The organism is Streptomyces sp. NPDC053367 (genome assembly GCF_044545925.1).
GTDB lineage: Bacteria > Actinomycetota > Actinomycetes > Streptomycetales > Streptomycetaceae > Streptomyces.
This window is the reverse complement of sequence record NZ_JBITYN010000005.1, coordinates 267,811-323,783: the sequence shown is the minus strand read 5'-3', so window position 1 is coordinate 323,783 and position 55,973 is coordinate 267,811. Positions and strand designations below refer to the sequence as shown.

At 71.8% G+C, this 55,973-nt stretch carries 55 protein-coding genes (1 of these 55 running past the window's edge); 36 read left to right on the top strand and 19 right to left on the bottom strand.

The features are described from left to right. The 6 genes from typA to ACIGXJ_RS16835 form a co-directional block, all read left to right on the top strand. On the top strand, positions 1-537 hold the 3' end of the coding sequence (typA, locus tag ACIGXJ_RS16860) for a translational GTPase TypA (protein WP_399645443.1). It extends 1,371 nt beyond the left edge of the window; 537 of the gene's 1,908 nt are visible here — the last part of the coding sequence; its start codon lies beyond the left edge, outside the window; its stop codon occupies positions 535-537. Positions 538-922: 385 nt separating this feature from the next. Further along, positions 923-1,969, top strand: a complete 1,047-nt coding sequence (locus ACIGXJ_RS16855) for an ABC transporter permease (RefSeq protein ID WP_399645441.1) — start codon at positions 923-925, stop codon at positions 1,967-1,969. Positions 1,970-2,071: 102 nt separating this feature from the next. Then, on the top strand, positions 2,072-3,862 hold the full coding sequence (locus ACIGXJ_RS16850; RefSeq protein ID WP_399645438.1) for an ABC transporter substrate-binding protein: 1,791 nt from the start codon (positions 2,072-2,074) through the stop codon (positions 3,860-3,862). 99 nt (positions 3,863-3,961) lie between these two features. Continuing rightward, positions 3,962-4,939 (top strand): ABC transporter permease, encoded by a 978-nt coding sequence (locus ACIGXJ_RS16845; RefSeq protein WP_399645436.1) that lies wholly within the window; start codon positions 3,962-3,964, stop codon positions 4,937-4,939. A gap of 15 nt (positions 4,940-4,954) precedes the next feature. Continuing rightward, positions 4,955-6,016 carry an ABC transporter ATP-binding protein gene (locus tag ACIGXJ_RS16840; RefSeq protein ID WP_399645433.1) on the top strand — a complete coding sequence of 354 codons (1,062 nt, stop codon included), beginning with the start codon at positions 4,955-4,957 and terminating at the stop codon, positions 6,014-6,016. Positions 6,017-6,030: 14 nt separating this feature from the next. Next, positions 6,031-7,137, top strand: coding sequence for an ABC transporter ATP-binding protein (locus ACIGXJ_RS16835; protein WP_399645430.1), 1,107 nt, complete (start codon positions 6,031-6,033; stop codon positions 7,135-7,137). Positions 7,138-7,144: 7 nt separating this feature from the next. On the opposite strand, the gene ACIGXJ_RS16830 is transcribed toward ACIGXJ_RS16835, so the two are convergent. Beyond that, positions 7,145-7,885 (bottom strand): class I SAM-dependent methyltransferase, encoded by a 741-nt coding sequence (locus tag ACIGXJ_RS16830; RefSeq protein ID WP_399645427.1) that lies wholly within the window; start codon positions 7,883-7,885, stop codon positions 7,145-7,147. A gap of 225 nt (positions 7,886-8,110) precedes the next feature. Here ACIGXJ_RS16830 and ACIGXJ_RS16825 point away from each other — a divergent pair, with 225 nt between their 5' ends. From ACIGXJ_RS16825 to ACIGXJ_RS16805, 5 genes are read left to right on the top strand one after another with little or no spacing between them, the layout of a single operon-like run. Then, positions 8,111-9,748 carry an ABC transporter substrate-binding protein gene (locus ACIGXJ_RS16825; protein ID WP_399645425.1) on the top strand — a complete coding sequence of 546 codons (1,638 nt, stop codon included), beginning with the start codon at positions 8,111-8,113 and terminating at the stop codon, positions 9,746-9,748. 7 nt (positions 9,749-9,755) lie between these two features. After that, positions 9,756-10,679: an ABC transporter permease gene (locus ACIGXJ_RS16820; protein ID WP_399645422.1), complete on the top strand. Its 924-nt coding sequence runs from the start codon at positions 9,756-9,758 to the stop codon at positions 10,677-10,679. Beyond that, positions 10,672-11,649, top strand: a complete 978-nt coding sequence (locus tag ACIGXJ_RS16815) for an ABC transporter permease (protein ID WP_399645419.1) — start codon at positions 10,672-10,674, stop codon at positions 11,647-11,649. The genes ACIGXJ_RS16820 and ACIGXJ_RS16815 overlap by 8 nt, the downstream gene beginning before the upstream one ends. A gap of 6 nt (positions 11,650-11,655) precedes the next feature. Next, on the top strand, positions 11,656-12,630 hold the full coding sequence (locus ACIGXJ_RS16810; protein WP_399645416.1) for an ABC transporter ATP-binding protein: 975 nt from the start codon (positions 11,656-11,658) through the stop codon (positions 12,628-12,630). Further along, complete coding sequence (locus ACIGXJ_RS16805; protein ID WP_399645414.1) at positions 12,623-13,750, top strand: ABC transporter ATP-binding protein; 1,128 nt, start codon at positions 12,623-12,625, stop codon at positions 13,748-13,750. The genes ACIGXJ_RS16810 and ACIGXJ_RS16805 overlap by 8 nt, the downstream gene beginning before the upstream one ends. Positions 13,751-13,924: 174 nt before the next feature. On the opposite strand, the gene ACIGXJ_RS16800 is transcribed toward ACIGXJ_RS16805, so the two are convergent. After that, entirely contained in the window at positions 13,925-16,057 is a 2,133-nt protein-coding gene (locus tag ACIGXJ_RS16800; RefSeq protein ID WP_399645411.1) for a prolyl oligopeptidase family serine peptidase, read from the bottom strand. Positions 16,058-16,243: 186 nt separating this feature from the next. Between ACIGXJ_RS16800 and ACIGXJ_RS16795 the strand changes: the two genes are divergently transcribed. The 4 genes from ACIGXJ_RS16795 to ACIGXJ_RS16780 all read left to right on the top strand — a co-directional run bounded on the left by ACIGXJ_RS16795 (position 16,244) and on the right by ACIGXJ_RS16780 (position 20,240). After that, entirely contained in the window at positions 16,244-16,438 is a 195-nt protein-coding gene (locus ACIGXJ_RS16795; protein WP_399645409.1) for a hypothetical protein, read from the top strand. Between the two features lie 58 nt (positions 16,439-16,496). Beyond that, entirely contained in the window at positions 16,497-17,357 is an 861-nt protein-coding gene (gene mshB, locus ACIGXJ_RS16790; RefSeq protein ID WP_399645406.1) for an N-acetyl-1-D-myo-inositol-2-amino-2-deoxy-alpha-D-glucopyranoside deacetylase, read from the top strand. A 17-nt stretch (positions 17,358-17,374) separates the two neighbouring features. Next, positions 17,375-17,767, top strand: coding sequence for a DUF6113 family protein (locus tag ACIGXJ_RS16785; RefSeq protein WP_399645985.1), 393 nt, complete (start codon positions 17,375-17,377; stop codon positions 17,765-17,767). A gap of 199 nt (positions 17,768-17,966) precedes the next feature. Next, positions 17,967-20,240, top strand: a complete 2,274-nt coding sequence (locus ACIGXJ_RS16780) for a hypothetical protein (protein WP_399645404.1) — start codon at positions 17,967-17,969, stop codon at positions 20,238-20,240. Positions 20,241-20,403: 163 nt separating this feature from the next. Here the strand turns inward: ACIGXJ_RS16780 and ACIGXJ_RS16775 are convergent, their stop codons facing one another. Together ACIGXJ_RS16775 and ACIGXJ_RS16770 are read right to left on the bottom strand one after the other, a co-directional pair. Further along, positions 20,404-21,234, bottom strand: coding sequence for a tetratricopeptide repeat protein (locus tag ACIGXJ_RS16775; protein ID WP_399645402.1), 831 nt, complete (start codon positions 21,232-21,234; stop codon positions 20,404-20,406). Between the two features lie 29 nt (positions 21,235-21,263). Next, the gene (locus tag ACIGXJ_RS16770; RefSeq protein ID WP_399645983.1) at positions 21,264-22,292 is read right to left on the bottom strand and encodes a GNAT family N-acetyltransferase; all 1,029 of its coding nucleotides are present in this window, start codon (positions 22,290-22,292) and stop codon (positions 21,264-21,266) included. A gap of 140 nt (positions 22,293-22,432) precedes the next feature. On the opposite strand from ACIGXJ_RS16770, the gene fdxA reads away from it, so the two are divergent. Then, the gene (fdxA, locus tag ACIGXJ_RS16765) at positions 22,433-22,753 is read left to right on the top strand and encodes a ferredoxin (protein ID WP_399645398.1); all 321 of its coding nucleotides are present in this window, start codon (positions 22,433-22,435) and stop codon (positions 22,751-22,753) included. A gap of 150 nt (positions 22,754-22,903) precedes the next feature. Next, positions 22,904-24,001, top strand: coding sequence for a bifunctional succinyldiaminopimelate transaminase/glutamate-prephenate aminotransferase (locus ACIGXJ_RS16760; protein ID WP_399645395.1), 1,098 nt, complete (start codon positions 22,904-22,906; stop codon positions 23,999-24,001). Positions 24,002-24,072: 71 nt separating this feature from the next. On the opposite strand, the gene ACIGXJ_RS16755 is transcribed toward ACIGXJ_RS16760, so the two are convergent. Together ACIGXJ_RS16755 and ACIGXJ_RS16750 are read right to left on the bottom strand one after the other, a co-directional pair. Next, a complete protein-coding gene (locus tag ACIGXJ_RS16755; RefSeq protein ID WP_399645392.1) occupies positions 24,073-24,549 on the bottom strand; it encodes an ATP-binding protein in 477 nt (158 codons plus the stop codon). A gap of 306 nt (positions 24,550-24,855) precedes the next feature. Further along, a complete protein-coding gene (locus tag ACIGXJ_RS16750; protein ID WP_399645389.1) occupies positions 24,856-25,770 on the bottom strand; it encodes a heavy metal transporter in 915 nt (304 codons plus the stop codon). A 144-nt stretch (positions 25,771-25,914) separates the two neighbouring features. Between ACIGXJ_RS16750 and dapE the strand changes: the two genes are divergently transcribed. Both dapE and ACIGXJ_RS16740 read left to right on the top strand, forming a co-directional pair. Then, positions 25,915-26,994, top strand: a complete 1,080-nt coding sequence (dapE, locus tag ACIGXJ_RS16745; protein WP_399645387.1) for a succinyl-diaminopimelate desuccinylase — start codon at positions 25,915-25,917, stop codon at positions 26,992-26,994. A gap of 80 nt (positions 26,995-27,074) precedes the next feature. Beyond that, positions 27,075-27,833: a TIGR00730 family Rossman fold protein gene (locus ACIGXJ_RS16740; protein ID WP_399645384.1), complete on the top strand. Its 759-nt coding sequence runs from the start codon at positions 27,075-27,077 to the stop codon at positions 27,831-27,833. Positions 27,834-27,844: 11 nt separating this feature from the next. Here the strand turns inward: ACIGXJ_RS16740 and folP are convergent, their stop codons facing one another. After that, positions 27,845-28,705 (bottom strand): dihydropteroate synthase, encoded by an 861-nt coding sequence (folP, locus tag ACIGXJ_RS16735; RefSeq protein WP_399645382.1) that lies wholly within the window; start codon positions 28,703-28,705, stop codon positions 27,845-27,847. A gap of 123 nt (positions 28,706-28,828) precedes the next feature. Here folP and ACIGXJ_RS16730 point away from each other — a divergent pair, with 123 nt between their 5' ends. Continuing rightward, a complete protein-coding gene (locus ACIGXJ_RS16730) occupies positions 28,829-29,179 on the top strand; it encodes a DivIVA domain-containing protein (RefSeq protein WP_399645981.1) in 351 nt (116 codons plus the stop codon). After that, positions 29,176-29,754, top strand: a complete 579-nt coding sequence (locus ACIGXJ_RS16725) for a DNA-3-methyladenine glycosylase I (RefSeq protein WP_399645379.1) — start codon at positions 29,176-29,178, stop codon at positions 29,752-29,754. The genes ACIGXJ_RS16730 and ACIGXJ_RS16725 overlap by 4 nt, the downstream gene beginning before the upstream one ends. A gap of 42 nt (positions 29,755-29,796) precedes the next feature. Here ACIGXJ_RS16725 and ACIGXJ_RS16720 read toward each other — a convergent pair whose 3' ends face one another. Further along, positions 29,797-30,600 (bottom strand): enoyl-CoA hydratase/isomerase family protein, encoded by an 804-nt coding sequence (locus ACIGXJ_RS16720; protein ID WP_399645376.1) that lies wholly within the window; start codon positions 30,598-30,600, stop codon positions 29,797-29,799. A 391-nt stretch (positions 30,601-30,991) separates the two neighbouring features. Between ACIGXJ_RS16720 and ACIGXJ_RS16715 the strand changes: the two genes are divergently transcribed. Then, positions 30,992-31,159, top strand: a complete 168-nt coding sequence (locus tag ACIGXJ_RS16715; RefSeq protein WP_003966491.1) for a DUF3117 domain-containing protein — start codon at positions 30,992-30,994, stop codon at positions 31,157-31,159. Between the two features lie 186 nt (positions 31,160-31,345). Here the strand turns inward: ACIGXJ_RS16715 and ACIGXJ_RS16710 are convergent, their stop codons facing one another. Beyond that, the gene (locus ACIGXJ_RS16710) at positions 31,346-32,140 is read right to left on the bottom strand and encodes an O-methyltransferase (protein WP_399645373.1); all 795 of its coding nucleotides are present in this window, start codon (positions 32,138-32,140) and stop codon (positions 31,346-31,348) included. 66 nt (positions 32,141-32,206) lie between these two features. Between ACIGXJ_RS16710 and sigE the strand changes: the two genes are divergently transcribed. The 5 genes from sigE (at position 32,207) to ACIGXJ_RS16685 (ending at position 37,223) form a co-directional block, all read left to right on the top strand. Continuing rightward, on the top strand, positions 32,207-32,980 hold the full coding sequence (gene sigE, locus ACIGXJ_RS16705; protein ID WP_399645370.1) for an RNA polymerase sigma factor SigE: 774 nt from the start codon (positions 32,207-32,209) through the stop codon (positions 32,978-32,980). Then, positions 32,977-33,951, top strand: coding sequence for an anti-sigma factor family protein (locus tag ACIGXJ_RS16700; RefSeq protein ID WP_399645367.1), 975 nt, complete (start codon positions 32,977-32,979; stop codon positions 33,949-33,951). The genes sigE and ACIGXJ_RS16700 overlap by 4 nt, the downstream gene beginning before the upstream one ends. Positions 33,952-34,094: 143 nt before the next feature. Further along, complete coding sequence (locus tag ACIGXJ_RS16695; protein WP_399645364.1) at positions 34,095-35,819, top strand: trypsin-like peptidase domain-containing protein; 1,725 nt, start codon at positions 34,095-34,097, stop codon at positions 35,817-35,819. 133 nt (positions 35,820-35,952) lie between these two features. Next, positions 35,953-36,384 (top strand): sec-independent translocase, encoded by a 432-nt coding sequence (locus ACIGXJ_RS16690; RefSeq protein WP_399645362.1) that lies wholly within the window; start codon positions 35,953-35,955, stop codon positions 36,382-36,384. Between the two features lie 185 nt (positions 36,385-36,569). After that, on the top strand, positions 36,570-37,223 hold the full coding sequence (locus ACIGXJ_RS16685; protein WP_399645359.1) for a hypothetical protein: 654 nt from the start codon (positions 36,570-36,572) through the stop codon (positions 37,221-37,223). A 134-nt stretch (positions 37,224-37,357) separates the two neighbouring features. Here ACIGXJ_RS16685 and ACIGXJ_RS16680 read toward each other — a convergent pair whose 3' ends face one another. Beyond that, on the bottom strand, positions 37,358-38,491 hold the full coding sequence (locus ACIGXJ_RS16680) for an Mrp/NBP35 family ATP-binding protein (protein WP_399645357.1): 1,134 nt from the start codon (positions 38,489-38,491) through the stop codon (positions 37,358-37,360). A 181-nt stretch (positions 38,492-38,672) separates the two neighbouring features. On the opposite strand from ACIGXJ_RS16680, the gene ACIGXJ_RS16675 reads away from it, so the two are divergent. Further along, complete coding sequence (locus ACIGXJ_RS16675) at positions 38,673-39,437, top strand: hypothetical protein (protein WP_399645355.1); 765 nt, start codon at positions 38,673-38,675, stop codon at positions 39,435-39,437. Between the two features lie 20 nt (positions 39,438-39,457). Here the strand turns inward: ACIGXJ_RS16675 and ACIGXJ_RS16670 are convergent, their stop codons facing one another. Both ACIGXJ_RS16670 and ACIGXJ_RS16665 read right to left on the bottom strand, forming a co-directional pair. Continuing rightward, a complete protein-coding gene (locus ACIGXJ_RS16670; protein ID WP_399645353.1) occupies positions 39,458-39,976 on the bottom strand; it encodes a hypothetical protein in 519 nt (172 codons plus the stop codon). A 23-nt stretch (positions 39,977-39,999) separates the two neighbouring features. Beyond that, a complete protein-coding gene (locus tag ACIGXJ_RS16665) occupies positions 40,000-41,115 on the bottom strand; it encodes a magnesium and cobalt transport protein CorA (protein WP_399645351.1) in 1,116 nt (371 codons plus the stop codon). Positions 41,116-41,585: 470 nt separating this feature from the next. Here ACIGXJ_RS16665 and ACIGXJ_RS16660 point away from each other — a divergent pair, with 470 nt between their 5' ends. From ACIGXJ_RS16660 to ACIGXJ_RS16645, 4 genes are all read left to right on the top strand, one after another. After that, entirely contained in the window at positions 41,586-42,170 is a 585-nt protein-coding gene (locus ACIGXJ_RS16660; protein ID WP_399645349.1) for a suppressor of fused domain protein, read from the top strand. Between the two features lie 149 nt (positions 42,171-42,319). After that, entirely contained in the window at positions 42,320-42,961 is a 642-nt protein-coding gene (locus ACIGXJ_RS16655; RefSeq protein ID WP_399645347.1) for a DUF6758 family protein, read from the top strand. 184 nt (positions 42,962-43,145) lie between these two features. Continuing rightward, a complete protein-coding gene (locus ACIGXJ_RS16650; RefSeq protein ID WP_399645345.1) occupies positions 43,146-44,003 on the top strand; it encodes a PHP domain-containing protein in 858 nt (285 codons plus the stop codon). 68 nt (positions 44,004-44,071) lie between these two features. Further along, positions 44,072-44,677, top strand: coding sequence for a MarC family protein (locus ACIGXJ_RS16645; RefSeq protein WP_399645343.1), 606 nt, complete (start codon positions 44,072-44,074; stop codon positions 44,675-44,677). 78 nt (positions 44,678-44,755) lie between these two features. On the opposite strand, the gene ACIGXJ_RS16640 is transcribed toward ACIGXJ_RS16645, so the two are convergent. Beyond that, positions 44,756-44,908, bottom strand: a complete 153-nt coding sequence (locus ACIGXJ_RS16640) for a hypothetical protein (protein WP_106983652.1) — start codon at positions 44,906-44,908, stop codon at positions 44,756-44,758. A 209-nt stretch (positions 44,909-45,117) separates the two neighbouring features. Between ACIGXJ_RS16640 and ACIGXJ_RS16635 the strand changes: the two genes are divergently transcribed. After that, positions 45,118-46,020 carry an NYN domain-containing protein gene (locus ACIGXJ_RS16635; RefSeq protein ID WP_399645340.1) on the top strand — a complete coding sequence of 301 codons (903 nt, stop codon included), beginning with the start codon at positions 45,118-45,120 and terminating at the stop codon, positions 46,018-46,020. Here the strand turns inward: ACIGXJ_RS16635 and ACIGXJ_RS16630 are convergent. After that, the gene (locus tag ACIGXJ_RS16630; protein ID WP_399645338.1) at positions 46,017-46,898 is read right to left on the bottom strand and encodes an alpha/beta fold hydrolase; all 882 of its coding nucleotides are present in this window, start codon (positions 46,896-46,898) and stop codon (positions 46,017-46,019) included. The two genes, ACIGXJ_RS16635 and ACIGXJ_RS16630, sit on opposite strands and share 4 nt — an antisense overlap. A gap of 86 nt (positions 46,899-46,984) precedes the next feature. Next, complete coding sequence (locus tag ACIGXJ_RS16625; protein ID WP_399645336.1) at positions 46,985-49,501, bottom strand: DEAD/DEAH box helicase; 2,517 nt, start codon at positions 49,499-49,501, stop codon at positions 46,985-46,987. A 546-nt stretch (positions 49,502-50,047) separates the two neighbouring features. Between ACIGXJ_RS16625 and ACIGXJ_RS16620 the strand changes: the two genes are divergently transcribed. Further along, a complete protein-coding gene (locus tag ACIGXJ_RS16620; RefSeq protein ID WP_399645334.1) occupies positions 50,048-50,803 on the top strand; it encodes a ferritin-like fold-containing protein in 756 nt (251 codons plus the stop codon). Positions 50,804-50,929: 126 nt separating this feature from the next. On the opposite strand, the gene ACIGXJ_RS16615 is transcribed toward ACIGXJ_RS16620, so the two are convergent. The 4 genes from ACIGXJ_RS16615 to ACIGXJ_RS16600 form a co-directional block, all read right to left on the bottom strand. Further along, complete coding sequence (locus ACIGXJ_RS16615) at positions 50,930-51,199, bottom strand: hypothetical protein (RefSeq protein ID WP_399645332.1); 270 nt, start codon at positions 51,197-51,199, stop codon at positions 50,930-50,932. A gap of 168 nt (positions 51,200-51,367) precedes the next feature. Continuing rightward, positions 51,368-51,595, bottom strand: a complete 228-nt coding sequence (locus ACIGXJ_RS16610) for a DUF3107 domain-containing protein (protein ID WP_399645330.1) — start codon at positions 51,593-51,595, stop codon at positions 51,368-51,370. Between the two features lie 186 nt (positions 51,596-51,781). Further along, a complete protein-coding gene (locus ACIGXJ_RS16605) occupies positions 51,782-52,423 on the bottom strand; it encodes a TetR/AcrR family transcriptional regulator (RefSeq protein WP_399645328.1) in 642 nt (213 codons plus the stop codon). 171 nt (positions 52,424-52,594) lie between these two features. Beyond that, positions 52,595-52,819 (bottom strand): hypothetical protein, encoded by a 225-nt coding sequence (locus ACIGXJ_RS16600; RefSeq protein WP_399645325.1) that lies wholly within the window; start codon positions 52,817-52,819, stop codon positions 52,595-52,597. A gap of 219 nt (positions 52,820-53,038) precedes the next feature. Here ACIGXJ_RS16600 and ACIGXJ_RS16595 point away from each other — a divergent pair, with 219 nt between their 5' ends. Further along, positions 53,039-54,037 (top strand): alpha/beta fold hydrolase, encoded by a 999-nt coding sequence (locus ACIGXJ_RS16595; protein ID WP_399645323.1) that lies wholly within the window; start codon positions 53,039-53,041, stop codon positions 54,035-54,037. Positions 54,038-54,044: 7 nt separating this feature from the next. Further along, positions 54,045-55,730, top strand: a complete 1,686-nt coding sequence (locus tag ACIGXJ_RS16590; protein ID WP_399645322.1) for a DUF3152 domain-containing protein — start codon at positions 54,045-54,047, stop codon at positions 55,728-55,730. The last annotated feature ends 243 nt before the right edge of the window (positions 55,731-55,973 follow it).

Sequence of the window (55,973 nt, the reverse complement as noted above, 5' to 3'; positions counted from 1 at the left end):
ATGTCGAACCACGGCTCCGGCTGGGTCCGCATGGAGTTCGTCGTGCCCTCGCGCGGTCTGATCGGATTCCGGACGGAGTTCCTGACGCAGACCCGCGGCACGGGTATCGCCCACTCGATCCACGAGGGCCACGAGCCGTGGTTCGGCACCCTGCAGACCCGTAACAACGGCTCGCTGGTCGCCGACCGCGCCGGTGCCGTCACCGCCTTCGCGATGACGAACCTTCAGGAGCGCGGCGTGCTCTTCGTGGAGCCGGGCACCGAGGTGTACGAGGGCATGATCGTCGGCGAGAACTCCCGCTCCGACGACATGGACGTGAACATCACCAAGGAGAAGAAGCTCACCAACATGCGGTCGTCCACGGCCGATGTGGCCGAGTCGATCGTGCCGCCGCGCAAGCTGTCGCTGGAGCAGTCCCTGGAGTTCTGCCGCGACGACGAGTGTGTCGAGGTCACCCCGGAGGCCGTTCGCATCCGCAAGGTGAACCTGGACGCCCGCGAGCGTGCCCGGGCCGCCAGCCGCGCCAAGCACAGCTGACGCCGGCTCGACGCCAGTCCCGCAGGACCCGGTTCTCCGCGAGCGGAGGGCCGGGTCCTCGGCGTGCCCGGCTTGATCTGTTCAAGGCCCGGTCGAACGCCGGTGGAGCGCTGTTCGGATATCGGTGATCCCGCGATCAAGTTTCGGACATGTAAACAAAAATCCCTACCTGAATGTCCGGAATGTCGATTCGCCGTCTCACCTGTCAAGCGCGTCCAGGTGTCAATCTTCGCAATTTTTGCTCAAAAATTTACGGTTAGGGAGATCCCTATGTCTTCCGCCCTTGACGCGCGTTGATGCACTTGGCGAAAGTTCCCCCAAACCACAGAACCTGCCGGTATCTGTGCTGCGCTCAACTCTCCAACCCCCCGGGGGAAGAACACACATGACCAGTCCGACGAAGGCCGAGGGCTCCGGGTCCGCGGTCGCCTTGGACCCTGAGCTCGAGGCGACCTCCGAAGTCGCCGAGGGTGAGAAGAAGCTTGAGGGTCGTTCCCCTGGGCAGTTGATGTGGCAGCGCTTCAAGCGTGACCGTACAGGCATGGTCTGCGCCGGCGTAGTCATTTTCTTCTTCGTCGCCGCCCTCTGTGCCCCGCTGCTGACCGCGCTCAGCGGGACCGACCCCTACACGCTGTACGGCCAGGACCCGACGTACGCGGACAAGCCGATCCTGGACGACTTCGGCCTGCCGCTCGGCTACTTCGGCGGTGTCTCCGCCGACCACTGGTTCGGCGTCGAGCCGCAGTACGGCCGCGACCTGTTCGCGATGCTCATGTTCGGCATGCGCACCTCGCTGTTCATGGCGCTGGGAGTGACCGTGCTGGTGATGGCCACCGGCGTCCTCATCGGCCTGATCGGCGGCTACTTCGGCGGTCGTGTCGACTACTGGCTGGGCCGGATCACGGACTTCTTCCTGTCCTTCCCGTCGCAGCTGTTCTTCATCGCCTTCATGCCCGTCGTGACCGCGTTCTTCGTGGACCCGCGGGAGGAGACGCCCACGTACTTCCGGGCGCTGGCGATCCTGATCGTCCTGTGGGTCCTGGGCTGGATGGGCATGGCCCGTCTCGTCCGGTCCACCGTGCTCTCCCTGCGCGAGCGGGAGTTCGTGGAGGCCGCCAAGGTCGCGGGCGCCTCGCCCTGGCGGATCGTCCGCAAGGAGATCCTGCCGAACATCGTCTCGCCGATCCTGGTGCAGTTCACGTACCAGCTGCCCAGCACGATCCTCACGATCGCGTTCCTGTCCTTCGCAGGCGTCGGTTTCGTGGAACCGACCCCGGACTGGGGACGACTGTTCGCCGCGGGCGCCCGATACACCGAGCAGGACCCGGCGTTCATGTTCTTCCCGGGCACGATGCTGGTGATCTTCATCCTGGCCTTCAACCTCCTCGGAGACTCGGTCCGGGATGCCTTCGACCCCAAGTCCGGGCGGTAACGCGTCCTTTGGTGGGGGGTGGCTGCCGCCCCCGCGTCGGCCTACCAGCCGCGTCAGGCAGTACTCATGGATAACAACCGACAGGTAGGTGCATTCACCGCTATGAAGCTCACCTCGCGCAGAGCGCGTGCCATAGTCGTCGCCATCGCGGCCGGCTCCCTCGCGCTCACCGGCTGCTCGGAGAACAAGGGCACGAGCTCCAACAAGGACTCCAAGAAGGACCAGAAGGAGGCGTCGGCCCAGTCCAAGGCCGTCACCTACGCCGACGCCGCGGCCTCCACCGGCCCGGCCAAGGAGGTCCCGGGGGCCAAGCCTGGCGGCACGATCACCGTCTACCAGGAGTCGGGCCTGTCCCACCTGGACCCGGGTCAGATCTACGTCTCCGACGCCGGCCAGATCTCCAACCTGCTCTTCCGCGGCCTGACCAACTTCGCCGAGGACGGCAAGGGCAACACCTCCGTCGTCGGTGACATCGCCACCGACGCCGGCAAGTCCTCGGACGGCGGCAAGACCTGGACGTACACCCTCAAGGACGGCATCAAGGACCAGAACGGCAACGAGATCACCTCGGCCGACGTCCGCCACACCGTCGAGCGCCAGTTCGCGAAGTTCATCTTCGACGGCCCGACCTACCTCCAGACCTGGCTGGCCGGCCCGGACTACCGCAAGGCGCTCCCGGACGGTGGTTTCGGCAAGAAGCACCTGCCGGACACCATGCTGGAGACCCCGGACGAGAAGACGGTCGTCTTCCACTTCGACAAGCCGCGCCCCGACCTGCCGCAGACGCTGGCCATGGCCGGCTACTCCATCGTGCCGGAGAAGACCGACACCAAGGAGAAGTACGAGAAGGCCCCGGTCGCCCTCGGCCCCTACAAGATCGCCGAGAACAAGGCGGGCAAGTCCCTCAAGCTCGTCAAGAACGAGAACTGGGACCCGAAGACCGACGCCGTCCGTCACCAGTACGTGGACGGCTACGACTTCCAGTTCGGTGTCACCGAGTCGACCCAGACCAAGCGTCTGATCGCCGACCAGGGCGGCGCCAAGAACGCCATCCAGTTCACCGGCTCCGTGGACGCCACGCAGATCCAGGACGTCATCTCCGACCCCGCGGTCAACAAGCGCACGATCAAGGGCTACCAGCCCTACGTCATGCAGCTGACGTTCAACCTGGACCGGGTGAAGAACAAGAAGGTCCGTGACGCGGTCGCCTACGCGGTCAACTCCAAGTCGCTGATCGCCGGTGAGGGCGGCGCCTACGGTGGCGACGTCGCTCCGAACCTGTTCGCGCCGACCCTGCCGGGCTACGAGCCCACCTACGACCCGTTCGGCCGCCTGAAGACGCCGCAGGGCAACATCGCCAAGGCCCAGGAGCTGCTCAAGGGCGTCCCGGACGCCGAGAAGAAGCTCGTCTTCGCCTACTCCAACTCCGAGGCGGGCCAGAAGCGCAAGGTCGCCGTCGAGGACGCCCTGACCAAGGTCGGCTTCGACGTCGTCTCCAAGGAGGTCGACGCGGCGAGCTTCTACGAGCAGATCGGCAAGCTCGCCAACCCGTACGACATCTACATCACCGGCTGGGGCCAGGACTGGCCGTCGGCCGGCACCGTCGTCACCCCGATCTACGACCCGTCCCAGGTCGCTGACGGTTCGTCGAACTACTCGCACCTCAAGGACCCGAAGGTCCAGGACCTGATCAACAAGGCCCTGACCCAGGAGCCCACCGAGGCCGCCAAGACCTGGCGCGAGGCGCACCACTACATCATCGAGAAGATCAACCCGGCTGCTCCGCTGTGGTACACCAAGCAGTTCCAGCTCTACGGCTCGAACATCGGTGGTGCCCGCTACAGCGCCGAGTCGAGCTACATCGACCTCAACAACCTCTTCCTGAAGTCGTAACTCTCTACGGCTGACCGCGGGAGTGCGCGCCAGGTGGAGCGCACTCCCGCGGTTCCGTGAAACCATCCACCGTCTGTCGCAGAGAGCAGCCTTCCCGCCATGCTTCAGTTCATCCTCCGGCGCTTGGTCGGTGCCACCGTCACCCTGTTCCTCATCGGCGCCGCCACGTTCTTCCTCTTCGTCGCAGCGCCGTCCGACTACGCTTCCCTGGCCTGTGGCAAGGACTGCTCCGCGTCCCGACTCGCGGACATCCGCGAGGCCCTGGGCCTCAATCTGCCGATAGCGCAGCAGTTCTGGGACTTCATGTCCGGCATCGTGATGGGCCGTGACTTCCCCACCGGGCACTGCGAGGCCCCGTGCCTCGGCCAGTCGTTCTACTCCGGCGACATGGTCTGGGACACGATCATGGACCGCTTCCCGCTGACGCTGTCGCTGACCGTCGGCTCGATCGTGGTCTTCCTGACGGTCGGTATCGGCGCGGGCATGATCTCCGCCTACAAGCGCGGCTCGATGCTCGACAAGGTCGCCACCGGCACCTCGATGGTGCTCAGCTCCTTCCAGATCTACTTCCTCGGCCCGATCGTGCTGCTGATCTTCGTGTACAGCACCGGCTGGGTGGAGGACCCCACGTACGTGCCGTTCACGGAAGACCCCGCCGGCTGGCTGGCCGGTCTGTGGATCCCGATGATCGTGATGGCCACCATCTTCACCGCGCAGTACACGCGTATGGCGCGCGCCTCCCTCATCGAGCAGCTGGCCGAGGAGCACGTGCGGACCGCCCGGGCCAAGGGCATGTCCAGCAAGTACGTCTTCTACCGCTACGCCTGGCGCGGCTCCCTCATCCCGATCGTCACCGTCCTCGGCATCGACATCAGCTCCCTGCTCGGCGGCGGTGTGGTCACGGAGATCACCTTCTCGCTCCAGGGCATCGGCCGCCTCGCCGTACAGGGCGCCGTCACCAAGGACCTGCCGCTCACCATGGGTGTGATGCTCGTCGGAGCCTTCTTCATCCTGCTCCTGAACATCCTCACCGACATCGCGTACGCCTGGATCGACCCGCGCGTCCGGCTCTCCTAGGAAGAACCAACCACCGTGACCACACTGACCAAGACCGAGGACGCCCCGGCCCCGACCGGGCCCGAGAGCTTCCTCTCGGTCCGTGACCTGCGGGTGCAGTTCTCCACCGAGGACGGCATCGTCAAGGCGGTCGACGGCCTCTCCTTCGACATCGAGCGCGGCAAGACCCTGGGCATCGTCGGCGAGTCCGGCTCCGGCAAGTCCGTCACCAACCTGACGATCCTCGGCCTGCACAACCCCCGCTCCACCACCGTCGACGGCGAGATCGTCCTCGACGGCCAGGAGCTCGTCACCGCCACCGACAAGGAGCTGGAGAAGCTCCGCGGCAACAAGATGGCGATGATCTTCCAGGACCCGCTGACCGCGATGTCCCCGTACTACACGGTGGGCCGGCAGCTGTCCGAGCCGTACATGAAGCACATGGGCGCCTCCAAGAAGGAGGCCAAGGACCGGGCCATCCAGATGCTGGAGAAGGTTGGCATCCCGCAGCCCAAGGTCCGCTTCGACGACTACCCGCACCAGTTCTCCGGCGGTATGCGCCAGCGCGCCATGATCGCCATGGCCCTGATGTGCGACCCCGAGCTGCTGATCGCGGACGAGCCGACCACCGCGCTCGACGTGACCGTGCAGGCCCAGATCCTGGACCTGCTCAAGGACCTCCAGCAGGAGTTCGGCTCCGCGATCATCTTCATCACCCACGACCTGGGCGTCATCGCCAACATGGCCGACGACCTGCTGGTGATGTACGCGGGCCGGGCCGTGGAGCGCGGCACCGTCAAGGAGGTGCTGGGCACGCCCAAGCACCCCTACACCTGGGGCCTGCTCAGCTCGATGCCGCGCCTCGACGGCGACATCCACCAGGAGCTGACGCCGATCCCGGGCACCCCGCCCTCCCTGCTCAACCCGCCGTCCGGCTGCCGTTTCAACCCGCGCTGCGCCTTCACGGACAAGGTGGAGGGCAACCTCTGCACCACGACCCGGCCGCCGCTCGGCGAGGGCCGCGCCGCCGCGTGCCACCTGACGGCCGAGCAGAAGCAGGCCATCTTCATCGACGAGATCCAGCCCCGGCTGCGCTAGGGAGATACGAGATCATGAGCGAGAACCTCACCCTCCCCGCACAGCAGGGCCCCACCGACACCGTCCGGGAGACGCTTCTCGAGGTCAAGGGCCTCACCAAGCACTTCCCGATCTACGGCGGCTTCCCGATCAAGCGGAAGGTCGGTGCGGTCCAGGCCGTCGACGGCGTCGACCTGACCGTCGGCGTCGGCGAGAGCGTCGGCCTGGTCGGCGAGTCCGGCTGCGGCAAGTCGACCACGGGGCGGCTCATCACCCGCCTGATGGAGCCGACGGCCGGCCAGATCACCTACCGGGGCCAGGACATCACCAAGGCCTCCCGCAAGCAGCTGGCGCCGGTGCGGTCCGAGATCCAGATGATCTTCCAGGACCCGTACTCCTCGCTGAACCCGCGGCAGACCGTCGGCACGATCATCAAGTCGCCGATGGAGGTCAACGGGATCAACCCCGAGGGCGGCCGTGAGAAGAAGGTCCGCGAGCTGCTGGAGCTGGTCGGCCTCAACCCCGAGCACTACAACCGCTTCCCGCACGAGTTCTCCGGCGGTCAGCGCCAGCGCATCGGCGTCGCCCGCGCGCTCGCCCTGAACCCGAAGCTGATCGTCGCCGACGAGCCGGTCTCCGCGCTCGACGTGTCGATCCAGGCGCAGGTCGTCAACCTGCTCCAGAAGGTGCAGGAAGAGCTCGGCATCGCGTTCGTCTTCATCGCCCACGACCTGGCGATCGTGCGCCACTTCTCGCAGCGCGTCGCGGTGATGTACCTCGGCAAGGTGGTCGAGGTCGGCGACCGGGACTCCATCTACAACCGCCCGCGTCACCCGTACACCCACGCCCTGCTGTCGGCCGTGCCCGAGGTGGACGTCTCCGACGGCGCCGAGCAGCGCGAGCGCATCCGCCTCGCCGGCGACGTGCCCTCGCCGATCCACCCGCCGTCCGGCTGCCGCTTCCGCACCCGCTGCTGGAAGGCGCAGGACAAGTGCGCCACGGAGGAGCCCCCGCTGGTCCAGATCTCCGGCAACCGTGCGGGCCACCTGACGGCCTGCCACTTCCCGGAGGATCCGACGACCACGCGGGACGAGTCCGTGGTCCTGGACCCGGCTCTGAAGGCCCTGGAGGACTCCGAGTGAGTTCTCGCTAGGCCCTTCGGGCCACGGTGACGATCTCGGGACTGGCGGCAGGGGCGAAAGCCCCTCGCCGCCAGTCGCCGTATCGGGCCGTGACCTCGAATCCGGCCTCGCCCAGAAGGACGTCCAGCGCGTCCGCGTCCAGGAACCGCAGGGTGCTGCGGCTCACCCGGTCCCGCTGCCACCCCGCACACGAGAACGTCTCGGTGAAGGTCACCCGGTCTCCGACGACCGGCCCGGCCACCTCGTGCCACACCCGCACCTCGTCGCCGTACGGCCCGGTGATCTCCCGCACCCGGTCCGGCGTCCACCTCTCCCACGGCCGCACCGCGGGATTGCGCGTCTCGAAGACGAACCGCCCGCCGGGTGCCAGCGCCTGACGCACCCCGCCCAGCAGCCGCCGGACCGCCTCGTCCCCCAGCAGCTCCTGGAACGCGTGCCCGCCCATCACGGCGAGGTCGAACTCCCCGTCCCACCGGGCCGACTCCAGATCGCCGAGCACCCACTCCACGTCCGGTGCGGCCGCCCGTGCCTGGACGAGCATCGCCGCGGCCGGGTCGACCCCGGTCAGCCGCCCCGTGTGCCCCGCGGCCCGCGCCCCGCGCAGCAGCCGCCCGGTTCCGCAGCCGACATCCAGCACGGACCGCGCGGACATCACCAGCCCCAGGTAGAAGTCGTCGTCGGGTCCCCACGCGTTGAGGACGTCGTACAGCCGCGCGAGCTCCAGGTCGGCGTAGGAGTGATCAACCATTCCGGCAGTCTGCCTGCTGAATCGCCGGTCAGTACAGAGATCGCGGACATCGGTCCGTCGATGGCCGGATGTACGCCCATCAGGACGCATGCGTCGCCCGAAGGGCCCCGTGCGTGTGCGGCATGCACCGAATGCCCCGATATTGGCCGGTGACGGGTCAGTGCTTCGGCGCTGGCGGCACAGCGCACGACAGCGCATCACAGCGCATTCACGAGGAGGCACTCCATGCGCGGAGCCACGCACGCCAAATGGGCCGCTTGCGCGACGGCGGTAGCCCTCGCGGCGACGGCCTGCGGAGGCGACGACGGGGGCGGCGGCGGTGGCGCGGCCGACGGCGGCGCGGTGCTCTCCTCCTCCTGGACCGACCCGCAGAACCCGCTGGAGCCGTCCAACACCAACGAGGTGCAGGGCGGCAAGGTCATGGACATGATCTTCCGGGGTCTCAAGCGCTACGACCCGAAGACCGGCGAGGCCCAGGACATGGTCGCCGAGAAGATCGACACCAAGGACTCGCAGAACTTCACCGTCACGATCAAGGACGGCTGGACCTTCTCCAACGGCGAGAAGGTGACCGCCCGGTCCTTCGTGGACGCCTGGAACTACGGCGCCAGTCTGAAGAACAACCAGAAGAACGCCTACTTCTTCGGCTACATCGAGGGCTACGACCAGGTCCACCCCGAGAAGGGCGAGCAGACCGCCGACACCCTGTCCGGTCTGAAGGTCGTCAACGACAGGACCTTCACCGTCAAGCTCACCCAGAAGTTCTCGACCTTCCCCGACACCCTCGGCTACACCGCCTTCAACCCGCTGCCCCGCGCCTTCTTCGACGACCACTCCGCCTGGCTGTCCAAGCCCGTCGGCAACGGCCCGTACACCGTGCAGTCGTACACCAAGGGCTCCGAGATGCGGCTGAAGAAGTGGGACGCCTACCCCGGCCCGGACCCGGCCCAGAACGGCGGCGTCACCCTCAAGGTGTACACCGACAACAACACCGCCTACACCGACCTGATGGCCGGCAACCTCGACCTCGTCGACGACGTGCCCGCCGCCCAGCTCGCCAACGTCAAGGCCGACCTCGGCGACCGGTACCTCAACACCCCGGCCGGCATCATCCAGACGCTCGCCTTCCCGTTCTACGACAAGAACTGGAACAAGCCCGGCCTGGACAAGGTCCGCAAGGGCCTGTCCCGCGCCATCAACCGCGAGCAGATCACCGAGACGATCTTCCAGAAGACCCGCACCCCCGCCACCGACTGGACCTCACCCGTGCTCGGCGAGGACGGCGGCTACAAGGCCGGCCTGTGCGGCGAGTGGTGCGAGTACGACGCCGAGGAGGCCAAGAAGCTGATCAAGGAGGGCGGCGGCATCCCCGGCGGCCAGGTCAGGATCACGTACAACGCGGACACCGGCTCCCACAAGCTGTGGGTGGACGCCGTGTGCAACTCCATCAACAACGCCCTCGACAACGAGAAGGCCTGCGTCGGCAACCCCGTCGGCACCTTCGCCGACTTCCGCAACCAGGCCTCCCAGCAGAAGCTCCGCGGCCCCTTCCGGGCGGGCTGGCAGATGGACTACCCGCTCATCCAGAACTTCCTCCAGCCGCTGTACTACACCAACGCCTCCTCCAACGACGGCAAGTGGTCCAGCAAGAAGTTCGACGACCTCGTCGACAAGGCCAACGCCGAGACTGACCCCGCCAAGGCCGTCGAGACCTTCCAGCAGGCCGAGGAGGTCGTCCGCGACGAGATGGCCGCCATCCCGCTCTGGTACCAGAACGGCAGCGCCGGCTGGTCCGACCGGCTCTCCAACGTGGCGCTGAACCCGTTCAGCGTCCCCGTCTACAACGAGATCAAGGTGGGCTGAGCGCGCCATGGGGCGGTACGTCGTCCGCCGGCTGCTGCAGATGATCCCGGTGTTCATCGGGTCCACCCTGCTGATCTTCCTCATGGTGAACGTGATGGGCGACCCCATCGCGGGCCTGTGCGGCGACCGGCAGTGCGACCCGGCCACCGCGGCCCAGCTCCGGAAGGAGTTCGGCCTCGACAAGCCCGTGTGGCAGCAGTACCTCACCTACATGGGGAACGTCTTCACCGGCGACTTCGGCACCGCGTTCAACGGCCAGGAGGTCACCGAGCTGATGTCGACGGCGTTCCCCGTCACCATCCGGCTCACGATCGTCGCGATCCTCTTCGAGATCGTCATCGGCATCACCCTCGGCGTGGTCACCGGACTGCGCCGGGGGCGGCCCGTCGACACCGGCGTGCTCATCGCCACCCTCGTCGTCATCTCCGTCCCCACCTTCGTCACCGGCCTGCTGCTCCAGCTGCTGCTCGGCGTCGAATGGGGCTGGATCAGCCCGTCCGTCTCCTCGGACGCGCCCTTCGACGAGCTGATCCTGCCCGGCCTCGTCCTGGCCTCGGTCTCCCTGGCGTACGTCACCCGGCTGACCCGCACCTCCATCGCGGAGAACCGGCGCTCCGACTACGTCCGCACCGCCATCGCCAAGGGCCTGCCCCGGCGCCGGGTCATCACCCGGCACCTGCTGCGCAACTCCCTCATCCCGGTGGTCACCTTCATCGGCGCCGACGTCGGCGCGCTGATGGGCGGCGCGATCGTCACCGAGCGGATCTTCAACATCCACGGCGTCGGCTACCAGCTCTACCAGGGCATCGTCCGGCAGAACACGCAGACCGTCGTCGGCTTCGTGACCGTCCTCGTCCTGGTCTTCCTGGTCGCCAACCTGCTCGTCGACCTCCTGTACGCCGTACTCGACCCGAGGATCCGCTATGCCTGAGCCGTACGACGCCGATCAGGCCGTCTCAGCCGCCGGCATGGGAGGCGCCATGGACCTCGCCACCAGCGAGGGGGAGACCCTCGAGAAGACGCCCGGCGGGCCGCAGGGCACCGGCCCCGCCGACAAGCCCCGCAGCCTGTGGTCCGACGCCTGGCACGACCTGCGCCGCAACCCCGTCTTCATCATCTCCGCCCTGGTCATCCTCTTCCTGGTCTTCGTCTCCCTGTGGCCGGGCGCGATCACCTCCCACAGCCCCCTCAAGTGCGACCTCGCCAAGGCCCAGCAGGGCTCCGAGTCCGGCCATCCCTTCGGCTACGACGGACAGGGCTGCGACGTCTACACGCGCACCGTCTACGGCGCCCGTACGTCCGTCACCGTCGGCGTCTGCGCCACCCTCGGGGTCGCGCTGCTCGGCTCGGTGCTCGGCGGGCTCGCCGGGTTCTTCGGCGGCACCTGGGACGCCATCCTGTCCCGCATCACCGACGTCTTCTTCGCCATCCCCGTCATCCTCGGCGGCCTGGTGCTGCTGTCCGTCGTCACCAGCAACACCGTCTGGCCCGTCATCGGCTTCATGGTGCTGCTCGGCTGGCCGCAGATCTCCCGCATCGCCCGCGGCTCCGTCATCACCGCCAAACAGAACGACTACGTCCAGGCGGCACGGGCCCTCGGCGCGTCCAACTCCCGCATGCTGCTGCGGCACATCACGCCCAACGCCGTCGCCCCGGTCATCGTCGTCGCCACCATCGCGCTCGGCACCTACATCGCGCTGGAGGCCACCCTGTCCTACCTCGGCGTCGGCCTGAAGCCACCCAGCGTCTCCTGGGGCATCGACATCTCCGCGGCCTCCCCGTACGTCCGCAACGCCCCGCACGCGCTGCTGTGGCCCTCCGGTGCGCTGGCCGTCACCGTCCTTGCGTTCATCATGCTCGGCGACGCGGTGCGCGACGCCCTCGACCCGAAGCTGAGGTGAGGCGCGATGCTGCTCGAAGTGCGCGATCTGCACGTGGAGTTCAAGACCCGCGACGGCATCGCCAAGGCCGTCAACGGCGTCTCCTACGCCGTCGACGAGGGCGAGACCCTCGCCGTGCTCGGCGAGTCCGGCTCGGGCAAGTCGGTGACCGCCCAGGCCGTCATGGGCATCCTCGACATGCCGCCCGGGCGGATCACCGGGGGCGAGATCCTCTTCCAGGGCAGGGACCTGCTGAAGCTCAAGGAGGAGGAACGGCGCAAGGTCCGCGGCGCCGAGATGGCGATGATCTTCCAGGACGCGCTGTCCTCGCTGAACCCCGTGATCAGCGTCGGCGACCAGCTCGGCGAGATGTACGTGGTCCACCGGGGCATGTCCAGGAAGGACGCCCGCGCCAAGGCCGTCGAGCTGATGGACCGGGTCCGCATCCCCGCCGCCGAGGAACGCGTCCGCCAGTACCCCCACCAGTTCTCCGGCGGCATGCGCCAGCGCATCATGATCGCCATGGCGCTGGCGCTGGAACCGGCCCTGATCATCGCCGACGAACCCACCACGGCCCTCGACGTCACCGTCCAGGCCCAGGTCATGGACCTGCTCGCGGAACTCCAGCGGGAACTGCGGATGGGCCTCATCCTCATCACCCACGACCTCGGCGTCGTCGCGGACGTGGCCGACCGCATCGCCGTCATGTACGCGGGCCGGATCGTGGAGACCGCCCCCGTCCACGGCATCTACAAGAACCCCGCCCACCCCTACACCCGCGGCCTGCTCGACTCCATCCCGCGCCTGGACCAGAAGGGCCAGGAGCTGTACGCCATCAAGGGCCTGCCGCCGAACCTGCTCGCCATCCCCCCGGGCTGCGCCTTCCACCCGCGCTGCCCCATGGCGAGGGACGTGTGCCGCACGGACGTACCGCCCCTGTACGAGGTGGACGAGGAACGGCGCAGCGCCTGCCACTTCTGGAGGGAGTGCATCGATGGCTGACACCTCCACGGCCGAGCCGATCATCGAGGTGCGCGGGCTCGTCAAGCACTACCCGCTCACCCAGGGCATCCTCTTCAAGAAGCAGATCGGCGCGGTCAAGGCCGTGGACGGGGTGGACTTCTCCCTCCACCGCGGCGAGACCCTCGGCATCGTCGGCGAGTCCGGCTGCGGCAAGTCCACGGTCGCCAAGATGCTGGTCAACCTGGAGAAGCCGACCGCGGGGGAGATCCGCTACAAGGGCGAGGACATCACCCGGCTGTCCGGCCGGGCCCTCAAGGCCGTCCGCCGCAACATCCAGATGGTCTTCCAGGACCCGTACACCTCCCTCAACCCCCGTATGACGGTGGGCGACATCGTCGGCGAGCCGTACGAGATCCACCCCGAGGTGGCGCCCAAGGGGGACCGCCGCAGGCACGTCCAGGACCTGCTGGACGTGGTCGGCCTCAACCCCGAGTACATCAACCGCTACCCTCACCAGTTCTCCGGCGGGCAGCGCCAGCGCATCGGCATCGCGCGCGGGCTGGCGCTGCGCCCCGAGGTGATCGTCGCGGACGAGCCGGTGTCGGCCCTGGACGTCTCCGTCCAGGCCCAGGTGATCAACCTCCTGGACCGCCTCCAGGCCGAGTTCGACCTCAGTTACGTCTTCATCGCGCACGACCTGTCGATCGTCCGGCACATCTCCGACCGGGTCGGCGTGATGTACCTCGGCCGGATCGTCGAGCTCGGCAAGGACGCCGAGATCTACGACCACCCCACCCACCCCTACACCCAGGCCCTGCTGTCCGCGGTCCCGGTGCCCGACCCGGAGGCCCGTGAGCACCGCGAGCGCATCATCCTCGCCGGAGACGTCCCCTCCCCGACGAACATCCCCTCCGGCTGCCGCTTCCGCACCCGCTGCTTCAAGGCCCGCCCGCGCTGCGCCGAGGAGGTCCCGCTGCTCGCCGTCCCGCCCCACCTGGCCCCCGCCGGTGGCCCGGGCGCCCATGACTCGGCCTGTCTGTTCGCGGAGGAGAAACAGGTCGTCCCCCCGGAACACCCGGACCTCGGACCGCCCGGCCCGCCCGGACCGCCGGGACCGCCGGGACCGCCCGGACCGCCACAGGAGGGCGCAGCCGGCTGACCGCCGCCCGGACCGGCCGCCCATGCGCCGCAATTGCGCGCAAACGCCGTTAACAGCGAGGCAACTTCGATGAAGCCGTACCGATATACGGACGCGCGAGGCTGAACAGCGTACGGCCGTGCGGGTGCCGTAAGCGGGCCGGGGTGCACCATGTCATCCCGGCCCGTCGCCGTGTCAGGCGAGCTTCAGGGACCGCTTGAGGAAGTCGACCTGGAGCAGCAGCAGGTTCTCGGCGACCTGCTCCTGCGGGGTCATGTGGGTCACGCCGGACAGCGGCAGCACCTCGTGCGGGCGGCCGGCGGCCAGCAGGGCCGAGGACAGGCGCAGGGCGTGCGCGAAGACCACGTTGTCGTCGGCGAGCCCGTGCACGATCATCAGCGGCCGGTGCGGCTCGGCGGGGGAGGACAGGCCCTCGTCGGTGACCAGCGAGTTCAGCGCGTACACCGCGGCGTCGGCGGCGGGATCGCCCAGGTAGCGCTCGGTGTAGTGGGTGTCGTACAGCCGCCAGTCCGTCACCGGCGCCCCCGCGATCCCCGCGTGGAACACGTCCGGCCGCCGCAGCACCGCCAGCGCGGCCAGCCAACCGCCGTACGACCAGCCGCGGACGGCGACCCTCGACAGATCCAGCGGGTGCGAGCGGGCGAGGTCGTGCAGCGCGTCGACCTGGTCGTCGAGGGAGGCGGTGAAGGCGTGGTGGACGGCCTTCTCCCAGGCGGGCGAACGCCCGGGCGTGCCCCGCCCGTCGGCGACCAGCACCGCGAACCCCTGGTCCGCGAACCACTGCGAGGTCAGGTGCGCGTTGTGCGCCGCCACCACCCGCGGCCCGTGCGGACCGCCGTAGGGGTCGAGCAGCACCGGCAGGGGAGTGACTCCGTCGTAGTCCGTAGGCATAAGCAGGGCGCACGGGATACGGCGTGCGCCCCCCTCGGTGAGCAGTATGCGCGGGGACAAACCGGGATCTTCGGCGTACGACATGACAGTCGCCGTCGCCTTCCCGTCCCGCAGCACCCGCACCCGCGCCCCGGGGCGCCCGAGGGTCGCCGACACCAGCACGGTCACGCCCCCCGCGCGCACCGCCGAATGCACGCCGGGCTCGTCGCTGAGGCGCTCCACCCCGAGCTCGTTGACCCGGTAGACGTGCACCTCACCGATCTCGGGGGCGGCGGCGTCCACGCCGGCCGAGGCGGAGACGAGCACGTCGTCTGCGCCCACGTCGAGCACGGCCCGCACATGCAACTGGGCCCCCGTCAGCGGCCGTTCCCCCACCGCCAGCACCCGCGCACCACCCTCGTCCGCGATCCGGACGAGCTGCCCGGAGGGCGACCAGCAGGGCACCCCGGCGAAAAGATCAAGCCAAATCGGGTCCTCGTCCGCGTGCACCATCCGGGTGGCGCCGGTGTCCGGGTCCACGGCCAGGTACAGCTGGCTGCGCTGGTTCCGCGCCTGCACGAGGATGAGCGGCGCCCCCGCCGCTGACCAGTGCACATGCGCGAGATACGGGTACCGCGCCCGGTCCCAGACGACCTCGGTCCGCACCCCGTCGAGCCCCAGGACGAACAGCCGCACGTCCGCGTTGGCCGTCCCGGCAGCCGGATAGGGGACGTGTTGTGGGTCACGCTCCGGCTGCGCCGGGTCCGAGATCCACCACCGCCGCACCGGCGTGTCGTCCACGCGCGCGACCAGCAGCCGATCCGACTCCGGCGACCACCAGAACCCCCGCGAACGCCCCATCTCCTCGGCCGCGACGAACTCGGCGAGCCCGTACGACACGCCGTCCGCCTCGGGCTCGGCGAGCACCCGGTCGTCCTGCCCCTCCGCCCCGACGACCCGGAGCCCACCTGCGCGGACATAGGCGACGAGACGCCCGTCCGGGGAGGGCCGCGGGTCGATCACCGGCCCCGGGACGGGCAGTTCACGCGTGGTCCCGGCGCGCAGCTCCGCCGCGAAGAGCCGGCCGGACAGCGCGAAGGCCGCCAGCTCCACGGCCCGGTCGGTGGCGTACCCGACGATCCCGGCCCCGCCCTCCCGGCTGCGCTCCCGGCGCGCCCGCTCCTCGGCGGAGAGCCTCTCCCGACCGCCGCCGAGCAGGCCGAGGGGGTCGGCGGCGAGCCGCTCACGGCTCTCGGCCCGGCCGTCCGCCAGGTCGAGGACCCACAGGGCGCCGGCCCGGTCCGTGCCGGAGGCCGAGCGCAGGAACACGACACGCGAACCGTCCGGCGCGACCGTGAACGAACGCGGCGCGCCGAGCGTGAACCGCTGTGTCCGGGCATGCCGTCGGGGGAAGGAGTCAGCAGGCTCGATCGTCATGACCCGACCCTACGGGCGATGCCGACCATGATTGGCCATGCGCTCCCTTGCGCATCCGTGCGCCCAGCGATGCGCGCGCACGGATAGCTATGATCACTAACGCTACGTGGGTATGAACCTGCTGGCATTGGTATGTATTTACGGTCGGCTTACTGGTTGGCGTGCTCTGAGTGGAGGTGAACCGCCGTGGCACTCTCGATTTCGGCGGTGGTGCTGCTGGCGATCATCGTCTTCATCCTGATCAAGAAGTCGGGACTGAAGGCCGGACATGCAGTCGTCTGCATGCTCCTGGGCTTCTACCTCGCCTCCTCGACCCTGTCGCCCACGATCAACGAACTGACCACGAACATCGCGGACATGGTGGGCAGCATCAGCTTCTGAGCCCGCCGGGGGCCGGGTGCGAACCCGCTGTCGTCGCCTCACCTCGTACCCTTGCCCCATGAGCGAACCCCCTGCCCGGCGGCTCCTGCTGGTGCACGCGCACCCGGACGACGAGTCGATCAACAACGGCGCGACGATGGCCAGGTACGCCGCCGAGGGGGTCCACGTGACCCTGGTGACCTGCACGCTCGGCGAGCTGGGAGAGGTCATTCCGCCGGAGCTGCGGCACCTGGGCGGGGACGCGCTGGGGAAGTACCGGCGGCAGGAGCTGGCCGCGGCCATGGACGCGCTGGGGGTCGAGGACTTCCGGCAGCTCGGCGGGGCCGGCCGGTACCGGGACTCCGGGATGATGGGGCTGGCCGACAACGGGCTGCCCGGGGCGTTCTGGGGGGCCGACGTGGACGAGGCGGCGGGGCATCTGCTCGAGGTGATCCGCCAGGTGCGGCCCCAGGTCCTCGTCACCTACGACCCCGACGGCGGCTACGGCCACCCCGACCACATCCAGGCGCACCGCGTCGCGATGCGAGCCGTCGAGCTGGCCGAGGACGAGGGCTGCCCGGTCGAGCGCGTCTATTGGAACAGGGTCCCGCGGACCGTCGCCGAGGAGGCGTTCGCACGGCTGCGGCACGACCTCGCCGAGCTGCCGTTCGACAAGAGCGCGACCGTCGCCGACGTACCCGGTGTCGTGCCGGACGAGCAGGTGACCACGCGCGTGCCCGCAGCCCCCGAGCACGTCGCCGCGAAGGCCGCCGCGATGCGCGCGCACGCGACGCAGATCGAGGTCGCGGAGCCCTACTTCGCGCTCTCCAACGAGCTCGCGCAGCCCCTGTTCGCCGACGAGTACTACGAGTTGGTGCGGGGCGAGCGCGCCGAGGGCGACGACAGCGACCTGTTCGCCGGGATCGGGGTGGCCTCGTGAGCGACGACCGTGTCTCGATGCTCGCGCAGCCGCTGCGGGCGCCCTCGCCCGCGCGGGTCGTCGTCCATCTGCTCCTCGTGCTGCTCGGCGCGGTCGTCGGCGCGGCCGGGGCGCTGGTGCAGTCCGGCTGGTTCCCCGGCGGTCTGCTGCTCGCGCTGCTCGGCGCGGCCGGGCTGTTCCTGGGCGCGGCCCGGGCCACCGGCGGGCGCGGCGGGGCCGTGGCGGGTGCGGCCGGCTGGATGGTCGCCGTCGTCCTGCTCACCGCCAGCCGCCCGGAAGGGGACTTCGTGTTCGCGGCGGGCGCGGGCTCCTACCTCTTCCTGCTCGGTGGCATGGCCGTCGCTGTGATGTGCGCCACGCTTGCGCCGGGGCGGCAACCGGGCGGGCCCGCCGTCCGACTTGGGAAGTGACGTACCACTTCGCCGTCACGTGCGCGTGCGAGTCCCGTGGGGGTTTCCCCAGCGGTCGTGGGATACGCGCCACAAGCGGCCAGTATGGTGGTGCGCGCCGCCGAGCCTCCCCCAGCGCTCGACTTCGCTCGGGCCGGGGGGGACCCCCCAAGCAGAGTGAGGTCGCAACGGGCGGCGGAGCCAACCGGGAGAACCTGCCTTGAGTCGTGAAACTGACAGTCCGTCCTCCGGGCCCAACGGGCGCGGCGGAGCCGCATACCCCTCGGGCACGCCGCCGTACGGCACCCCAGTGGTCGCCGACGGGGGCGCGGGAGCGGGCCGTTCGCCCGCGCCCGAGGAACGCAAGACCGAGACCACGCTGACGACCCGCATCCGGATCAACATCCCCGGGTCCCGGCCCATCCCGCCGGTCGTGGTGCGCAAGCCCGTCGGTGAGAGCGAGGCCGGCGACACCGCCGGCGAGCCCGAGGCGCCCGCGGCCCCGGCCGCGCCCGCCGCCGAGGCCCCGGCCGAGCCCGCCCAGGGCGGCGCCGAGGAGAAGACGAGCGACTGGTTCGCCCCGCGCAAGTCCGCTGCCGGCAAGCCCGCCCCGGCCGGCGGCCCCGGCAACGGCGCCCCTGCGTCCGGCACTTCGGGCGCGCCTTCCACGGGCGCTGCCGCGGGTGCCCCCGCGGGCGCCCCCACCGGCGCGCGCCCCGGTGCCCCCGCGCCCGGCGGCCCGCGTCCCGGCGCCGGCCGCCCCGGTGGCGTGGTCGGCTCCATGAACATGCCCGGCGGTCCCCGGCCGAACGGCACGACCGGCGCGAACGGCACCTCCGGCCCGAACGGCACCAACGGCGCCGGTCTGCCCGGCGCGACCGGCGGCCCCGTGGCTCCCGGGCACGGCGGCGGCACGGGCTCCTTCGACGTCACCGAGGCCCTGTCGGCCGGCGCGCTGGGCGGCACCGCGCGCCCCGGCGCCGACGAGCCGCGCCGCGACGAACTGCCGTACTTCTCCGACGGCCCCCAGGACGGACAGGGCGCCGGCCCCGGCCCCCAGGCCCCCGCGGGCGGCCCGAACGGCTTCGGCGGCCCCGACGGCCGGGGCGCCCCGCAGGGCCCCGCCGGCCCCACCACAGGCCCGGTCACCGGCGACGGCCCGCTCGTCCCGCCGCTCGCGGCCGGCCACGGCGGTCCCGGCGGCCCGCACAACGGCCCCGCGGGCCCCGGCGCCCCCGCCGCCCACCGCGCGCCCGGCGGCGCCCCGTACCCCGGCGGCCCGGGCGTCCCCGGTGGCGGCATGAGCGACGACACCGCGATCCTCACCCCGCAGAAGCCGGCCCCCGAGCCCCCCGGCGGCACCCCGTACCCCGGCGGCCCCGTGGACAACGTCTCCGGCCACACCGTCACCAGCGGCATCCCGGTCGTCCCGCAGGACGCCCACGACTTCACGGGCCCCGGCACCGACGGCCCGGCGCGGCACACCCCGCCGAAGCTGCCCGAGCCGGTGCAGCGGAACGTGCCCGCGGCGGCGCCGGCCCGCGCCAGGAAGAAGGGCCGCAACAAGCTGGTGCTGCTCTGCGGCGGCGTCGTCGTGCTCGCCGCGGGGGCGTACGGTGCCGGCCTGCTGATGAACCACTCGGACGTGCCCAAGGGCACCACCGTGCTGGGCGTGGACATCGGCGGCGGCACCCGCGACGAGGCCGTCAAGAAGCTGGACGAGGCCTTCGGCGACCGGGTGGACAACCCGCTCGAGCTGAGCGTCGGCGACGAGACGGTCGCCCTGAAGCCCGACCAGGCGGGCCTGCAGTTCGACACCCAGGCCACCGTCCGCGAGGCCGCGACCAGCGACTACAACCCGGTCTCGGTGATCGGCTCGCTGTTCGGCAACGAGCGGGTCGTGGAGCCGGTCATGCCGGTCGACGAGGAGAAGCTGCACTCCGCCCTGACGACGGCCGCGGGCGGCTCCGGCTCGGTCACCGAGGGCACGATCAGCTTCGCCTCCGGCAAGGCGGTCGCGGTCTACGGCAAGCCGGGCAAGGGCATCGCCGTCGACCAGGCCGGCCAGGCCGTGGAGGACGCGTTCCGCACCCAGGTGGAGTCGGGTACGACCGCGCCGGTGAAGGTCCCCACCACGACCCGGCAGCCGACGGTCAGCAACGCCGAGGTCGACCGGATGATGAAGGAGTTCGCGGAGCCCGCGATGTCCGACCGCGTCACCATCAAGGTCGACGACGCCCACAGCATCGACTTCGGCTCGCTGTCCCTGCCCAGGATCCTCGGCGTCAAGGCCATCGACGGGAAGCTCGTCGACACCTACGACCTCGACGCCCTCAAGGAGGCCTACGGCAGCACCTTCGACGGCGTGCAGATCGAGACGGCCACCGGCAAGCGCGGTGTCCTGCCCGAGGACGTCGTGGGCGCCCTCCGCAAGGCCCTGCGGGGCAAGACCAAGGCGGAGCGCACGGCGGTCATCGAGACGAACCCGAACTGAGGGCAGGTCTCACCAGGGGGGCACCCGCACCAGAACCGAGTGCCCCCCAGGGCGCGGGCCGTATCGATGCGCGGCTCCGCCGCGTGCGCGCGACGAGCCACGACGGACCCGCGCCCGCGGAACGACGGAAGCCCCCCGGCGGAGCGGGCCCATGGCAGGCCGCTCAGTTCAGCAGCGCCCGCGCCGCCAGCGCCTCCCCGCGCACCCGCTCCGCCAGCGACTCGTCGACGACCTCCACCAGATCGGCGTAGGTCTCCATCTCCTCGGCCCCCGCGACGAACTCGCCGCGCCGCACCAGTACCTGCCCCCGCTCGTAGCGCAGGCGCGCCGGATGCGAGGGCAGCAGCAGCGCCAACTCCACGGCCCACAGCGCCACGTCGGACCGCTCGGGCCGTGCGGCCGCCCACGCCCGGATGTTGTTGAGGATCCGCGAGACCACCTCCAAGGGCGCCGCGGGCACCAGCATCGACGGGTCCAGCGGAGCCCCCGTCGCCCCCACCACGAGCAGGTCGACGTCCGTCCCGGTGAGCACCCGGCCACCGTCGAAGGGGTCGGCGAGGACCTGCTCCTGCGTGGTCCCGAACCCGACGACGAAGTGCCCCGGCAGGGCGACGCCGTACACCGGTGCTCCCGCCCGGCGGGCCACCTCGATCCACACCACGGACAGCAGGATCGGCAGCCCGCGCCGCCGCCGCACGACCTGGTGCAGGAGGGAGGACTCCAGGTGCTGGTAGTCGGCGGGGGAGCCGGCGAAGCCGTGGCGCCCGCCCAGCAGGTCCCGCAGGGCCTCCGCCCAGGCGTGCGGCGACGACGGCCGGTACGGCACCTGTCCGGCGAGCTCGTCGAGCTCGACCTGCACCGCGTCCATGCCCGCCTCGTCCAGCGTGCCGTCCGCCTCCGCCCCCACCAGCAGGCACATCAGCGACAGGTCGGGCCGCTCGGAGCGGGCCTCCTCGGAGAACCGGCGGCGCAGCTCGGCGGAGCGTTCGCGCATATCTGGCCCGTGCCCTTCCTTCGTGATCGCTACCGGCCCGCGGGGGACGTGCCGGGCTCGCGGTAGTGGTGGTAGGCGTGGTGTGCGGCGAAGCCCGTCCCGGCGTACAGGGCGCGGGCGGCGGCGTTGTCGGTCTCGACCTGGAGCCAGGCGGCGGAGGCGCCCTCGTCGAGGGCCCGGCGGGCCAGCGCGGCCATGACGGCGGTGGCCAGGCCCTCGCGCCGCCGCTCGGGGGCGACCTCGACGGCGGCGAACCCGGCCCAGCGCCCGTCGACCACCAGCCGCCCGATCGCGGCGGGGGTGCCGCCCCTACCGCCCTCACCGCCCTCACCCGGCACGGACGCGAACCACACCGACGGCCCGCTGCCGAGCACGCGCAGCGCCACGTCGCTCAGCCCCTTGCGCTGATAGCGGGCCAGCCAGGCCGCGTCGGCGGTCCGGGAGAGCGTCACCCCGCCCGGCTCGTCGACGTCCGCGAGCGGCGCCAGCGCCCCGGTCCACAGCTCGGCCGTCACCTCGCGCACCCAGCCGCGCTCCGCCAGCTCCGCGCACAGCAGCTCCTGCGTGCCCGCGGCGCCGGTGGCCGTCTGGAGGTAGGCGGGCAGGCCGCGTTCGCCGTACCAGCGGCGTACGGCGGTCAGGGCGTCGTCGAGCGGCAGACCCGGATCGCCGAGCGGCAGCACGGAGTTGGCGCGCCGGGTGAATCCGGAGGCGGCGCGCAGCTCCCACTCGCCGAGCCGCTCGCTCTCCACGGGCCGCCAGGCGCGCGCGGAGATCCGCGCGAGTTCCTCGTAGGCCGCCGCGGGGCCCTTGCGGCGCGCCGGGGCGGCGGGCACGATCTTCCCGGCGACCAGCGACGATGCCGCGATCCGCACCTGTTCGCCGTCCCGGCGTGTGATCACCAGCACACCGTCGTCCCATGATGTGAGAACACCCACCGTGTCGGTGAATTTCTCTACCGAGGCGCCAGGCTCGCTCAACCGCCGTACGGAGACGCGTTTGCCCACGTCAGCAGCGGTGATGCGGACCTCAAGGCGCCCTGCCGCGGAGATTTCCACAGGTCGGTCCACCCCTCCTGTTCGGATCGTGCCCAAGAACGGAGATACTAGGGGCGGGCATCGACGACGCCGCGCTCCCGCGCGCCAGGCGGCGGAGCCTGAGGAGGCCCGCCAGCGCCCTATCGAGGAGGAACGACAGCGTGACCTACGTCATCGCGCAGCCTTGTGTCGACGTCAAGGACAAGGCGTGCATCGAGGAGTGCCCGGTCGACTGCATCTACGAGGGCCAGCGGTCCTTGTACATCCACCCGGACGAATGCGTCGACTGTGGTGCCTGTGAGCCGGTCTGCCCGGTCGAGGCGATCTTCTACGAGGACGACACCCCGGACGAGTGGAAGGACTACTACAAGGCGAACGTCGAGTTCTTCGACGACCTGGGTTCCCCGGGCGGCGCCAGCAAGCTGGGTCTGATCGAGCGGGACCACCCGTTCATCGCCGCGCTCCCGCCGCAGAACGGCTGACGGCGGCCCGCAGCACCCGCGCCGCCTCGGTCCCGTACGGCCCGATCACCGTCCTGATCGCCGTACGGGACCGAGGCGTTTGCCGTATCAGCCGGAAGCAGCCGTACGGCGGCTCGTACGGCCGTACGACCAGAAAGTGAGCCAGATCCCGTGTCCGCAGTGTCCGACCGCCTGCCCACCTTCCCCTGGGACAAGCTGGAGCCGTACAAGAAGACGGCCGCGGCCCATCCGGACGGCATCGTCGACCTGTCGGTCGGCACGCCGGTCGACCCGGTGCCCGAGCTGATCCAGAAGGCGCTGATCGCCGCGGCCGACTCCCCGGGCTATCCGACCGTGTGGGGCACGCCCGAGCTGCGGGACGCGATCACCGGCTGGGTGACCCGCCGGCTGGGCGCGGTCGAGGTCACGCACCGCCATGTGCTGCCGATCGTCGGCTCCAAGGAGCTGGTGGCCTGGCTTCCGACCCAGCTGGGCCTCGGCCCCGGCGACCGGGTGGCCTACCCGCGGCTGGCGTACCCGACGTACGAGGTGGGGGCGCGGCTGGCCCGCGCGGAGTACGAGGTCTACGACGACCCGACCGAGCTGGACCCGGCCGGGCTGAAGCTGCTGTGGCTGAACTCGCCGTCGAACCCCACCGGCCGGGTGCTGCCCAAGGAGGAGCTGACCCGGATCGTCGCCTGGGCCCGCGAGCACGGCGTGCTGGTGTTCTCCGACGAGTGCTACCTGGAGCTGGGCTGGGAGGCCGACCCGGTCTCGGTGCTGCACCCGGACGTCAACGGCGGCAGCTACGACGGCGTCGTGGCGGTGCACTCGCTGTCCAAGCGCTCCAACCTGGCGGGCTACCGGGCCGCGTTCCTGGCCGGCGACCCGGCCGTGCTCGGCCCGCTGCTGGAGATCCGCAAGCACGGCGGCATGATGACCTCCGCGCCCACCCAGGCGGCCGTGGTGGCCGCGCTCGGCGACGACACGCACGTGGCCGAGCAGCGCGAGCGCTACGCCGCCCGCCGCGCCGCGCTGCGCGAGGCCCTGCTCGCGCACGGCTTCCGCATCGAGCACAGCGAGGCCAGCCTCTACCTGTGGGCGACCCGCGACGAGTCCTGCTGGGACACCGTCGCGCACCTGGCCGAGCTGGGCGTCCTGGTGGCACCCGGCGACTTCTACGGCACCGCGGGCGGGCGGTTCGTCCGCGTGGCGATGACGGCGACGGACGAACGGGTCGCGGCGGCGGTGAAGCGTCTGACGGCCTGAGCCCGCGCCACACGCCGACGGGGCCCGGGGGAGAGGTTCCCCCGGGCCCCGTCGCCGCTGCGTCCGGTGTCTCAGCCCAGCGGCAGGTCCTTCACCGGCAGGGTGTGCGCCGGGATGCCGCCCTCGGTGACGGAGTCCGTGGGCAGGCCGCCCTTGGTGAGGCCGTCGGTCGGCAGGCCGCCCTTGGTGGCGGTGGAGGCGGTGTCGCCGACGATGCCCCCGGTGGTGCCGGCCGCCTCACCTGCGGTCTTCTGCATCGCGGGCGTGGCCTTCTTCACGGCCTTGCCGCCGGTCTTGCCCACGGCCGGGACGGCCTGCTCGACCGCCTTGCCGCCGGCCTCGCCCGCGATGCCGGTGACGTCCTGCGCCGCGCGGTCGGCGGTGTTGCCGACGTGCGCGCCGTCCAGGGCGGTCAGGCCGCCCAGGTTCGGGGTGGCGGGCAGGTCGGGGGCAGCGCTCGCGGAGCCGGCCGCACCGACCCCGGCAGCCGCCCCCGCAGCGACGAGCAGCGCGGCACGGGCGATCCGGCGGGTCAGGGGGAGGGACATGATGCTCCTTTGACGGGAGGGAACGTGTGAAGTCCGACCGCGCCCGGTGATCGACGGCGCGCGGACACCGTGACTACCGCTCGAAACCCGTCGAGGTTGCGGCGAGATAACGCAAAGAGTTGGTAATGCGTCGCATTATCTGCTGTGGATAAAAACGGGCAAAGGGAGTCCGCCGCGGGAATCTGCCGAATCCTTACAGCTCTTGATTCCCAAGGGCTGCGGCGACCACAGGAGTGACACCGCGCATACCTGCGCGCCCCCCGGCCCCGGGAGTGGCCGCACAACCCCCACGGGTGAGGGGTCGCACTACTGCGCGGTGACGATCCGTACGGTGTCCGAGGCGGCGGCCGGCCGCCACTCGCTGTCGGTGGTCCCGGCGGTCCACTCCCGCCCGGCGTAGGTGACGCGCTCTATGCGCAGCGCCGAGGCGTTGGCCACCGCCCAGTGCGCCAGCTGCCAGCCGCGCTGCCGCGAGCCCGCCGGCACGCTCACCGTGCGCCCGCTCGTCCGCGCCGCGACGGGACCCGCCGCACCCCGCGCGCCTTCGGCGCCCACCTCCGCGCCCGCCGGAGCCATCGCGTCCCGCCCGAAGTCCCGTACCAGCGCGTCGCGCACCGCGTTCGGCCCCTTCGCGGTCACGGCGCCCGCCGGCCGGCCCTCGCAGGTCAGCGTGGCGGCGGCCCGGCCGGTCAGGGCGGCGGCGAGCAGCGAGGCGTTGTGCTCGTGCTTGGCGTACGCCAGCGGAAAGCCGCTGCGCTGCACCCGCTGGGCGGCGTCGGTGAGCGGCAGCCCGGTGTAGCCGGGCACCTTCTCCAGGTGCGCGTAGAACATGCCCGCCGCGTAGGCCGGGTCCATGATCTGCCGCGGGGTGCCCCAGCCCTGCGAGGGCCGCTGCTGGAACAGGCCTAGGGAGTCGCGGTCGCCGTGCTCGATGTTGCGCAGCGCCGACTCCTGCAGCGCCGTCGCCAGCGCGATCGTCACCGCCCGCTCCGGCAGGCCCCGGTCCACGCCCACCGCGGTGATCGCCGCCGCGTTCACCGCCTGCTCCGGCGTGAGCTCGTACGCCTCACCCCTGCCGTCGGCCGCGACGACCCGGCAGTCGGGCTCGCCCGCGCCGCCGCTGTCGTACTGGACGACGAGATAGCCCGCGAGCGCGAGCAGCACGAGGAAGGCCGCACCGGTGCGGCCTCGACGCCGGGGGGTGGGGGACGGCTCGGACACGCCGTACAAGGTAGCGGAGGATGTTCGGTTTTCGTCCGGCCGGTCGGACGGAGGGTGTTCGAATCCCGGCGGGCGGGCCGCCCGGTGTCCTGCGAGGCGTTCGGGCGCGGCACGCGGCCGGGCGCCGGCGTTAGGGTCGGGGCCATGGCCGATACCCCGCTTGACCTCACCCTGGACGCCGCCCGGCTCACCGCGCAGCTCGTGGACTTCCCCTCCGAGTCGGGCACCGAGAAGCCGCTCGCGGACGCGATCGAGAACGCCCTGCGCGCCCTGCCGCACCTCAGGGTCGACCGGCACGGCAACAACGTCGTGGCCCGCACCGACCTGGGCCGGGCCGAGCGCGTGATCCTCGCCGGGCACATCGACACCGTGCCCATCGCCGGCAACGTGCCCTCGCGCCTCGACGAGGACGGCGTGCTGTGGGGCTGCGGCACCTGCGACATGAAGGCGGGCGTCGCCGTCCAGCTGCGGATCGCGGCCACCGTCCCGGCCCCCAACCGCGACCTGACGTTCGTCTTCTACGACAACGAGGAGGTCGCCGCCGACCTCAACGGCCTCAAGCACATCGCCGAGACGCACCCGGACTGGCTGGCCGGCGACTTCGCGGTGCTCCTGGAGCCGTCCGACGGCCAGGTCGAGGGCGGCTGCCAGGGCACGCTCAGGGTGCTGCTGAGGACGAAGGGCGAGCGCGCCCACTCCGCGCGCAGCTGGATGGGCTCCAACGCCATCCACGCCGCCGCCCCGATCCTCGCCCGCCTCGCCGCCTACGAGCCGCGCTACCCGGTCATCGACGGCCTGGAGTACCGCGAGGGCCTGAACGCCGTACGCGTCGAGGGCGGCGTCGCCGGCAACGTCATCCCCGACGAGTGCGTGGTCGCCGTCAACTTCCGCTACGCGCCCGACCGCACGCCCGAGGAGGCCGTCGCGCACGTCCGCGAGGTGTTCGCGGACTGCGGCGTCGAGGAGTTCGTGATCGACGACCACAGCGGCGCCGCCCTGCCCGGCCTGTCCCACCCCGCGGCCGCCGCCTTCATCGAGGCGGTCGGCGGCACCCCGCAGCCCAAGTACGGCTGGACGGACGTCTCCCGCTTCAGCGCGCTCGGCATCCCGGCCGTCAACTACGGCCCCGGCAACCCGCACCTCGCGCACAAGCGGGACGAGCGCGTGGAGACGGCGAAGATCCTCGCGGGCGAGGAACGGCTGAGGAACTGGCTGACCGTCTAGTTGCGGATACGCCGAGGTCCCCCGCGCGTAACCCGCGTAGATCTACCCTGAGGCGGAAAGAACGAGTGGAGGGAGCGCATATGGCCACCGGCATTCCTGAGGACGGCACACAGCCGGAGGAGCAGCGCCTGGGGCCGGTCCTCCGGCGGCGCAGCCAGGTCACCTCCAGCACCACCGACCAGCGCCTGCTCGACGCGGGCGGCCCCTCGGACTGGGTGCACACCGACCCCTGGCGGGTCCTGCGCATCCAGTCGGAGTTCATCGAGGGCTTCGGCACCCTCGCCGAACTCCCGCCCGCGATCAGCGTGTTCGGCTCGGCCCGCACCCGCCCCGACTCCCCGGAGTACGAGGCGGGCGTCCGCCTCGGCCGCGGCCTGGTCGAGGCCGGCTGGGCGGTCATCACCGGCGGCGGCCCCGGCGCGATGGAGGCCGCCAACAAGGGCGCGTGCGAGGCCGGCGGCACCTCCGTCGGCCTGGGCATCGAGCTGCCGTTCGAGCAGGGGCTCAACCCGTACGTCGACATCGGTCTGAACTTCCGGTACTTCTTCGTCCGGAAGATGATGTTCGTCAAGTACGCCCAGGGGTTCGTGGTCCTCCCCGGCGGCCTGGGCACGCTCGACGAGCTCTTCGAGGCCCTGACCCTGGTGCAGACCCAGAAGGTCACCAGCTTCCCGATCGTCCTGTTCGGCACCTCCTACTGGGGTGGCCTGGTCGACTGGCTGAAGAACACGCTGGTCGCCCAGGGCAAGGCGTCCGAGAGGGACCTGCTGCTGTTCCACGTCACCGACGACGTGGACGAGGCGGTCGCCCTGGTGTCGAAGGAGGCCGGCCGGGACTGAGCCGCCCGGCGCTACGCCAGCCCTCTGCGGGCCACCGCCGGCTGCCGGTGGCCCGCGATGGCCGCGACCATGTCCAGCACCTGCCGCGTCTCGGCGACCTCGTGCACCCGGTACACCTGCGCGCCCAGCCACGCCGACACGGCGGTGGTCGCGAGCGTGCCCAGCACCCGCTCCTTGACCGGCTTGTCCAGCGTCTCGCCCACGAAGTCCTTGTTCGACAGCGACACCAGCACCGGCCAGCCGGTCCCCACCATCTCCGGCAGCCTGCGCGTCGCCTCCAGGCTGTGCCGGGTGTTCTTGCCGAAGTCGTGCCCGGGGTCGATCAGCACCGACTCGCGCGGCACCCCGAGCGCGACGGCCCGCTCGGCCAGGCCCACCGTGACCCGCAGGATGTCCGCCATGACGTCGTCGTACGTCACCCGGTGCGGGCGCGTCCTGGGTTCCGCCCCGCCCGCGTGGGTGCACACCAGGCCGACCCGGTACCGCGCGGCGACCTCCGCGAGCCGGGGGTCCACCCCGCCCCAGGCGTCGTTGAGCAGGTCGGCGCCCGCCTCGCACACGGCCTCACCGACCTCGTGCCGCCAGGTGTCCACGCTGATGACCACGTCGGGGAAGCGCCGCCGCACCTCGGCGACGAAGCCGACCGTGCGCCGTGCCTCCTCCTCGGCGGTCACCTCCTCGCCGGGGCCCGCCTTCACGCCGCCGATGTCGACGATGGCCGCGCCCTCCGCGACCGCCTGCTCGACCCGGGCGAGCGCGGGCTCGTCCCGGAAGGTGGCTCCCTGGTCGTAGAAGGAGTCCGGGGTCCGGTTCACGATCGCCATGATCACCGGCTCGTGCGGGTCGAACTCCCGCTTGCCCAGCCTGAGCATCCCCTGTGACCTCTCCTCGTACGCGCTGGTCTTCGGCCGTCTGCGACCCTAACCGTCAGCGTCGCATGGCACGATCGGACCCTGACACATTCGGCGCCGATCCTGGGGACCTCAGCGATGGTTATGTTCTTGTTCCTGGTTCTCGCGCTCGCCGTCGTGGTCGGCGCGGTGACACTCGCCGTGGTCGGCGGCGGCGAGGGCGGCGGACCCCTGCCCGAGGCGGCGCCCCAGCGGCTGTGGGACCAGCTCCCGCCGGACCGCCCGCTGCGCCGCGCCGACATCGACACCCTGCGCTTCCCGCTCGCCGCGCGCGGCTACCGCATGTCCGACGTCGACGACGCCCTGAACCGGGTCGCCGCCGAGCTCGCCGAGCGCGACGCCCGCATCGCCGACCTGGAGTCCGCGCTGGCCGGCGCCCGCGCCGCCGCCCCCCGGGTGCCCCTGGACAAGCCCGAGCCGGAGGAGCAGCGGTGAGCGAGGCGATCCCCGGCCCCGACGGCGCCCCGCGCTGCCCCTGGGCCCTGTCCACCGAGGACTACGTCACGTACCACGACGAGGAGTGGGGCCGCGCCGTCCACGGCGACGACGCCCTCTTCGAGCGCCTCAGCCTGGAGGCCTTCCAGTCCGGGCTCTCCTGGATCACGATCCTGCGCCGCCGCCCCGGCTTCCGCGCCGCCTTCGCCGGCTTCGAGATCGCCGCGGTCGCCGCCTTCACGGACGCCGACCGCGACCGCCTCCTCACCGACGCCGGCATCATCCGCAACCGGGCGAAGATCGACGCGACCCTCGCCAACGCGAAGGTCCTCGCGGAGTGGTCGCCGGGTGACCTGGACGCGCTGATCTGGTCGTACGCCCCGGATGCTGCGGCCCGCCCGATACCGAAGACCCTGGCCGACGTCCCCGCGGTGACCCCGGAGTCCACCGCCCTGTCGAAGGCCCTGAAGAAGAAGGGTCTTCGCTTCGTGGGCCCGACGACGGCATACGCGTTGATGCAGGCGTGCGGGCTGGTGGACGATCACCTGGAGGGTTGTGCCCGTCGAGGTGGTTAGGGCCGCGGGGCCGTATCGCCACGCGGCTCCGCGCGGGCGCGGTTACCGCCCGAGGTACTTCGGCTTCTCCTTGTTCACGAACGCCTGCACGGCGATGGCGTGATCCTCCGACGCCCCCGCCCGCCCCTGGAGCTCGTCCTCCTTCTCCAGGGTCTCGGAGAAGGAGTGGACGAGCCCGTACGCCACGGACTCCTTCAGCGCCGCGTACGCCACCGTCGGCCCCTCGGCCAGACCCCGCGCCACCTTCTCCGCCTCGGCCCGCAGCTCGGCGGAGGGCACGACCCGGTTGGCGATCCCCAGCTCCAGCGCCTCCGCGGCCTTGACGTTGCGGGGGAAGAGCAGCAGGTCCATGGCCCGGCTCGGCCCGATCACCCGGGGCAGCGTCCAGGAGATCCCGGAGTCCGCGGTCAGCGCCACCCCCGCGAAGGACGTGTTGAAGGAGGCCGTGTCGGCCACGACCCGGTAGTCCGCGGCGAGCGCGAACCCGAATCCTGCCCCCGCGGCCACGCCGTTCACCGCTGCCACGACCGGCTTCGGGGCCTCCACCAGCGCCCGGGCGATCGGGTTGTAGTGCTCACGCACCGTGCTCATCGTCTGGCCCTCACCGGCCTCCCGGTCGGCCGCCAGCAGGCCCACGTGCTCCTTGAGGTCCTGCCCCACACAGAAGGCCCTGTCGCCCGCCGCGGTCAGCAGGATCGCCCGTACGGCGGTGTCGTCGGCGGCGGCCCGCGCGGCATCCCGCAGCGCGACCTTGGTGGCGATGTTCAGCGCGTTCATCGCCTCCGGGCGATTCAGCGTGATCGTCGCCAGTCCGTCGCTCACCTCGTAGAGCACGGTGTCGGCCATGGGGCAGTCCCCTCCATCGGTCGCGGCACGGCGTACCGGTCGGTACGCGCTGATGGTCCGAAGGACAGCATGGCGGACCAGGACCTGGGGAGAGGTGTGACCTGCGTCAAAGAAAATGAGACGGTTCTTGGCCGCCGGATGTCCGACGGGCCGCGCAGTATCGCAGTCACACCGCCGAATTGAGTGGTTTTGCTCGCGCGCGTTGCCCAAGCGATGCCGACCGATGTTGGTCATCGGGTCGTGAGATGCGGGATAATGGCTTGGAAGCAATGTGTTCGATGCCGGTGTCGCGTGTCCTGCGCAAGGATCCCGCGTGCCCTCGCACTGGGGCGTGCCCCGTCTGCGGGCCGTCGGCTTTGACGATGAGCTGGTTTCAGGAAGGGGAACGAGCATGGCGGCCATGAAGCCGCGGACGGGCGACGGCCCGCTCGAGGTGACCAAGGAGGGGCGGGGCATCGTCATGCGCGTTCCGCTCGAAGGCGGCGGTCGGCTTGTCGTCGAGCTGACCCCTGACGAGGCCGACGCGCTCGGCGATGCCCTCAAGAAGGTTGTGGGCTGACGCGCAAGCGACCATACCTTTCGGCCGCCCCGGTATCTCATTGAGGTGCCGGGGCGGCCGCGTTCCCACGGCTTCCCCGGGGCTCCCGGGGCTTCGGCCCGCCACGACGAGCGGCCACCGGGGCGCCGGTCACCTCGCGGCGGCCACCCGGGCGCCGGTCGCCTGGGGCGGTTCGCCTCGCGCAGGTCACCTCTTGACGGCGCACAGCAGCCCGTCGCCCACCGGCAGCAGGGACGTCACCAGCTCCTGGCTCTCGCGCACCGCGCGCAGCAGCTCCCGCAGCCGTACGACCTCCGTGGGCTGCGGCCCGGAGTCGACCGTGCGGCCGCCCGCGAAGACGCCCTCGAAGGCCACCAGACCACCCGGACGCAGCAGGCGCAACGATTCAGCGAGGTAGTCCAGGACCTCCTGCCGGTCGCCGTCGCAGAAGACGAGGTCGTAGCCGGAGTCGGCGAGGCGGGGCAGGACGTCCAGGGCGCGGCCGGGGATGAAGCGGGCGCGGTTGCTGGCGAAACCGGAGGCGCGGAAGGCCTGGCGGGCGAACTGCTGGTGCTCCGGCTCGGTGTCGACGGTCGTCAGGACGCCGTCGGGGCGCATACCGTGCAGCAGGTGGATACCGGAGACACCGGTCCCGGTACCGATCTCCGCGACCGCCTTGGCGTCGACGGAGGCGGCGAGCAACCGCAGCGCGGCGCCGGTGCCCGGCGTCACCGGGCGCAGCCCTGCTTCCCGTGCCCGTTCACGGGCCCAGTGCAGCGCTTCGTCCTCGGCGACATAGGCGTCGGCGAACGCCCAGCTCGTCTGCCGGTTGCCGGTAATGACCCTCTCCTGTCCCCTGGTTGCCTCGGCGTGACTGTATCCGTTGGCGACGGGAACCCGCAGATGGGACCGGGCGTTTAGAGGGGTGTGGACGAGTACGGGGGGACACAGTTGGATCACGACGACGGGCGGGGCGCCGAGCAAGTGCTGACGCAGCCGCATGAGCCGGACCAGCGCAGATCAAATTCTCGTAAAACCGCTTATCCGGTCCTAACGGGCGAGGTGGCTATGGTAGGGGCTCCGCTGGACACCACCAGAGCCGACAGGGGAGGTGCGGCTGCGCCTGTGGATCGGGGAGGAGTGCTGCGGCGCTTTCTCGGGTCGGCGGGCAGGCCGAAATCCGTGAACGACACCGCTGCTGACCACCGCCACGCCGCTGGCCAGGCCCAGACCGCGACTTTCTCCACCGACGCGGACGGGCAGGCGTGGACTCCGCCCACCTGGGAGGAGATCGTCAGCACGCACAGCGGCCGTGTCTACCGGCTCGCCTACCGTCTCACCGGCAACCAGCACGACGCCGAGGACCTCACCCAGGAGGTCTTCGTCCGCGTCTTCCGCTCGCTGTCGACCTACTCGCCGGGCACCTTCGAGGGCTGGCTGCACCGCATCACCACGAACCTGTTCCTGGACATGGTCCGCCGCAAGCAGCGCATCCGCTTCGACGCCCTCGGCGAGGACGCGGCCGAGCGGCTGGCCGGCCGTGAGCCGTCGCCGCAGCAGGTCTTCAACGACGCGCACTTCGACGCCGACGTCCAGCAGGCCCTCGACACCCTCGCGCCCGAGTTCCGCGCCGCGGTCGTCCTGTGCGACATCGAAGGACTGTCGTACGAGGAGATCGCCGCGACCCTCGGCGTGAAGCTCGGCACCGTCCGCTCCCGCATCCACCGCGGCCGCTCCCAGCTGCGCAAGGCGCTCGCACACCGCTCGCCGCAGGCGCGCGCCGAGCGCCGCTCGTTCGCCGCCCGCATTCCCGCACTGGGAGGAGGGGGCGCGTCCGCGTGAGTGGATCATGGCCGAAACCTGCCGAGGAGCGCCTCGCAGAGCAGCATCTGGGGGACCGACTCGCCGCCCTGGTCGACGGCGAGCTCGGTCATGACACGCGTGAGCGTGTGCTGGCGCATGTCGCCACCTGTCCGAAGTGCAAGGCCGAGGTCGACGCCCAGCGGCGGCTGAAGAACGTCTTCGCGGAGGCGGCCCCGCCGCCCCCCTCCGAGAGCCTCCTGGCCCGGCTCCAGGGGCTCCCCGGGGGCGGTGACACGGACGGCGGTGGCTCGCCGTCGGCCGGGGGAGGATTCGCCGGAGGACTCGGCGGACGGCCCGCCGGCGTGTTCGGCATGAGGCGCGGCGAGCGCTTCGAGTTCGACTACGTCCCCGCGGGCTCGCACGCCCTGCTGCCGTCCGACCCGGCGACCGGGCGCGGCTTCCGCATCCATGACGTCGGCCGGTCCGACGCCGACCGCTCCGCCTCGCGCGGGCGCCGCTTCGCGTTCGTCGCCGCGGGGGCGGTGTCCCTCGCCGCGATCGCGCTCGGCGGGGTCACCACCGGCGTGCCCGCCGACACGGCCGAGGCCCGGAGCGGCTCCGGCGGCACCAACGTCACCCCGGCGCGCACGGGCGGCACCGGCACGGCCACGACCCCCGAGAACCAGCGCCGGCGTGCGGGCGGACCGCTGCTCGCCCTGGGGCAGAGCGGCCGGCAGTCCGCCGGTGGCTCGGGGATCGCCCCGACCCAGGTGTCGGCACCGCTGCTGCCGGGGTTCACCGCCCTCGACGACCGGTCCGCCCAGCACCCGGCCGGCACACCGGCCAGGGCCGGCGCCGCGGCGACGTCCCCGCTGATACGCCCGTTCGCGACGACGTCCTCGCTCGGCCTGAACACCTGGCCCACCGTCCCCGGCCTCGCCCCGCCCGTCCTGCTCACCGCGCCGGTCACCGACGCGACGGCCTCGCCCTCCGCCTCCCAGGACGGCTGACCGTCCCCTGCGCGCCCGCCCGCGAACCTGGTTGAATCCTGGGTGGGCCGTGCCCGCGGCAGGCGGCCGGGTGCGGCGGCGGAGTTCGACGAGCCGCGGCCAGCGCCTGCGCCCGCCGTGCCGCGGCCAGCTGTGGGGAGAGCATGAACGAGGGCAAGCCCACGCAGGACCCTTCGGGGCAGCGGACCGGCACGGAGGGCGACTTCCACCTGGAACGCCCGTCCCGTACGGCGGCCACCTCCGACGACGGGGACTTCGAGCTGCGGCGACCCGAGGAGCACACCGGGTCCGCCGAGGACGCCCCGCCGTCGGGGCCGGCCGGGTCGGAGGCGGCCCGGGCCGGCGCGGCGCAGGCCAAGCCCCTGCACGACCCCGACCCCTACAGCACCCCGCCCTACGGCGAGCCCGGCCCCTGGGCGCCCGCGCCGCCGGTGCAGCATCCGGCGACGACCCCCGCCCACGGCACGGTGGTACCGGCACCGCCGCCCCTCGGCGGCGAGGCGCCCGAGCAGGGCCCGCAGATGCCCGGCACCGTGGCGGCCACCCCCGCCACAGCGCCCGCGCCCGCGCACGCCACGCCCCCGGCCCCTGTCACCCCCGTCCCCGTCACCGCCGTACCCGCACCGCCCCCCGGCGCCTCCATACCCGCCGACGGCCCCCCGGCCGATCCATGGGCGCGCTACGACCCCTGGGCCGCCGCGGCGGCGGGGCCGTTGCAGCAGACCGGCGAGGCCGCGCCGAGCGTGGCCCAGCGCAAGCGGCGGGCCAGGAGGACGCTGGTGCTGGGCGCGGTGCTGCTGGCGCTGGTGTCCGGCGGCGTCGGCGGCGCCGTAGGGGCCTATCTGGAGCGCAACGGCGGCATCGGCGGCGTGGAGCTTCCGCAGGCCGGTGAGGAGCCGGCCGGGCGGGACCCGGACAGCGTGGCCGGGATCGCGGCGCGGGCCCTGCCCAGCGTGGTGACCCTGCATGTCAGCGGCAGCGAGCAGTCCGGCACCGGCACCGGCTTCGTGCTGGACGACCAGGGCCACATCCTCACCAACAACCACGTCGTCGAGCCCGCGGGCGAGGACGGCGAGATCACCGTGACCTTCCACAGCGGCGACACCGCCGAGGCGGAACTCGTCGGCGGCGACAGCGGCTACGACCTCGCCGTCGTCCAGGTCAAGGGCGTCCACGGCCTGCAGCCCGCACCCCTCGGCAACTCCGACAACGTCCAGGTCGGCGACCCCGTCGTCGCGATCGGCGCCCCCTTCGACCTCGCCGGCACCGTCACCTCCGGGATCATCAGCGCCAAGCAGCGCCCGATCACCGCGGGCGGCGAGAGCGGCGACGGCAGCGAGATCTCCTACGTCGACGCCCTGCAGACGGACGCGCCGATCAACCCCGGCAACTCCGGCGGCCCGCTTCTCGACTCCCGGGGCCGGGTCATCGGCATCAACTCCGCGATCCGCTCCGCGGGCGGCGGCGCCGAGACCGACGGTGAGCAGGCCGGCTCGATCGGGCTCGGTTTCGCCATCCCCGTCAACCAGGGCAAGCGCGTCGCCGAGGAGCTGATCAACACCGGCCGGGCCACCCACCCGGTCATCGGCATCACCCTCGACATGGACTACGGCGGCGACGGCGCCCGCGTGGGGACCCGGACGAGCGACGGCCGCGCCCCGGTGACGGCCGGTGGGCCCGGCGACCTGGCCGGCATCAGGGCCGGGGACGTGATCACCGAGGTCGACGGGCAGCGCGTCCACTCCGGCGAGGAACTGATCGTGAAGACCCGCGCCCACCGGCCCGGCGACCGGCTCGAGCTGACCGTGGAGCGCGGCGGCAGGGAGCGGACGATCTCCCTGGTGCTCGGCTCCTCGGACGACGGGTGACAAACCGTACAGACGTGCTCGATATCTCACGGATCGGTCCGCATACACGCAGTCGGACGTCACGGGACGGTACCGGTCGGACAGGATCGGCGGGTACCGTGGACCCGGCCCGGGACATCGCAAGGAGCTTCAGGTGTTCAATGACATAGGACCGCTCGAGCTGGTGACGCTCATCGTCCTCGCCGTGCTCGTCTTCGGTCCCGACAAGCTCCCGAAGGTCATCCAGGACGTCACCCGCACGATCCGGAAGATCCGCGAGTTCTCGGAGAGCGCCAAGCGGGACATCCGCGAGGAACTCGGCCCCGAGTTCAAGGACTTCGAGTTCGAGGACCTCAACCCCAGGACGTTCATCCGCAAGCAGCTGGACAACGACGACCTGGGGATCAAGGAGATCCGCAACGGCTTCGACTTCAAGAAGGAGATGGCCGAGGTCTCCGACGTCGTGCACGGCCGCGACGGCGAGTCCTCCTCCGCCGCCGACACCTCCGGCGGCCGGGTCGACATGGCGAAGAAGCCCGAGCCCGGCCGCGACGAGCGCCCGCCCTTCGACGCGGACGCCACCTGATCCGGTAGTGCGCGGGGGCCGCGTGCGCGGCCCGTGCGCGCCCCACACGCCCGGCGCTTTCCCGGCTGCCCGCGGTGGTGTGGATATGCTGCCGAGTTGTTGTGCGGACCGTACGCAGATGAGCAACGCCGCCCGAAGGGGGGCGGGCCGCTCGGTCCGACGAGAGCGAGGAGGCGTCCGGGCACATGGAGACGACGAGTCGGGCAGTCGCGCAGGCGCCGGCCGCGGAGGGCGGACAACAGGTCCCCTCCGCCCGGCGTACGGTCGACGGCTACCTGCGCGCGCCCTTCCCGTGGTACGGCCTCGACGAGGCGTTCACGGGGCCGCGCTGGCTGATGCAGGTCGGGACCGCGGCCGACGGGGCCGTCGAGCACGGGTCGATCGGGCACGGCGACGAGCCCTCGGTGCGGGCCGACGCGGAGGACCGGGAGAAGTTCGCGGTCGTGGTGACCGTCGCGGCGAATCCCTCCCGCAGGAGCGCGGACGGTACGGGGCTGCTGGAGGCCACGTCGGTGTCCTCGGCGGCGTGGCTGGCCGGGGTGGGGCTGCTGTCCTTCACCTGGCCGGGGCAGATGGACCACGCGCTGCGCGACGACTGGCTGGAGCAGCAGACGGAGACGGCGTGGGCACTGGCCGACGACCTGGACGGGGCCGAGTGGTCGACGCTGTCCCTGCCGGTGGACGGCGCGCCCACGCCCTTCCACTACCGGGAGTCCGAGTTCGGGTGGGTGCTCGCGGGGTCCACCCAGGAGGGCGTCCATGTCGGGGCGTACGGCCGGGGCATGAGCGCGTACGGGCTGGGCTTCGCCATGATCAAGGACATCGCGGCCTACGCGTGACGAGGGGGCGCCCTGTTCGGGGCGCCCCCTCGCCGTAGGGCTTGCTGCCGTGTCGCGGCCGCCGGTTCGTCGCGGCGTGCCGCGCGTTCCCCGCGCCCCTTGGAGGGCGATGCCCTCCGGGGCGTCGGAGAGATCTAGAACTTGTTCTTCGGGGTGATCCCCAGCGACAGGCCCGAAAGGCCGCGCTGACGGCCGCCCAGCTTGCCCGCGATGGCGCGCAGCGCGGAGCCGGCCGGGCTGTCCGGGTCGGTGAGGACGACCGGCTTGCCCTCGTCGCCGCCCTCGCGGAGGCGGACGTCGATCGGGATGGAGCCGAGGACGGGGACGTTGGTGCCCGTCGTACGGGTCAGGCCGTCGGCGACGAGCCGGCCGCCGCCGGTGCCGAAGACGTCGACCATCTCGCCGCAGTGCGGGCAGGGCAGGCCGGACATGTTCTCGACCACGCCGACGATCTTCTGGTGGGTCTGCACCGCGATGGAGCCGGCCCGCTCGGCGACCTCGGCCGCCGCCTGCTGCGGGGTCGTGACGACCAGGATCTCGGCGTTCGGGACCAGCTGGGCGACGGAGATGGCGATGTCACCGGTGCCGGGCGGCAGGTCCAGGAGCAGGACGTCGAGGTCGCCCCAGTAGACGTCCGCGAGGAACTGCTGGAGCGCGCGGTGCAGCATCGGGCCACGCCAGACCACCGGGGCGTTGCCCGGGGTGAACATGCCGATGGAGATGACCTTCACGCCGTTCGCGGACGGCGGCATGATCATGTTCTCGACCTGGGTGGGACGGCCGTCGGCGCCCAGCATGCGGGGCACGGAGTGGCCGTAGATGTCGGCGTCGACGACGCCCACCTTCAGGCCGTCGGCCGCCATCGCCGCCGCCAGGTTGACCGTCACCGAGGACTTGCCGACGCCGCCCTTGCCGGAGGCGACCGCGTACACGCGGGTCAGCGAGCCGGGCTTGGCGAAGGGCACCTCGCGCTCGGTCTGGCCGCCGCGCAGCGCCGCCGCCAGCTCCTTGCGCTGCTCGTCGCTCATGACGTCCAGCGTGACGTCGACGCGGGTGACACCCTCGACCCGCGAGACCGCGTCGGTCACGCGCTGCGTGATGGTGTCGCGCATGGGGCAGCCGGAGACCGTCAGGTACACGGTGACCGCGACCGCTCCGTCCGCACCGATCTCCACCGACTTGACCATCCCGAGTTCCGTGATGGGCCGGTTGATCTCGGGGTCGTTGACTGTCGCCAGTGCTTCGCGCACCGCGTCTTCCGTAACCATAAGGACGATGGTACGGCTCGGTAGCCCCGCTCCGGGAAGGGTGTACATCACTCCGTGCGGGCGCCAGCGCCGGGAATACCGGCGGCCCCGGGCTGCGCCCCAGGCCTGCTTTCTGGCGGAACTCCCCGTCCCGGTACTCTGCGGTAGCCGCTGAAGGACACGTCGGAAAGGCACCGCACCTGTGACTGCGATTCCCCAGGGCCGTATCCGCCGCAGGGTCGGGCTGGTCGGCGCGGTGTGCGCGCTGGCCGTGACCGGTCTGGGGCTCACGGGATGCAGCGAGGAGGATCCGGACGCGGGCACCAACGGGGTGGGCAAGCTGCCCCCCGCCAGGATCCAGGCCGAGACCCGCGCGGCGGCCGGCTCCGCGGACGCGGTCCGGCTGTCGGGGACCGTGGTCGCGGGAGGCAGCACGTACGAGCTGGACATGCGGCTGAAGGACGACGGCGGCACGGGCTCCCTGACCGCGCAGGGCGCGACCTTCGAGCTGCTCCGTATCGACGACGAGCTCTACCTCAAGGCGGACGCGGCCTTCTGGGACCACGAGGACGGCAAGAGCGACTCCGGCGAGGGCGACCCGGCGGCCGCCGCCGACAAGCTGGGCGGCAAGTATGTGAAGGTGCCGGAGGACGACCCCGCCTACCAGCGGTTCAGCGGCTTCACCGACATGGACGTCCTGCTGGACGGCCTGCTCACGCTGCACGGCTCGCTGGCCACCGACGGCCACCACGAGCAGGGGGGCGTGCGCGTCATCCGCATCACCGGCGACCAGGGCTCCGGCGGCACCCTGGACGTCTCCCTCCAGGGCAAGCCGTACCCGCTGCGCCTGATCCGCGGCGGCGACGCGGGCACCCTCCGCTTCTCGGACTGGGGCGAGGACTTCGCGCTGAAGCAGCCGCCGGAGGACGAGACCGTCGACTACGGCCGGCAACTGCCGACGGCGTAGCGCCCGGACCGGAGCCCGCTCTAGCGCCTGGCGCGCTTCTTCTTCAGCAGCAGGCGCGGCAGGGCCGCCGGGACGGGCCGGCGGGTCGTCGCCGGGGTCGGCAGCGGTGCCTCGGCGAGGGAGCCGTCGGGCAGGTCGGTGGTGACCCCGGTGGGCTCCAGGCGCAGCACCCGGCACTCGCGGGCCCAGCGCTCGGGCATGGCCTCGCCGTCGGGGGCGTTCAGCCGCTTGCCCTTCAGCTCGGCGACCGCCGCGTCCCACGCCTCGGAGCCGGGCGCGAGCTCGACGGCCCGCGCGGACCAGGCGACCAGCCGGCCGCCCTTGTCCTTGCTGCGTACGGTGATCTCGGCGGCGGCCCCGTCGGCGAGACCCGGCAGCGGCTGCTCCCCGGGCCCGTCCCCGACCACGCAGGCGGCGCCCTCGTGCCACACGTGCCACAGCGCACGGGCGGCCGGGGCACCGGCACCCCGGACCCAGATGAGCCCGGACTTCTTGGTGGCCTCCTCGACGAGGGCCCGGTCGAGCAGCTCGCTTGTCATGCGCCCAGCCTATCGGGGCGCGTTCACAGCCAGCCGTTGCGCTTGAGGGTGCGGTGGATGCCGAGACAGATCATGGCGGTCACGCCGAGCACCATGGGGTAGCCGTACTTCCAGCCCAGCTCCGGCATGTGCTCGAAGTTCATGCCGTACACCCCGCAGACCATCGTCGGTACGGCGATGATCGCGGCCCACGACGTGATCTTGCGCATGTCCTCGTTCTGCGCGACGGACGCCTGGGCGAGGTTGGCCTGGAGGATGGAGTTGAGCAGTTCGTCGAAGCCCATGACCTGCTCCTGCACCCGGGCGAGGTGGTCGGCGACGTCCCGGAAGTACTTCTGGATGTCCGGGTCGATCAGCCGCATCGGCCGCTCGCTCAGCAGCTGCATGGGCCGCACCAGCGGGGACACGGCCCGCTTGAACTCCAGCACCTCGCGCTTGAGCTGGTAGATCCGGCCGGCGTCGGTGCCGCGCGGACTGCCCTTGCGGCCCGGCGAGAACACCTCGGTCTCGACTTCCTCGATGTCGTCCTGCACCGCGTCGGCGACCGCGATGTAGCCGTCGACGACATGGTCGGCGATGGCGTGCAGCACGGCGGAGGGGCCCTTGGCGAGCAGCTCCGGCTCGTCCTGGAGGCGGTGGCGCAGCCCGCGCAGCGAGCCCTTGCCGCCGTGCCGGACGGTGATGAAGAAGTCCCGGCCGGTGAAGCACATCACCTCGCCGGTCTCGACGATCTCGCTGTTGGGGGTGAGTTCGTCGTGCTCGACGTAGTGGATGGTCTTGAAGACGGTGAACAGGGAGTCGTCGTAGCGCTCCAGCTTGGGCCGCTGGTGGGCCTGCACGGCGTCCTCGACGGCCAGCGGGTGCAGCCCGAACTCGGCGGCGATACCGGCGAATTCGGCCTCGGTGGGCTCGTGGAGCCCGATCCACACGAACCCGCCGTCGCGGCGCACCTGGCGCATCGCCTCGTGCGGGCCGACGGGCTTGCCGAAGTCCACGCGGGCGCCGTCGCGGTAGACCGCGCAGTCGACGACGGCCGAGGGGGTGCCGGGGTCGCGCGTGGTGTCGTAGCCGCCGCTGTCCTTGCGCAGGGACGGGCGGGCCGGACGCACTACGGAACGCAGGTCGCGGATCATCGACATGGCAGGCTCCTTCGCGGGCGGGCAGCGCATGGCGGCCTGCGAACGGGTGGAACTGCCCGGAATGGGGACGTCCTGACGCTGGGATGTTTGGCACGTCCACAAAGCGGGGAGCACCGCACCGTCGCGGTGGCTGACTTCGCTGCCGGTCAGATCGGACAGATCAGACAGTCAGGCAGAACAAGACGAAGTGCTCTTCCGTGACGACACGCGGAAGCAACCGCGGAAAGGCCAGAGCCGGAAGGTCGGAAAGACAGCTACTCAGCGGCCGGAAGAGCGGGTGGTACTGCACGGTCGACTTCGGTCCATCGCAGCCCCACCTCCTCCGGCCAGTCCCTCGTAAGGGAGATCCATCGGCGTCGGAGCTGGATGCGCGACGCTTCTGCGTGCTGCCCCGACCGGCCAAGAGTATCAGCCGACTGAAGTGTCAAGGCGCCGCTTTGCCTTGTACTGACGAGTTCTATGCTCGCCGCATGGTTGATGTTCTCGCTCTGGTCGAGGCCCGGTTGCGTACCGCGCTCGGCGAACCGGACGCCCGCGCGGCGGTCACCTTCCTCGGCACCGACCGCGTCGAGGTACTGCGCTTCCAGGGTGACGGCGTCGTCCGCTACGCCACCCTCGGCATGTCGGCGCACCCCATGACCGACCCCACCGCGATGGTCGCCGACCCCGTCAAGGGTCCGCGCGCCGAGCTGGTGCTCTCGGTGCGGGCCGGCCTCGCCGACACCGACAAGGTGCTCAGGCCGCTCGCCGTGCTCGCCGCCTCCCCGCAGGTGGAGGGCGTGGTCGTGGCGCCCGGCGCCTCGCTGGACGTCGGCGAGCCGCTCTGGCCGGGCGCGCCCTTCACCTCCGTGCTGGTCGCCGAGCCGGGCGGGCTGGTGGAGGACCTGGAGCTGGACGAGCCGTTGGACCCGGTCCGCTTCCTGCCGCTGCTGCCGATGACGCCGAACGAGGCCGCCTGGAAGCGGGTGCACGGCGCCCAGGCCCTCCAGGAGCGCTGGCTGAACCACGGCACCGACCTGCGCGACCCCGCCCGCGCCTCCGTGCCGCTGGCCTGAGCGGCCGCGGGGCGTGAGCGACCTCACCGCGGCCTCCGGATCGATTGGGCCGGTTGGTGGACCCCGCGGCACTGCCGGAAGGTGAGCGTTCCGTCCGGACGGGTGATCGTCCTTGACGAGACGGTGCCGGGGTAGGACCGTGGGGCCCTATGAGGGGCGAACCCAGTTGCCCGAAGTGCGGTGGCCGGGTCAGGGCTCCCGGCCTCTTCGCCGATTCCTGGCAGTGCGGTCTCCACGGCACGGTGCATCCGGTGCAGCCCGTGATCCCGCCGAGCGTCGAGGCCCTCGGCGTGGTGGTGCACCGCACCAAGGTGCCCGTGTGGATGCCGTGGCCACTGCCGGTCGGCTGGCTCTTCACGGGCGTGGCCAGTGCAGGTGACGACCGCAGCGGCGGCCGCGCGACGGCCGTCGCGTGTTCCGGACCCGGTCCGCTCGGCGGGATGGGCGAGCTGATCCTGGTCGCGGAGGAGCTGGGCGTCGGCCTGGGCGCGCGCTACGCCGGCATCGACGGCCCGGATCCCGGACCGTATCTGAACGTCGAGAAACCGCCCCAGGCGAAGGTGCTCGCGGCGGGCCGCCCCACCCCCTTGTGGCACGTCGCCGGCACCCCCGACGACCGCGCCGTCTTCGCGGGGGAGGCCCTCGGCCTCTGGCTCTGGGCGGTGGTCTGGCCGGAGCAGTCCGGACTGCTGATGTACGAGGACATGGTGCTGGCCGACCTGAGGGAGGCGGGCGCGGAGGTGGAACTGGTGCCGTGCGGCGCCTTGTCGCCGAGACTGCTCAAGCCGTAGGGCGCCGCTCCGAGCGGGGAACCGCGCGGCCGGCCCTGTACGACCGGTGGCCGCCGGACGACCGGAAGGCACCCCCTTCGCAGGGCGCCTGTAGGGGTCACTGTGGGCTTGCGGGTGTGACAGGGTGGCCGAAAACCCGGTTATCCTGAGGTGTCCCCATCCGTCGGCCACCGCTGGAGTCCGCGTGCGTATCGACCTGCACACCCACTCCACCGCGTCCGACGGCACGGACATCCCCGCCGAGCTCGTCCGCCGCGCCCACGCCGCCGGCCTGGACGTCATCGCGCTGACCGACCACGACACCACCCGCGGCCACGCCGCCGCGATCGAGGCCCTGCCGCAGGGCCTCACCCTGGTGACCGGCGCGGAACTCTCCTGCCGTACCGACGGCACCAGCATGCACATGCTCGCCTACCTCTTCGACGCCACCGAGCCCGCGCTGCTCGCCGAGCGGGAGCTGGTGCGCGACGACCGGGTGCCCCGGGCCAAGGGCATGGTCGCCAAGCTGAACGCGCTGGGCGTGCCGGTGACCTGGGAGCAGGTCGCGCGGATCGCCGGTGACGGCTCGGTCGGACGCCCGCACATCGCCACCGCGCTGGTCGAGCTGGGTGTCGTCCCCACGGTGAGCGACGCCTTCACCGAGCAGTGGCTCGCGGACGGCGGCCGGGCGTTCGTGGAGAAGCACGAGACCGACCCCTTCGAGGCGATCCGGCTGATCAAGGGCGCCGGCGGTGTCGCGGTGTTCGCCCACCCGGCGGCCGTCAAGCGCGGCCGTACGGTGCCGGAGTCCGCGATCGCCGCGATGGCCGAGGCCGGACTCGACGGGATCGAGGTCGACCACATGGACCACGACCCGGACACCCGCGCCCGGCTGCGCGGCCTCGCCAAGGACCTGGGCCTGCTGGTCACCGGCTCCAGCGACTACCACGGCAGCCGCAAGACGGTCGCGCTCGGCGAGTTCACGACCGACCCCGAGGTGTACGGGGAGATCACCCGGCGGGCGACGGGCGCGTTCCCGGTGCCGGGCGCCGGCGGAGTCTGAGGGCCTCCGGGCCCCGGCCGCGCTCCCGTCCGTAGATCCTCTTCTCCAGCAAGGCCTGTGCAACACCCATGTTCGACATCGCTGTCTTCGGCTCGCTCTTTTTGACCCTGTTCGTCATCATGGATCCCCCCGGGATCACCCCGATCTTCCTGGCGCTCACCGCCGGGCGTCCCGCCAAGGTGCAGAAGCGGATGGCCTTCCAGGCCGTCTGCGTGGCGGGCGGGGTCATCGCCGTCTTCGGGGTCCTCGGTCACCAGATCCTGGACTACCTCCATGTGTCCGTCCCCGCGCTGATGATCGCGGGCGGACTGCTGCTCCTGCTGATCGCCCTCGACCTGCTCACCGGCAAGACCGACGAGCCGAAGGCGACGAAGGACGTCAATGTGGCACTCGTGCCGCTGGGCATGCCGCTGCTGGCCGGCCCGGGCGCGATCGTGTCCGTGATCCTCGCCGTGCAGAAGGCCGACAGCGTGGCCACGCAGCTGTCGGTGTGGACGGCGATCGCCGCCATCCATGTCGTGCTGTGGCTGGTGATGCGCTACTCGCTGCTGATCATCCGCGTCATCAAGGACGGGGGTGTGGTCCTGGTGACCCGGCTCGCGGGCATGATGCTGTCCGCCATCGCCGTGCAGCAGATCATCAACGGCGTCACGCAGGTGATCCAGGGCGCCTGAACCCCGGCGCACGCGGCGGAGCCCCGTACGGCAGTGGCCGTACGGGGCTCCGAAGCTTCTGTGGGTAGGGATCCGCTGTTACGAGGCCGTGCTGTCGGCGGGGCGGATCCACAGGCGCTGTCCGATGGCGGCGGCCTGCTGAACGATCCGGTTGACGGAGGCGGCGTCCACGACGGTGCTGTCCACGGGCGTGCCGTCGACGTCGTCGAGTCGCATGATTTCGAAGCGCATGGGGCTTCTCCCTTCGTCTGGTCATCCTCCTGAGGAGAATTGCTGCGTACATAGGGAGTCAACGAGGTGCGTGTTACAAACATTCCCTACGCTAAAGAAATTTTTCGAACAACTAATTACTAGCGAGTAAGGGGTATCCCGGCGGGCCTCGCCCAAACCCTGTGGCATCAGTTGTACTCGCAGCGTGACCGTCGGGACAATGGGCAGCGATGAACGACGACCTCGCGGCCCTCGCGGCCCGCATCGACCGCACCAACGAACTGCTCCAGCGCATGCTCGCCGAGGTGGCCAAGACCCCCTCGACCCATGCGATCTTCGTCGACGCGGGTTACCTCTACGCGGCCGCGGGCCGGCTCGTCGCCGGCACCGAGGACCGGCGCGCCTTCGACGTGGACGCCGAGGGGCTGATCGAGGCGCTCATCGACCGCGCCCGCCAGGTCTTCGCCGACAGCCGGCTGCTGCGCGTCTACTGGTACGACGGTGCCCGGCGCCGCATCCACACCCTGGAGCAGCAGTCGATCGCCGAGCTGCCGGACGTCAAGGTCCGGCTCGGCAACCTCAACGCCAACAACCAGCAGAAGGGCGTCGACTCCCTCATCCGCACGGACCTGGAGTCCCTCGCCCGGCACCGCGCCATCAGCGACGCGGCCCTCCTCGGCGGCGACGAGGACCTGGTCTCCGCGGTCGAGGCCGCCCAGGGCTACGGCGCCCGTGTGCACCTGTGGGGCATCGAGGCACCGGAGGGCCGCAACCAGGCCGAGCCGCTGCTCTGGGAGGTCGACAGCCAGCGCACCCTCGACCTCGACTTCTTCAAGCCGTACGTCAGCCGCCGTACGGCCGCCCCCGCCTACGACCCCGCCGGCACGGCGAACCGGCCCAGCCGCGAGAACGTACGGTTCGTCGGCGCGCAGATCGCCGCGAAGTGGCTGGCCGAGCGCGGCCGCGAGGCGCTGGTGGAGCTGCTGCAGGGCCACCCCTATCTGCCCGGCTCGGTCGACCAGGACCTGCTGGTGGAGGCGGAGGGCATGCTCCAGTACTCCCTGCGCGGCCAGCCCGACCTGCGGCGGGCGCTGCGGGACGGGTTCTGGGGACACGTGCAGACGCAGTACTAGTCCGTACGGGTGGGCGTACGGTCCCAGAAGTCGGCGAGGGCCTCGGCCGTGCGCAGCGGCTGCTCCACGTTCGGGGAGTGCTCGGCGCCCTCGACGACCGTGCGGTGCGCGCCCAGCCGTACGGCCATCTCGTCCAGCAGCGGCACCGGCCAGGTGTCGTCGAAGGCCCCGGACAGGACGTGGAACGGCAGCGGCAGCGCGGCCAGCTCGGCCACCCGGTCCGGCTCGGTGCACAGCTGCCGGCCGGTCGCGAGGAGCTGCGCCGGCTTGTGGGCCAGCCAGCGGCGCCGCAGATGGTCCTGGCCGCCCCCACCACCGGGCCCGCCGACGTCCTCCGGCGGGTCCGTCGCACGGATCGCCTCCCAGACCTGCTCCATCGTCATCACCGCGAGCGCGTCGTGCAGGAGCTTCACACGCGCCTGCTGCGACGCGGAGATCCGCGCGGGGCCCGAGGCGACGAGGGTCAGCGAGGCGAAGGGGGAGTGGTCCAGCAGCACCGCCGCGCGGGCGATCTGGCCGCCCAGGGAGTGGCCGAGCAGATGCAGGGGGCCCGCGCCCCCGAGCGCCGCCGCCTGGGCGAGCACGTCCCGCGCCAGCTCCCGCTGGGCGTACGCCGACTCGTCGTCCCCGGGTCCGTCGGACTCGAACTGACCCCGGCCGTCCACGGCGACCGTGCGCCAGCCGCGCGCGGCGAGCGGCTGGTGCAGCAGGTGGAAGTCCTCCTTGCTCCCCGTGAAACCGGGCAGCAGCAGGACGACGCCCTTGCGGGGCAGGCCGGGCTCCACGTCGTGGTCGACGACCGCGAAGTCACCGCGCTCGGTGCGCAGTCGGTAGGCGCGGGCGCCGACGGGCGGGTCCAGAGTCGGGGGCTTGCTCACGGGGTGAGCGTAACCGGCAGGCCGGCGGCGAAGACGCCGACGGCCCGGCTCCCCCGGTGAGGGAGTCGGGCCGTCGGGCGTTCGGATCAGCCTTCCGCGGACTCGGCGGCGGCCGTGGCCTTGCGGGTGCGGCGGACCGGCTTGGCCTCCGCGTCGGCGGCCGTGGCGGCCGTCTTCCGCGTGCGCCGCGGCTTGGGCTGCGGCTCCTCGGTGGCCTGCGCCGGGATCTCGGCGGTGGGCGCGCCGGCCGCGGCCTTCCGCGTGCGCTTCGGCTTGGCCTCGGCGGTCTCGCCGGTCTCGGCCTCGGTGGCCTTGGCGGCGGCCGTGGCCTTGCGGGTGCGGCGGACCGGCTTGGCCTCGGTGCCCTCGGTGCCCTCGGTGCCCTCGGTGCCCTCGGTGCCCTCGGTGCCCTCGGTGCCCTCGGCGGCTTCGGCGGCCTTGGCGGCGGCGGTCTTCCGCGTGCGCTTGGGCTTGGCCTCGGCGGTCTCGCCGGTCTCGGCGGCCACGGTCTCAGCGGCCTTCGCGGCGGCCGTCTTGCGGGTGCGCTTCGGCTTCACCTCGGCGGTCTCCGCTTCCACGGCCGGCGCCGTGGCGGCCGTCTTGCGGGTGCGGCGGACCGGCTTGGCCTCGGTGCCCTCGGCGGTGTCGACGGCTTCGGCGGCCTTGGCGGCGGCGGTCTTCCGCGTGCGCTTCGGCTTGGCCTCGGCGGTCTCGCCGGTCTCGGCGGCCACGGTCTCAGCGGCCTTAGCGGCGGCCGTCTTGCGGGTGCGCTTCGGCTTGACCTCCGGCTCCTCGGTGGCCTGGGCCGGGATCTCGGCGACAGGCGCCTCCGGCTCGGCGACGACAGCCTTACGCGTGCGGCGGCGCGGCTTGGCCTCGGTCGCCTCGGCGGTGTCGGCCGCGGCCTCGGCGGACGCGGCCGCCTTACGGGTGCGGCGCGGCTTGGCGGCGGGGGCCTCGGGCGCCTCGACGGCAGGGGCCTCAGGGGCCGCGGGCTCCACCACTGCGGCCTCCGTGGCCACCGTCTCCGCCGACCGGCGGGTCCGGCGGCGGCGCGGCTTGGCCTCCGCGGCCTGCTCGGCCACCGGCGTCACGGGCGACACCGGCGCCTCCGGCGCGGCCGGAGCCTCCGCCTCGGCCGGAGCCGTGGTGGCGGCGAGCGGCGGGGTCGCGCCGCCACGGGTACGGCGACGGCGGCGCGGGGTGCGCGGCGCGGTCACGCCCTCGGCGGCGGGAGCCTCGGCGGCCTCCTGCGTGGCGGTCGCGGGAGCGGCCGTGGCCTCGCCCTCCGGCGCCGATCCACCGCGCGTACGGCGGCGACGGCGCGGCGTGCGGGCCGTACGCTCGGGCTCGGCGGAGCGGGACTCGTCCCGGCCGCCCCGGCCACCGCGACCGCGCGGGCCGCGGCCACCGGGCTCGCCCAGGTCCTCCAGCTCCTCCGCCTCCAGCCCGGCACGGGTGCGCTCCGAGCGCGGCAGGACACCCTTGGTGCCGGCCGGGATGCCGAGGTCCTCGAAGAGGTGCGGGGAGCTCGAGTACGTCTCCACCGGGTCGTTGAAGTCCAGCTCCAGCGCCTTGTTGATCAGCTGCCAGCGCGGGATGTCGTCCCAGTCGACGAACGTGATCGCCGTGCCCTTGGCGCCCGCGCGGCCCGTACGGCCGACCCGGTGCAGGTAGGTCTTCTCGTCCTCGGGGGACTGGTAGTTGATGACGTGGGTGACGCCCTCGACGTCGATGCCGCGCGCGGCGACGTCGGTGCAGACGAGGACGTCGACCTTGCCGTTGCGGAAGGCGCGCAGCGCCTGCTCGCGGGCGCCCTGGCCGAGGTCGCCGTGGACCGCGCCGGCGGCGAAGCCGCGACGCTGGAGCTGCTCGGCGATGTCGGCGGCGGTGCGCTTGGTGCGGCAGAAGATCATCGCAAGCCCGCGGCCGTCGGCCTGCAGGATGCGGGCGACCATCTCCGGCTTGTCCATGTTGTGGGCGCGGTAGACGAACTGCTTGATGTTCGCGACCGTCGCGCCCTCGTCGTCCGGCGCCGTGGCGCGGATGTGCGTGGGCCGGGACATGTAGCGGCGGGCCAGGCCGATGACCGCGCCCGGCATGGTCGCCGAGAACAGCATGGTCTGGCGCTTGGCCGGGAGCATGTTGATGATCTTCTCGACGTCGGGCAGGAAGCCCAGGTCGAGCATCTCGTCGGCCTCGTCGAGGACGAGCGACTTCACGGCGCTCAGGTTCAGCTTCTTCTGGCCCGCGAGGTCCAGCAGCCGGCCAGGGGTGCCGACGACGACGTCGACGCCCTTCTTCAGGGCCTCCACCTGGGGCTCGTAGGCACGGCCGCCGTAGATCGCGACGACGCGGACGTTGCGGACCTTGCCGGCGGTCAGCAGGTCGTTGGTGACCTGGGTGCACAGCTCGCGCGTGGGGACGACGACGAGTGCCTGCGGCGCGTCGGTGAGGTCCTCGGGCTTCGCGCGGCCGGCCTCGACGTCGGCGGGGACGGTGACGCGCTCGAGGAGGGGGAGGCCGAAGCCCAGCGTCTTGCCGGTGCCGGTCTTGGCCTGGCCGATGACATCCGTGCCGGAGAGGGCGACGGGGAGGGTCATCTCCTGGATGGGGAAGGGGGTGACGATGCCGACGGCCTCCAGGGCCTCGGCGGTCTCGGGAAGGATTCCGAGCTCTCGGAACGTCGTAGTCAGGGTGCTGCCTCTTCTGTGTGCGCGGCGCGAGGCGAGCGCGGGGGTCGTGTCTGACCGTGCCGGGGGACGTCGGCCGCCTCACGGGCTGGCCGTGGGGCACGGGACCTCTGCCGACGCTCTAGCGCTCGTACCGCTGAGGGTGTCCCCCTCCGGGGGCCGTACGCACGGTGCCGTACGGTCGGGGAGGGCTGTCGGGTCGGAGCCGATCGGGCCACCGACCGGGCATCCTCATACGTGCGGCCTGTCGAGGTACGGTGCGGCCGACGCGTCGGGCATGACGTGTCGAACGTGCCTACGTACCAGCAGGCGCATTACCACCATACCCCGGATTGGCGCACACGCGATGGCCGATTCGGTCACGTTGTCGTCGTCACACTCCTGGGCGCGGTCCTTCGCGTCATCGTGGCCACAGTGACTGACCAGGGACTTCCCCCGTGCGACGAGCGGGCTATTGTGCGCTGCATGACGACCTCTGACAAGCCTGACAACGCCCCCGAGAACGCTGCCGAACCGACCGGTGTCGCCGCCCAGGACTGGGCGCGGGCCTCCGCCGACCCGCAGTACCGCGCCGCCGTCGTGGACCTGCTCGGAGCGCTCGCGTACGGCGAGCTGGCGGCGTTCGAGCGGCTGGCGGAGGACGCGAAGCTGGCGCCGACGCTGGAGGACAAGGCGGAGCTGGCGAAGATGGCGTCGGCGGAGTTCCACCACTTCGAGCGGCTGCGGGACCGGCTGACGGAGATCGGCGAGGAGCCCACGGCGGCGATGGAGCCGTTCGTGGCCGCGCTGGACGGCTTCCACCGGCAGACGGCGCCGTCGGACTGGCTGGAGGGCCTGGTCAAGGCGTACGTCGGTGACTCGATCGCCAGCGACTTCTACCGGGAGGTCGCGGCGCGGCTGGACTCCGACACCCGGTCGCTGGTGCTGGCCGTCCTCGACGACACGGGGCACGCCGGGTTCGCCGTGGACCGGGTGCGTGCCGCGATCGAGGCGGACCCGCGGGTGGGCGGGCGGCTCGCGCTGTGGGCGCGGCGGCTGATGGGGGAGGCGCTGTCGCAGTCGCAGCGGGTCGTCGCCGACCGGGACGCGCTGTCGACGATGCTCGTGGGAGGCGTGGCCGACGGGTTCGACCTGGCCGAGGTCGGCAAGATGTTCTCGCGGATCACCGAGGCGCACACCAAGCGGATGGCCGCGCTGGGACTGGCGGCGTAACGCCCCCGGGATCAGGTGACGCCCCGGGGATCAGCGGTTCCCTACGCGGCACCGTTCCGCCGTCACCGATCGTTACGCCGTCACGGATCGTTACGCCGTCACGGATCGTTCCGCCGTCACCGATCGTTACGCCGTCACCGATCGTCGGCGGATTCTTCCCGCGGGGCGGACCAGCAGGGACAGGCTCGCCGTCGAGACGATCAGGGCGCCCAGCAGGCTCAGCGGGACGGCAGCCGCGTCCAGGGCGGTGTGGGTGACGAAGTCCCCGAACAGCGCGCCGGCCACACCGGTCGACAGGACCAGGGGGCGGGACGGCAGGCGATGGGCCAGGCGGTGCGTAGCCGCCCAGGCGAGGACGAGGCCGAGCAGAGCGGAGCCGAGCGCTTCCAAGATCATGAAGGGGTCCCTCCCACGCAGCCGGCCAGAGTGCTTGCGGTCGTGGTCCGTCATACCCCTGACCTGCGGAATCCAATCCTCCCCCTGGAGGAAGGCGTGCTCCGTTCGGGAACCGACACATGAGGGGCCCGGCGACCGAAGTCGCCGGGCCCCTCACGCGTGAATCGCTTACAGTGCGCCGAAGCCCACCTTGCGGGGCGCGGGCTCGCCGAGCTCGACGTAGGCGAGGCGGTCGGCCGGGACGAGGACCTTGCGGCCGTGCTCGTCCACCAGGCTCAGCAGCTGCGACTTGCCGGACAGCGCCTCGGCGACGATGGTCTCGACTTCCTCGGCAGTCTGACCGCTCTCCAGAACGATCTCGCGCGGCGCGTGCTGCACGCCGATCTTGACCTCCACGGCTAAGTCCCTCCGAACGGTCAGTGAAGTGCGCGGACATCCGCGCCGTACCCAGCACACATTAGCCCGGTGAGGGGACGGACACGGATCGCGCGGCCACGCCAGGAGCGAACAGCCGCCGGGAACAAATCCCGGCGGCCGTCCGCGTCAGTCGGCTTCTGCGAGTGTCATCGGGTTCTACGCGTGTCAGTGGTGCTCGGTGCCGTGCAGCGGGAAGCCCGCGATGCCGCGCCAGGCCAGCGAGGTCAGCAGCTGCACCGCCTGGTCGCGCGGCACACTGCGGTCGCTGTGCAGCCAGGAACGGGCGACGACCTGGGCGAGGCCGCCCAGACCCGAGGCCAGCAGCATCGACTCGGCACGGGACAGCCCGGTGTCCTCGGCGATGACGTCGCAGATGGCCTCCGCGCAGTCGTTGGTGACCTTGTCCACTCGCTCGCGCACGGCCGGCTCGTTGGTGAGGTCCGACTCGAAGACCAGGCGGAACGCGCCGCCGTCGTCCTCCACGTACGCGAAGTACGCGTCCATGGTGGCCCGTACGCGCTGCTTGTTGTCGGTCGTCGACGCCAGCGCGCTGCGCACGGACCGGATCAGGGACTCGCAGTGCTGGTCCAGCAGTGCGAGATAGAGGTCGAGCTTGCCCGGGAAGTGCTGGTAGAGCACCGGCTTGCTGACACCGGCGCGCTCGGCGATGTCGTCCATCGCGGCCGCGTGGTAGCCCTGCGCCACGAAGACTTCCTGTGCGGCGCCCAGCAGCTGGTTCCGTCGGGCACGGCGCGGCAGGCGCGTGCCCCGCGGGCGTGCCGCCTCTGTCTGCTCGATGGCTGTCACGCCGCCTCCCAAAATCGTCCACATGCGGTGTGCGCCGCGCCGCCATCGTACTTTTGGGTAACCCTGGTGTGCGCGGTGCGAGCGCAGAATTTCATGTACCGGACGGCGGCGAAAGCCGCGCAGACGGTTTCGAACACGGGCAGAAGGGGCACGATTCGGCCTCTTGGCTGCTCAGCGGTAGTCGTCCTCGTCGAGTGAGACGATTCGGGCCTGCTCCGCGAGATCCGCCTCGTTGCCCCGGTCGGGGTCGATGTCCTTCAGCGGATCGTCGCGGTCCGGCGCGATGTCGGCGTGCTGCTCCGCCGCGTCCGCCTCCGGCGCCTCGACATCGAACTCCTCGCTCTCCCGTGTCTCCTCTTCCGCGAACGTCTCGGGATCGGTGGGGTCGACGGTCATGGCTGGGCTCCCTTCCTGCGTACGCCTACGAACGTCCCTGGAAAGTGCAGGGGCCACATGCGGGTGCCCTCCGTACGAGCGTATGAGACACCCCATCCGCACGCTATGCGATCCGCGTACGGAGGGTCACGCCGTGCGCGCGGCACGCGTGCGTGTGCTGTGACGCCGAACACAGGGGGAAGCGTGGGGCGGCGCGTGATCACCTCGTAACATTGCTGCATGTCTTCGACCGAGCTGCCGTCCGTGGCGACGGCCAACGTGCTCCCGAAGGTGGCGCCCGTCCGGGTCGCGGAGGGCGAGCGGCTGCGCTCGGTCGGGTTTCCGGGGATCACCCTGACGGTGCGCTCGCGGCCGCCCGTGCGCGAGGGGCTCCCGCCCGCGCTGTTCGTCCACGGCCTCGGCGGTTCCTCGCAGAACTGGACCGAGCTGATGCGCGCGCTCGACGGGGTCGTCGAGAGCGAGGCCGTGGACCTGCCGGGCTTCGGCGACTCGCCGCCCCCGGACGACGGCGACTACTCGGTCACCGGGCACGCGCGTGCGGTCATCCGCTATCTCGACGCCGCCGGACGCGGCCCCGTGCACCTCTTCGGCAACTCCCTCGGCGGCGCGGTCACCACGCGCGTGGCCGCCGTACGGCCGGACCTCGTGCGCACGCTCACGCTGGTCTCGCCCGCGCTGCCGGAGCTGCGCGTCCAGCGGTCCGCCGTGCCCACCGCGCTGCTGGCGCTGCCGGGCGTCGCGGCCCTCTTCACACGGATCACCAAGGGCTGGACGGCCGAGCAGCGGGTCCGCGGGGTACTTGCGCTGTGTTACGGCGACCCCGGACGGGTGACTCCGGAGGGTCTCCGCCACGCGGTGGAGGAGATGGAGCGGCGGCTGCAGCTGCCGTACTTCTGGGACGCCATGGCACGCTCCGCGCGCGGGATCGTCGACGCTTACACCCTGGGTGGCCAGCACGGACTGTGGCGCCAGGCGGAACGGGTCCTCGCGCCGACCCTGCTCGTCTACGGCGGACGCGACCAGCTGGTCGGCTTCCGTATGGCCCAGAAGGCGGCCCGCGCTTTCCGCGACTCACGCCTGCTGACGCTTCCGGAGGCCGGACACGTCGCCATGATGGAGTACCCGGAGACGGTGGCCACCGCCTTCCGGGACCTGCTCGCCTGCACGACCAGAGCCGAGGACGGTGCCGTGACCACGACAGAGACCAAGAGGAGCTGAGGCTCGGGTGGGACGCCACAGCCGCCGCGGCCCGGCACCCAAGGGCACCGCTGCGGACACAGGGGGACGCGGGAAGTCCCCCGGGGGAGCGGGAGCCGCGGGGGCGCCGCCGGAGCGGGAGCCCCGGCCACGCTCGCAGGAGCCTCAGGGGAGGCAGCCTCAGCAGCAACAGCCTCAGCAGCCTCGTCCGCAGTTCCAGCCGCCTCAGACGCGGCCGGCGACGGGACGGCCCGCAAGTGGGGCGCCCGGTTACGGCGTGCCCCGCCGGCCGGACGGGACGCCTGCGCAGGGCGTACCGCGTTTCGGGGAGGGGACGCCTGCGCATGGGGTGCCGCGCTTCCCTGACGGGACGCCTGCCCATGGAGTGCCGCGCTTCCCTGACGGGACGCCTGTCCGGGGGGTGCCGCGTTTCCCCGGTGGGGCGCCTGCGCAGGGGGCGGTCCGCTTTCCTGACGGGGCGTCCGCGCAGGGCGCAGCACGCTTTGCTGACGGGACGTCCGCACAGCGCGCAGCACGTTTTGATGACGGCACCCCGGCTCATGGCGTGCCCCGTTTCCCCGGCGGGACGCCCGCCCATGGCGTGCCGCAGGTGCGCGGGGGGCATCCGCAGCAGCGGGAAGCCGGTGGCGGCTGGGGCGAGGTGGCGGGCGCGTCGGCCGGGGCCGGGGCCGCTCTGCCCCGGCAGCGGCAGGCTCCGCCCGGTGGGCCGCGGCGGGAGTACATCGCGGCCTTCGACCCGGAGGGCGACGGAGCCGGAGGCAGCCTCGGGGGCGGCCTCCGGCGTCGTACGGCCACGGCGAGCGGGGGCGGGGACCCGTACGGCTCCGTCACACAGTGGGAGGACGCCCCGCCGCGGACGCCCGAGGACGAGCCGGTGCGGGGCAAGGGCGGCAAGGGGCGCGCGTTCACCGGGATCGCCGCGGCGGCCGTGACCACCGTGCTGGCGGTCGTCGTGGCCGGGCAGGTCACCGACCGGGGCGAGGACCCCGCGGTAGGGGCCCAGGCGGCCGCCGGGCAGGGGCGCGGCATCGACGACTCCGCCTCGCGCGGGGACGGGCGGCCGACGCCGTCCACGGCACCGAGCGCGGTGGCACTGACGTACGAGCAGAAGATGGACAGGAAGTACCCGCTCGCTCCGAAGCTCGCCGGCCCAGGGAGGTTCTACGCCGTCCCCGGCATCGACAAGGCGCCCGGCCGCGGGCAGAAGTTCACCTACCGGGTGGACGTCGAGCAGGGACTCGGCCTGGACGGCGAGCTGTTCGCGCAGGCCGTGCACAAGACGCTGAACGACGACCGGAGTTGGGCCCACAACGGCGGCCGTACCTTCGAGCGCGTCCACTCCGGGCAGCCCGACTTCGTCATCACCCTGGCCAGCCCCGGCACGACCGCCGAGTGGTGCGCCAAGTCCGGCCTGGACACGACCGTCGACAACGTCTCCTGCGACTCGGCCGCCACCGAGCGCGTGATGATCAACGCGTACCGCTGGGCGCAGGGTTCGAAGACGTACGGCGACGAGATCCACGCCTACCGGCAGATGCTGATCAACCACGAGGTCGGGCACCGGCTCGGCTTCCACCATGTGACCTGCGACAAGGACGGCGATCTCGCGCCGGTCATGCAGCAGCAGACCAAGTTCCTCGACCACGACGGGGTGCACTGCAGACCCAACCCGTGGGCCTACCCCGGGAGCTGACGATCCGTCCGGTAACCGCGCCGGCCGGCCGGCGCGCCCCGGACGCGGCCCCCGCCCCGTGACGTTGCGTAGGCTCGCGATCTCTTAGCGCGACGGAACGCGACCCGCACGGGAAAGTTACGACCGTTCACCCCTTTTGGTGGGGGGGGCGGGCACCCCCCCGCGCGCCCCCCCCCCGGGCGCGGGGCTTTGGGACCCCGGGGGCCCCCCCGGGCAACGCGGGGCGCGTGTAAGGGGTACGGG

Coding starts and splice junctions, on each gene's coding strand:
- ACIGXJ_RS16730 (WP_399645981.1), top strand. CDS start 28,829: ATGTTCTTGTTCCTGGTTCTCGCGCTCGCCGTCGTGGTCGGCGCGGTG.
- ACIGXJ_RS16855 (WP_399645441.1), top strand. CDS start 923: ATGACCAGTCCGACGAAGGCCGAGGGCTCCGGGTCCGCGGTCGCCTTG.
- ACIGXJ_RS16640 (WP_106983652.1), bottom strand. CDS start 44,908: ATGCGCTTCGAAATCATGCGACTCGACGACGTCGACGGCACGCCCGTG.
- sigE (WP_399645370.1), top strand. CDS start 32,207: ATGGTAGGGGCTCCGCTGGACACCACCAGAGCCGACAGGGGAGGTGCG.
- ACIGXJ_RS16830 (WP_399645427.1), bottom strand. CDS start 7,885: ATGGTTGATCACTCCTACGCCGACCTGGAGCTCGCGCGGCTGTACGAC.
- ACIGXJ_RS16720 (WP_399645376.1), bottom strand. CDS start 30,600: ATGGCCGACACCGTGCTCTACGAGGTGAGCGACGGACTGGCGACGATC.
- ACIGXJ_RS16740 (WP_399645384.1), top strand. CDS start 27,075: ATGGCCACCGGCATTCCTGAGGACGGCACACAGCCGGAGGAGCAGCGC.
- dapE (WP_399645387.1), top strand. CDS start 25,915: ATGGCCGATACCCCGCTTGACCTCACCCTGGACGCCGCCCGGCTCACC.
- ACIGXJ_RS16805 (WP_399645414.1), top strand. CDS start 12,623: ATGGCTGACACCTCCACGGCCGAGCCGATCATCGAGGTGCGCGGGCTC.
- ACIGXJ_RS16715 (WP_003966491.1), top strand. CDS start 30,992: ATGGCGGCCATGAAGCCGCGGACGGGCGACGGCCCGCTCGAGGTGACC.
- ACIGXJ_RS16775 (WP_399645402.1), bottom strand. CDS start 21,234: ATGCGCGAACGCTCCGCCGAGCTGCGCCGCCGGTTCTCCGAGGAGGCC.
- ACIGXJ_RS16595 (WP_399645323.1), top strand. CDS start 53,039: ATGTCTTCGACCGAGCTGCCGTCCGTGGCGACGGCCAACGTGCTCCCG.
- folP (WP_399645382.1), bottom strand. CDS start 28,705: ATGCTCAGGCTGGGCAAGCGGGAGTTCGACCCGCACGAGCCGGTGATC.
- ACIGXJ_RS16810 (WP_399645416.1), top strand. CDS start 11,656: ATGCTGCTCGAAGTGCGCGATCTGCACGTGGAGTTCAAGACCCGCGAC.
- mshB (WP_399645406.1), top strand. CDS start 16,497: ATGAGCGAACCCCCTGCCCGGCGGCTCCTGCTGGTGCACGCGCACCCG.
- ACIGXJ_RS16680 (WP_399645357.1), bottom strand. CDS start 38,491: ATGGTTACGGAAGACGCGGTGCGCGAAGCACTGGCGACAGTCAACGAC.
- ACIGXJ_RS16815 (WP_399645419.1), top strand. CDS start 10,672: ATGCCTGAGCCGTACGACGCCGATCAGGCCGTCTCAGCCGCCGGCATG.
- ACIGXJ_RS16820 (WP_399645422.1), top strand. CDS start 9,756: ATGGGGCGGTACGTCGTCCGCCGGCTGCTGCAGATGATCCCGGTGTTC.
- ACIGXJ_RS16600 (WP_399645325.1), bottom strand. CDS start 52,819: ATGACCGTCGACCCCACCGATCCCGAGACGTTCGCGGAAGAGGAGACA.
- ACIGXJ_RS16645 (WP_399645343.1), top strand. CDS start 44,072: ATGTTCGACATCGCTGTCTTCGGCTCGCTCTTTTTGACCCTGTTCGTC.
- ACIGXJ_RS16665 (WP_399645351.1), bottom strand. CDS start 41,115: ATGTCGATGATCCGCGACCTGCGTTCCGTAGTGCGTCCGGCCCGCCCG.
- ACIGXJ_RS16850 (WP_399645438.1), top strand. CDS start 2,072: ATGAAGCTCACCTCGCGCAGAGCGCGTGCCATAGTCGTCGCCATCGCG.
- ACIGXJ_RS16710 (WP_399645373.1), bottom strand. CDS start 32,140: ATGCGGCTGCGTCAGCACTTGCTCGGCGCCCCGCCCGTCGTCGTGATC.
- ACIGXJ_RS16800 (WP_399645411.1), bottom strand. CDS start 16,057: ATGACGATCGAGCCTGCTGACTCCTTCCCCCGACGGCATGCCCGGACA.
- ACIGXJ_RS16755 (WP_399645392.1), bottom strand. CDS start 24,549: ATGTCCCTCCCCCTGACCCGCCGGATCGCCCGTGCCGCGCTGCTCGTC.
- ACIGXJ_RS16695 (WP_399645364.1), top strand. CDS start 34,095: ATGAACGAGGGCAAGCCCACGCAGGACCCTTCGGGGCAGCGGACCGGC.
- ACIGXJ_RS16685 (WP_399645359.1), top strand. CDS start 36,570: ATGGAGACGACGAGTCGGGCAGTCGCGCAGGCGCCGGCCGCGGAGGGC.
- ACIGXJ_RS16615 (WP_399645332.1), bottom strand. CDS start 51,199: ATGATCTTGGAAGCGCTCGGCTCCGCTCTGCTCGGCCTCGTCCTCGCC.
- ACIGXJ_RS16835 (WP_399645430.1), top strand. CDS start 6,031: ATGAGCGAGAACCTCACCCTCCCCGCACAGCAGGGCCCCACCGACACC.
- ACIGXJ_RS16625 (WP_399645336.1), bottom strand. CDS start 49,501: ATGACCCTCCCCGTCGCCCTCTCCGGCACGGATGTCATCGGCCAGGCC.
- ACIGXJ_RS16660 (WP_399645349.1), top strand. CDS start 41,586: ATGGTTGATGTTCTCGCTCTGGTCGAGGCCCGGTTGCGTACCGCGCTC.
- ACIGXJ_RS16655 (WP_399645347.1), top strand. CDS start 42,320: ATGAGGGGCGAACCCAGTTGCCCGAAGTGCGGTGGCCGGGTCAGGGCT.
- ACIGXJ_RS16825 (WP_399645425.1), top strand. CDS start 8,111: ATGCGCGGAGCCACGCACGCCAAATGGGCCGCTTGCGCGACGGCGGTA.
- ACIGXJ_RS16670 (WP_399645353.1), bottom strand. CDS start 39,976: ATGACAAGCGAGCTGCTCGACCGGGCCCTCGTCGAGGAGGCCACCAAG.
- ACIGXJ_RS16845 (WP_399645436.1), top strand. CDS start 3,962: ATGCTTCAGTTCATCCTCCGGCGCTTGGTCGGTGCCACCGTCACCCTG.
- ACIGXJ_RS16635 (WP_399645340.1), top strand. CDS start 45,118: ATGAACGACGACCTCGCGGCCCTCGCGGCCCGCATCGACCGCACCAAC.
- ACIGXJ_RS16785 (WP_399645985.1), top strand. CDS start 17,375: ATGCTCGCGCAGCCGCTGCGGGCGCCCTCGCCCGCGCGGGTCGTCGTC.